The sequence below is a fragment of the Mesorhizobium sp. M0590 genome (assembly GCF_040320905.1).
In the GTDB taxonomy this organism is placed as follows: Bacteria; Pseudomonadota; Alphaproteobacteria; order Rhizobiales; family Rhizobiaceae; genus Mesorhizobium.
Genome location: NZ_JAMYQN010000014.1, coordinates 1 through 55,331, shown reverse-complemented (window position 1 = coordinate 55,331; position 55,331 = coordinate 1). Strand labels below are relative to the sequence as shown.

At 60.6% G+C, this 55,331-nt stretch carries 56 protein-coding genes, 1 tRNA gene and 4 pseudogenes; 36 read left to right on the top strand and 25 right to left on the bottom strand.

The genetic code is table 11. The features are described from left to right. Positions 1–185: 185 nt before the first annotated feature. The gene (locus NKI52_RS22210; protein WP_352644347.1) at positions 186–641 is read right to left on the bottom strand and encodes a Ros/MucR family transcriptional regulator; all 456 of its coding nucleotides are present in this window, start codon (positions 639–641) and stop codon (positions 186–188) included. Positions 642–1,411: 770 nt separating this feature from the next. Here NKI52_RS22210 and tnpA point away from each other — a divergent pair. Continuing rightward, positions 1,412–1,774, top strand: a complete 363-nt coding sequence (gene tnpA / locus NKI52_RS22205; protein ID WP_352621733.1) for an IS66-like element accessory protein TnpA — start codon at positions 1,412–1,414, stop codon at positions 1,772–1,774. Between the two features lie 88 nt (positions 1,775–1,862). Here tnpA and NKI52_RS22200 read toward each other — a convergent pair. Both NKI52_RS22200 and NKI52_RS22195 read right to left on the bottom strand, forming a co-directional pair. Further along, positions 1,863–2,054, bottom strand: a pseudogene (locus NKI52_RS22200) (DUF1007 family protein); the annotation flags it as partial. A gap of 135 nt (positions 2,055–2,189) precedes the next feature. Further along, positions 2,190–3,074 carry a class I SAM-dependent methyltransferase gene (locus tag NKI52_RS22195; protein ID WP_352699570.1) on the bottom strand — a complete coding sequence of 295 codons (885 nt, stop codon included), beginning with the start codon at positions 3,072–3,074 and terminating at the stop codon, positions 2,190–2,192. 152 nt (positions 3,075–3,226) lie between these two features. Here NKI52_RS22195 and NKI52_RS22190 point away from each other — a divergent pair, with 152 nt between their 5' ends. After that, the gene (locus NKI52_RS22190) at positions 3,227–3,808 is read left to right on the top strand and encodes a TetR/AcrR family transcriptional regulator (RefSeq protein ID WP_352699569.1); all 582 of its coding nucleotides are present in this window, start codon (positions 3,227–3,229) and stop codon (positions 3,806–3,808) included. Here the strand turns inward: NKI52_RS22190 and NKI52_RS22185 are convergent, their stop codons facing one another. The 4 genes and pseudogenes from NKI52_RS22185 to NKI52_RS22170 all read right to left on the bottom strand — a co-directional run bounded on the left by NKI52_RS22185 (position 3,809) and on the right by NKI52_RS22170 (position 8,204). After that, positions 3,809–4,330, bottom strand: a complete 522-nt coding sequence (locus tag NKI52_RS22185) for a hypothetical protein (protein WP_352699567.1) — start codon at positions 4,328–4,330, stop codon at positions 3,809–3,811. Between the two features lie 145 nt (positions 4,331–4,475). Beyond that, a pseudogene (locus NKI52_RS22180) lies at positions 4,476–5,641 on the bottom strand (MFS transporter). Between the two features lie 155 nt (positions 5,642–5,796). Continuing rightward, on the bottom strand, positions 5,797–7,209 hold the full coding sequence (gene chrA, locus NKI52_RS22175) for a chromate efflux transporter (protein ID WP_352644500.1): 1,413 nt from the start codon (positions 7,207–7,209) through the stop codon (positions 5,797–5,799). 17 nt (positions 7,210–7,226) lie between these two features. After that, positions 7,227–8,204 carry a chromate resistance protein ChrB domain-containing protein gene (locus tag NKI52_RS22170; protein ID WP_352699565.1) on the bottom strand — a complete coding sequence of 326 codons (978 nt, stop codon included), beginning with the start codon at positions 8,202–8,204 and terminating at the stop codon, positions 7,227–7,229. 112 nt (positions 8,205–8,316) lie between these two features. On the opposite strand from NKI52_RS22170, the gene NKI52_RS22165 reads away from it, so the two are divergent. From NKI52_RS22165 to NKI52_RS22150, 4 genes are all read left to right on the top strand, one after another. Next, positions 8,317–9,291 carry a Fe-Mn family superoxide dismutase gene (locus tag NKI52_RS22165; protein WP_352622633.1) on the top strand — a complete coding sequence of 325 codons (975 nt, stop codon included), beginning with the start codon at positions 8,317–8,319 and terminating at the stop codon, positions 9,289–9,291. After that, complete coding sequence (locus NKI52_RS22160) at positions 9,288–9,758, top strand: chromate resistance protein ChrB domain-containing protein (RefSeq protein ID WP_352699562.1); 471 nt, start codon at positions 9,288–9,290, stop codon at positions 9,756–9,758. Before NKI52_RS22165 ends, NKI52_RS22160 begins: the two co-directional genes overlap by 4 nt. Before the next feature lie 39 nt (positions 9,759–9,797). Continuing rightward, on the top strand, positions 9,798–10,685 hold the full coding sequence (locus NKI52_RS22155; RefSeq protein WP_352699560.1) for a DUF1259 domain-containing protein: 888 nt from the start codon (positions 9,798–9,800) through the stop codon (positions 10,683–10,685). A 224-nt stretch (positions 10,686–10,909) separates the two neighbouring features. Beyond that, on the top strand, positions 10,910–11,683 hold the full coding sequence (locus NKI52_RS22150; RefSeq protein WP_352699748.1) for a sulfite exporter TauE/SafE family protein: 774 nt from the start codon (positions 10,910–10,912) through the stop codon (positions 11,681–11,683). Between the two features lie 210 nt (positions 11,684–11,893). Here NKI52_RS22150 and NKI52_RS22145 read toward each other — a convergent pair whose 3' ends face one another. From NKI52_RS22145 to NKI52_RS22130, 4 genes are all read right to left on the bottom strand, one after another. Next, positions 11,894–12,328: a YqaA family protein gene (locus NKI52_RS22145; RefSeq protein WP_352699558.1), complete on the bottom strand. Its 435-nt coding sequence runs from the start codon at positions 12,326–12,328 to the stop codon at positions 11,894–11,896. Positions 12,329–12,352: 24 nt separating this feature from the next. Continuing rightward, positions 12,353–13,687: a cation diffusion facilitator family transporter gene (locus NKI52_RS22140; RefSeq protein ID WP_352699556.1), complete on the bottom strand. Its 1,335-nt coding sequence runs from the start codon at positions 13,685–13,687 to the stop codon at positions 12,353–12,355. A 10-nt stretch (positions 13,688–13,697) separates the two neighbouring features. Next, positions 13,698–13,979, bottom strand: coding sequence for a metal-sensing transcriptional repressor (locus tag NKI52_RS22135; RefSeq protein ID WP_352622689.1), 282 nt, complete (start codon positions 13,977–13,979; stop codon positions 13,698–13,700). A 142-nt stretch (positions 13,980–14,121) separates the two neighbouring features. Further along, positions 14,122–15,192 (bottom strand): NAD/NADP octopine/nopaline dehydrogenase family protein, encoded by a 1,071-nt coding sequence (locus NKI52_RS22130; RefSeq protein ID WP_352644367.1) that lies wholly within the window; start codon positions 15,190–15,192, stop codon positions 14,122–14,124. Positions 15,193–15,511: 319 nt separating this feature from the next. Here NKI52_RS22130 and NKI52_RS22125 point away from each other — a divergent pair, with 319 nt between their 5' ends. From NKI52_RS22125 to NKI52_RS22090, 8 genes are all read left to right on the top strand, one after another. Next, the gene (locus NKI52_RS22125) at positions 15,512–16,483 is read left to right on the top strand and encodes a LysR family transcriptional regulator (RefSeq protein ID WP_023679362.1); all 972 of its coding nucleotides are present in this window, start codon (positions 15,512–15,514) and stop codon (positions 16,481–16,483) included. Further along, positions 16,480–17,943 carry an NAD(P)-binding domain-containing protein gene (locus NKI52_RS22120; RefSeq protein ID WP_352699554.1) on the top strand — a complete coding sequence of 488 codons (1,464 nt, stop codon included), beginning with the start codon at positions 16,480–16,482 and terminating at the stop codon, positions 17,941–17,943. Before NKI52_RS22125 ends, NKI52_RS22120 begins: the two co-directional genes overlap by 4 nt. Then, the gene (locus tag NKI52_RS22115; protein ID WP_352622741.1) at positions 17,940–18,422 is read left to right on the top strand and encodes a CMD domain-containing protein; all 483 of its coding nucleotides are present in this window, start codon (positions 17,940–17,942) and stop codon (positions 18,420–18,422) included. Before NKI52_RS22120 ends, NKI52_RS22115 begins: the two co-directional genes overlap by 4 nt. Then, the gene (locus tag NKI52_RS22110; protein WP_023679365.1) at positions 18,419–18,985 is read left to right on the top strand and encodes a peroxidase-related enzyme; all 567 of its coding nucleotides are present in this window, start codon (positions 18,419–18,421) and stop codon (positions 18,983–18,985) included. Before NKI52_RS22115 ends, NKI52_RS22110 begins: the two co-directional genes overlap by 4 nt. A gap of 168 nt (positions 18,986–19,153) precedes the next feature. Next, positions 19,154–19,894, top strand: coding sequence for an amino acid ABC transporter ATP-binding protein (locus NKI52_RS22105; protein ID WP_023679366.1), 741 nt, complete (start codon positions 19,154–19,156; stop codon positions 19,892–19,894). A 24-nt stretch (positions 19,895–19,918) separates the two neighbouring features. Continuing rightward, positions 19,919–20,746 carry a transporter substrate-binding domain-containing protein gene (locus tag NKI52_RS22100; RefSeq protein WP_352644377.1) on the top strand — a complete coding sequence of 276 codons (828 nt, stop codon included), beginning with the start codon at positions 19,919–19,921 and terminating at the stop codon, positions 20,744–20,746. Positions 20,747–20,814: 68 nt separating this feature from the next. Further along, positions 20,815–21,531, top strand: a complete 717-nt coding sequence (locus tag NKI52_RS22095; protein ID WP_023679367.1) for an amino acid ABC transporter permease — start codon at positions 20,815–20,817, stop codon at positions 21,529–21,531. Positions 21,532–21,551: 20 nt separating this feature from the next. Then, the gene (locus NKI52_RS22090; protein WP_352699551.1) at positions 21,552–22,244 is read left to right on the top strand and encodes an amino acid ABC transporter permease; all 693 of its coding nucleotides are present in this window, start codon (positions 21,552–21,554) and stop codon (positions 22,242–22,244) included. 193 nt (positions 22,245–22,437) lie between these two features. Here the strand turns inward: NKI52_RS22090 and NKI52_RS22085 are convergent. Next, a tRNA-Leu gene (locus NKI52_RS22085) sits at positions 22,438–22,519 on the bottom strand. 218 nt (positions 22,520–22,737) lie between these two features. Between NKI52_RS22085 and NKI52_RS22080 the strand changes: the two genes are divergently transcribed. From NKI52_RS22080 to NKI52_RS22050, 7 genes are read left to right on the top strand one after another with little or no spacing between them, the layout of a single operon-like run. Beyond that, positions 22,738–23,952, top strand: coding sequence for an ROK family transcriptional regulator (locus NKI52_RS22080; protein WP_352699549.1), 1,215 nt, complete (start codon positions 22,738–22,740; stop codon positions 23,950–23,952). Then, positions 23,949–25,208 carry a M20 family metallopeptidase gene (locus tag NKI52_RS22075; protein ID WP_352699547.1) on the top strand — a complete coding sequence of 420 codons (1,260 nt, stop codon included), beginning with the start codon at positions 23,949–23,951 and terminating at the stop codon, positions 25,206–25,208. The genes NKI52_RS22080 and NKI52_RS22075 overlap by 4 nt, the downstream gene beginning before the upstream one ends. 33 nt (positions 25,209–25,241) lie before the next feature. Beyond that, positions 25,242–26,303 (top strand): substrate-binding domain-containing protein, encoded by a 1,062-nt coding sequence (locus tag NKI52_RS22070; RefSeq protein ID WP_352621947.1) that lies wholly within the window; start codon positions 25,242–25,244, stop codon positions 26,301–26,303. A 60-nt stretch (positions 26,304–26,363) separates the two neighbouring features. Beyond that, complete coding sequence (locus NKI52_RS22065; RefSeq protein WP_352699545.1) at positions 26,364–27,425, top strand: substrate-binding domain-containing protein; 1,062 nt, start codon at positions 26,364–26,366, stop codon at positions 27,423–27,425. Positions 27,426–27,460: 35 nt separating this feature from the next. Further along, positions 27,461–28,435 (top strand): ABC transporter permease, encoded by a 975-nt coding sequence (locus NKI52_RS22060; RefSeq protein WP_352621950.1) that lies wholly within the window; start codon positions 27,461–27,463, stop codon positions 28,433–28,435. 12 nt (positions 28,436–28,447) lie between these two features. Next, positions 28,448–29,647: an alanine racemase gene (locus tag NKI52_RS22055; protein ID WP_352699543.1), complete on the top strand. Its 1,200-nt coding sequence runs from the start codon at positions 28,448–28,450 to the stop codon at positions 29,645–29,647. Between the two features lie 9 nt (positions 29,648–29,656). After that, complete coding sequence (locus NKI52_RS22050) at positions 29,657–30,409, top strand: ATP-binding cassette domain-containing protein (protein WP_352699541.1); 753 nt, start codon at positions 29,657–29,659, stop codon at positions 30,407–30,409. Positions 30,410–30,513: 104 nt separating this feature from the next. Here NKI52_RS22050 and NKI52_RS22045 read toward each other — a convergent pair whose 3' ends face one another. Next, positions 30,514–32,904, bottom strand: coding sequence for a thiamine pyrophosphate-binding protein (locus NKI52_RS22045; RefSeq protein WP_352699539.1), 2,391 nt, complete (start codon positions 32,902–32,904; stop codon positions 30,514–30,516). Positions 32,905–33,033: 129 nt separating this feature from the next. On the opposite strand from NKI52_RS22045, the gene NKI52_RS22040 reads away from it, so the two are divergent. Then, positions 33,034–33,507 carry an Lrp/AsnC family transcriptional regulator gene (locus tag NKI52_RS22040; protein WP_352595435.1) on the top strand — a complete coding sequence of 158 codons (474 nt, stop codon included), beginning with the start codon at positions 33,034–33,036 and terminating at the stop codon, positions 33,505–33,507. Between the two features lie 197 nt (positions 33,508–33,704). Here NKI52_RS22040 and NKI52_RS22035 read toward each other — a convergent pair whose 3' ends face one another. Both NKI52_RS22035 and NKI52_RS22030 read right to left on the bottom strand, forming a co-directional pair. Continuing rightward, the gene (locus NKI52_RS22035) at positions 33,705–34,337 is read right to left on the bottom strand and encodes an acyl-homoserine-lactone synthase (protein ID WP_352699537.1); all 633 of its coding nucleotides are present in this window, start codon (positions 34,335–34,337) and stop codon (positions 33,705–33,707) included. A gap of 73 nt (positions 34,338–34,410) precedes the next feature. Then, positions 34,411–35,160, bottom strand: coding sequence for an autoinducer binding domain-containing protein (locus NKI52_RS22030; protein ID WP_352699535.1), 750 nt, complete (start codon positions 35,158–35,160; stop codon positions 34,411–34,413). A 127-nt stretch (positions 35,161–35,287) separates the two neighbouring features. Between NKI52_RS22030 and NKI52_RS22025 the strand changes: the two genes are divergently transcribed. Next, entirely contained in the window at positions 35,288–35,503 is a 216-nt protein-coding gene (locus NKI52_RS22025) for a helix-turn-helix domain-containing protein (RefSeq protein ID WP_352595442.1), read from the top strand. A gap of 27 nt (positions 35,504–35,530) precedes the next feature. On the opposite strand, the gene NKI52_RS22020 is transcribed toward NKI52_RS22025, so the two are convergent. Further along, positions 35,531–35,791 carry a helix-turn-helix domain-containing protein gene (locus NKI52_RS22020; protein ID WP_352638213.1) on the bottom strand — a complete coding sequence of 87 codons (261 nt, stop codon included), beginning with the start codon at positions 35,789–35,791 and terminating at the stop codon, positions 35,531–35,533. A gap of 128 nt (positions 35,792–35,919) precedes the next feature. Here NKI52_RS22020 and NKI52_RS22015 point away from each other — a divergent pair, with 128 nt between their 5' ends. The 6 genes from NKI52_RS22015 to NKI52_RS21990 all read left to right on the top strand — a co-directional run bounded on the left by NKI52_RS22015 (position 35,920) and on the right by NKI52_RS21990 (position 41,590). Beyond that, entirely contained in the window at positions 35,920–36,711 is a 792-nt protein-coding gene (locus NKI52_RS22015; protein WP_352699533.1) for an IclR family transcriptional regulator, read from the top strand. Continuing rightward, positions 36,701–37,894 (top strand): M24 family metallopeptidase, encoded by a 1,194-nt coding sequence (locus NKI52_RS22010; RefSeq protein ID WP_352699531.1) that lies wholly within the window; start codon positions 36,701–36,703, stop codon positions 37,892–37,894. Before NKI52_RS22015 ends, NKI52_RS22010 begins: the two co-directional genes overlap by 11 nt. Further along, positions 37,891–39,183, top strand: coding sequence for a threonine synthase (locus tag NKI52_RS22005; RefSeq protein ID WP_352699529.1), 1,293 nt, complete (start codon positions 37,891–37,893; stop codon positions 39,181–39,183). Before NKI52_RS22010 ends, NKI52_RS22005 begins: the two co-directional genes overlap by 4 nt. A 163-nt stretch (positions 39,184–39,346) precedes the next feature. Further along, positions 39,347–40,093 (top strand): substrate-binding periplasmic protein, encoded by a 747-nt coding sequence (locus tag NKI52_RS22000; protein ID WP_352699527.1) that lies wholly within the window; start codon positions 39,347–39,349, stop codon positions 40,091–40,093. Positions 40,094–40,205: 112 nt separating this feature from the next. Further along, positions 40,206–40,862 (top strand): amino acid ABC transporter permease, encoded by a 657-nt coding sequence (locus NKI52_RS21995; protein ID WP_352699525.1) that lies wholly within the window; start codon positions 40,206–40,208, stop codon positions 40,860–40,862. After that, positions 40,859–41,590, top strand: a complete 732-nt coding sequence (locus tag NKI52_RS21990; RefSeq protein WP_352699523.1) for an amino acid ABC transporter ATP-binding protein — start codon at positions 40,859–40,861, stop codon at positions 41,588–41,590. The genes NKI52_RS21995 and NKI52_RS21990 overlap by 4 nt, the downstream gene beginning before the upstream one ends. A gap of 40 nt (positions 41,591–41,630) precedes the next feature. Here NKI52_RS21990 and NKI52_RS21985 read toward each other — a convergent pair whose 3' ends face one another. After that, positions 41,631–42,686, bottom strand: a complete 1,056-nt coding sequence (locus tag NKI52_RS21985; protein WP_352458033.1) for a cysteine synthase family protein — start codon at positions 42,684–42,686, stop codon at positions 41,631–41,633. Then, positions 42,683–43,459 carry a GHMP family kinase ATP-binding protein gene (locus NKI52_RS21980; RefSeq protein WP_352923445.1) on the bottom strand — a complete coding sequence of 259 codons (777 nt, stop codon included), beginning with the start codon at positions 43,457–43,459 and terminating at the stop codon, positions 42,683–42,685. The genes NKI52_RS21985 and NKI52_RS21980 overlap by 4 nt, the downstream gene beginning before the upstream one ends. Before the next feature lie 557 nt (positions 43,460–44,016). Between NKI52_RS21980 and NKI52_RS21975 the strand changes: the two are divergent. From NKI52_RS21975 to NKI52_RS21960, 4 genes and pseudogenes are all read left to right on the top strand, one after another. After that, a pseudogene (locus tag NKI52_RS21975) lies at positions 44,017–44,154 on the top strand (helix-turn-helix domain-containing protein); the annotation flags it as partial. Positions 44,155–44,308: 154 nt separating this feature from the next. Beyond that, on the top strand, positions 44,309–44,764 hold the full coding sequence (locus tag NKI52_RS21970; protein WP_352699746.1) for a LysR substrate-binding domain-containing protein: 456 nt from the start codon (positions 44,309–44,311) through the stop codon (positions 44,762–44,764). 192 nt (positions 44,765–44,956) lie between these two features. Next, complete coding sequence (locus NKI52_RS21965; RefSeq protein ID WP_352699521.1) at positions 44,957–45,577, top strand: hypothetical protein; 621 nt, start codon at positions 44,957–44,959, stop codon at positions 45,575–45,577. Between the two features lie 169 nt (positions 45,578–45,746). Beyond that, positions 45,747–46,148 (top strand): GNAT family N-acetyltransferase, encoded by a 402-nt coding sequence (locus NKI52_RS21960; protein WP_352699519.1) that lies wholly within the window; start codon positions 45,747–45,749, stop codon positions 46,146–46,148. Positions 46,149–46,978: 830 nt separating this feature from the next. On the opposite strand, the gene NKI52_RS21955 is transcribed toward NKI52_RS21960, so the two are convergent. Further along, complete coding sequence (locus NKI52_RS21955; RefSeq protein WP_167522729.1) at positions 46,979–47,140, bottom strand: hypothetical protein; 162 nt, start codon at positions 47,138–47,140, stop codon at positions 46,979–46,981. Positions 47,141–47,364: 224 nt separating this feature from the next. Between NKI52_RS21955 and NKI52_RS21950 the strand changes: the two genes are divergently transcribed. The 3 genes and pseudogenes from NKI52_RS21950 to NKI52_RS21940 all read left to right on the top strand — a co-directional run. Beyond that, positions 47,365–48,036 (top strand): Crp/Fnr family transcriptional regulator, encoded by a 672-nt coding sequence (locus NKI52_RS21950; protein ID WP_352699517.1) that lies wholly within the window; start codon positions 47,365–47,367, stop codon positions 48,034–48,036. Between the two features lie 222 nt (positions 48,037–48,258). Next, positions 48,259–48,453: a DUF4062 domain-containing protein gene (locus tag NKI52_RS21945; RefSeq protein WP_352458912.1), complete on the top strand. Its 195-nt coding sequence runs from the start codon at positions 48,259–48,261 to the stop codon at positions 48,451–48,453. A 238-nt stretch (positions 48,454–48,691) separates the two neighbouring features. Next, positions 48,692–48,868: pseudogene (locus tag NKI52_RS21940) on the top strand (LuxR C-terminal-related transcriptional regulator); the annotation flags it as partial. 177 nt (positions 48,869–49,045) lie between these two features. Here the strand turns inward: NKI52_RS21940 and NKI52_RS21935 are convergent. The 6 genes from NKI52_RS21935 to NKI52_RS21910 form a co-directional block, all read right to left on the bottom strand. Continuing rightward, the gene (locus tag NKI52_RS21935; RefSeq protein ID WP_352699515.1) at positions 49,046–49,642 is read right to left on the bottom strand and encodes a tyrosine-type recombinase/integrase; all 597 of its coding nucleotides are present in this window, start codon (positions 49,640–49,642) and stop codon (positions 49,046–49,048) included. Positions 49,643–49,937: 295 nt separating this feature from the next. Then, positions 49,938–50,882, bottom strand: a complete 945-nt coding sequence (locus NKI52_RS21930) for an adenylate/guanylate cyclase domain-containing protein (protein ID WP_352699513.1) — start codon at positions 50,880–50,882, stop codon at positions 49,938–49,940. Next, on the bottom strand, positions 50,771–51,061 hold the full coding sequence (locus tag NKI52_RS21925; protein WP_352699511.1) for a response regulator: 291 nt from the start codon (positions 51,059–51,061) through the stop codon (positions 50,771–50,773). The genes NKI52_RS21930 and NKI52_RS21925 overlap by 112 nt, the downstream gene beginning before the upstream one ends. Beyond that, positions 51,058–53,712: a GAF domain-containing protein gene (locus NKI52_RS21920; RefSeq protein ID WP_352699509.1), complete on the bottom strand. Its 2,655-nt coding sequence runs from the start codon at positions 53,710–53,712 to the stop codon at positions 51,058–51,060. The genes NKI52_RS21925 and NKI52_RS21920 overlap by 4 nt, the downstream gene beginning before the upstream one ends. Then, positions 53,678–54,262 carry an SCO family protein gene (locus NKI52_RS21915; RefSeq protein ID WP_352699507.1) on the bottom strand — a complete coding sequence of 195 codons (585 nt, stop codon included), beginning with the start codon at positions 54,260–54,262 and terminating at the stop codon, positions 53,678–53,680. The genes NKI52_RS21920 and NKI52_RS21915 overlap by 35 nt, the downstream gene beginning before the upstream one ends. Then, positions 54,259–55,266 carry an ABC transporter substrate-binding protein gene (locus tag NKI52_RS21910; protein WP_352699505.1) on the bottom strand — a complete coding sequence of 336 codons (1,008 nt, stop codon included), beginning with the start codon at positions 55,264–55,266 and terminating at the stop codon, positions 54,259–54,261. Before NKI52_RS21910 ends, NKI52_RS21915 begins: the two co-directional genes overlap by 4 nt. Positions 55,267–55,331: the final 65 nt, after the last annotated feature.

Below are 55,331 nucleotides of genomic sequence, written 5' to 3'. Positions count from 1 at the left end.
ATCGCACATTGATCGACCTCTCCTGCCCCCGCCAGGATACGAGGATGTGAAGACGCAAGCAGTGCTGAAGCTTGTGTTGTGGCGTGAGCGGCGCGCTTACTGAACTGCGAAGCCAGGCAGCTCATTCCCAGCCAGGCCACCTAGACCATCTAGACCTGACGGCATGGCCCGAACGTCGTGCACTGTCAGGCTTTGGCCTTGCGCTTTGCTGGTGCTTTCCTTGGCGGCGTCTTGGCAACCGCCTTGCGGCCGAGACCGGCAGCTTTGGCAAGCGCAGACCGCTGAGCCGCATAGCTGGGCGCTACCATAGGATAGTCCCACGCCAAACCCCACTTGGCTCTGTACTCATCAGGTGTCATGCCAAGCAAGCCCAGGTGGCGCTTCATCGACTTGAACTTGCGCCCGTTCTCAAGGCTTATGATGTATTCGGGAAAGATCGACTTCTTAGGATTTACCGCGGGCGTAAGTATTGGCGATGGTGCAGCGACCGACTCAGCCAGACCAGACAACGCAGAATTAACACTGGCGATCAAATTCGGCAGATCCGCCACGGGCGTTGCGTTGCTCTGGACATAGGCTGCGACGATATCTGCTGTCATCCCTAGCAGATCAGCCCTTCGCTGCCCAATTGCTTCATCCATCAAAATCGTTCCGTGTTGATCTCCGACGTTCCTATTTGGAAAATTCGGCCTGCGCAATTGCAAACAATGATTATTTGACGCCAGATTACTCCAAGGTCGACTGTGCTGGTCATCTCCTGCGCCATGCGTGTGTGTGGCCGATTTCCCTTCAGGTGTAGCACCCTCATTCACCCGAATGCGATCAGCAGATCGTTGGCATTGTCTGGTCGCCGGCCTTGATCTGCACTTCGGCGATGGTGCTGTCGCGCTCGGCATTGCAGCGCCGTTCCATCTCATCGCTTCGATCGAAAGAAGCAGATTGCCGGCCTTCATCGCCTGGAGGCCAGCGACCGAGAGCGCCGAGACGACGCCAGGCCTCGGCGCGCCGACACGCGAACACAGCCCAGGATGGCAACGTGCATTCGGGAGATGTCAGGCGTTCAAGCTTTTCGCTTCCTTGGCGGCGCTGAGAAATGCCACGCCGGCAATCTCCGGGGCCCTATCGCCGCCGAGCATGCAGGCCATGGGTGCCTGGATGCGGCGCCCAGTTTCTCCAACGGGCCCATCATAGCTCATTAGGTCAGGCCGGCGTTTACGCGTTCGACTCTACCTTCACCGCGAAAAAGTACCTGTCGATACATGCGATCCAGCCGTCGCCTTGCGGTCATGGAGCAAAATTCAAAATGCACTGTTAGGGTACGCCTCGGGCGAAGGCCGCCTTGCGAGAGGATGGCACGGTAGCGAGGCTGCGCTCTTAAAGTCGTCCTTACGAGCGAAGTTAGCAGCACAGCATGAGCCATGTGACGTTATTGACCGGGCCGGAGCGGCGTCGGCGTTGGAGTGAAGCGGATCAGTGCCGGATATTGGCCGCGGCATTCGCGCCCGGGGCCACAGTGGCGGCGGTGGCGCGTCAGTACGATGTCGCGACCAGCCTGATCTATAAGTGGCGCCGCACGGTGAGAGCCCGCGAGACGGGCTTTGCCGAAGTTGTCGTGGCTCCCGATGAGCCTGTCGCCGTTTCGCGGCCGGCGGCGCCACCAGCGGTGATCGAGCTGGAGGTCGCCGGCAAGGTGCGGCTGCGGATTCCGCTGACCACGCCGCCGACACTGGCGGCGGCGATGGTGAAGGCGCTGGGCGTTTCGCATTCACCATGAATGACGCCTGCATTGCGGCGAGAAGCTCGCCGCGGCGCTTTCTATTGGCGACCGAAATGGTTGCCGAAGGAACCCCAGCAAGATTGGCATCAAGGACAAGGTCGGAATTCCTGTCGAATTCCATCAGCACAGTGCTGGAAAAGAGGTCGTCGAAACGCCAGGAATGCCGAAGCGACTTGACCGCCCTGTCTGGACCGGCGGTCAGGTCCAGCTTCGCTTCGGCAAACACATGCGGATGGGCGTTCGCCGCCGCGGCGGAAGCGAGCACGCCGCGCCTGATACCATGCCTGTCAGTCGCATTTTTCGCTCACATTTCGATCGTCGATTCCGGATCAGGCAGGACACCTGCCATTGCAAGCAGGCCGAAATGGGACATACCAGAACAGGTCGTCATGCAACTAGCGTCTGAGCATGATCACGACGCCTGGCCTGGCTGGTCCTTGTTCATCGTTGCGCGAATATAGTTCAGGTTCTTGGTTCCAACGGCGCCGATATCGGTGACCTGGAATCCGCTCTCGGTCAACAGCGAGGCGACCGAATGCATATCGACATGACCATGCTTGTGAAGCCTGGGCAATCTGGATTTGCGCATGGGCCTGCCGAAATCGATGAGCAACAGCCGGCCTGCGGGCTTCAAGACGCGTGCTGCCTCGCGGATGAAGGCCGATCGAACGGGCTTCGGCAGGTGATGCAGCATCAGCGTGCCGACGACGATGTCGAATTGCGCGTCCTGGAAGGGAAGCTGCTGCGCCGTCCCGTTGACGAAAGTCAGATCGAGACCGGACTGCTCGGCCTTGGCGCGCGCCCTCTCAACCATTTCGACCGACGCATCGACGCCGGTGACGCTTCCGTCCGAACCGACCAGCCGCTTCGCGGCAATGGCAAGGGTTCCCGTTCCACAGGCCACATCGAGCATCGCTTCGCCGGGCTGGAGCTTTGCCGGGCGAAGCATCAGCTCGCGAAAGCGGCCCTCGCGCCCGAAGGTCAGAACGCGCGCAAACAAGTCATAGGCCGCCGCCCGGTGCAAGACGATGCCGATGCCCCTATCGCTCGCGCCGTGCGCACCGTTGCCGACGAGCCCCCTGTGACGCAGGCTGCCCCACAGCGCCAATCCCGCGATCACCGCAAGGACGAGGCCGTGGAATGCCGCCGTCCAGGCGCCGGCCTGAATATAGCCCATGCCCAATTCGGCGAGGACGAGGAAGCCGGCGACCAGCGACAGCTTGGCAAGCAGGGCCAACGCTATCACCCTCTTGCGCGAATGCGGTCCGTTACCGGCGTGATGATCAGATGAGTGCATGTCTGGCGACCTTTTGCTTCATTGCGGCGTGCCCAAACCCGATTTGAGCTCCTGGACTTGGCGTATCATAATGGACACAATGTCTGGAAATGCTGTTGTCGGACACCGGACCGCCGAATGTCCGAAACCGGGCACTGCAGGGGGCCATGGCCATGAAAATCGAACGCGCGGGCGAGCGGAACACGATCGATCGACGCGTCGCGCGGACGCGCGGCCTGTTGCAGGACGCGCTCATCGTCCTGATCCCGGAGCAAGGATATGCTGCCATCACGGTCGATGACATTTGCCAGCGGGCCAATGTCGGCAGGTCGACCTTCTATACCCACTACGCCGACAAGGATGCTCTGCGCAGCGCGACCATCGAGGCGCATCTGCGGTCGATCGGCCGCAGGCGCGAGGCGGCAAGTCATGAAACAGGTAGCCGCCTGTTCGAGTTCAGCCTGCCCATGTTCGAGCACGCCCATGCATTCCGACCGCTTCACCACGCATTGCTTGCAAGCAGCGGCGATACGATCCACGACGAATTGCGCGAGCGTATCCGGCGAGCCGTCCGGGAAGAACTCGTCGAGAAACGGATCGGCGATCGCGGCATGCCCGCCGAATTCGCCATTCAGTTCATCGCCGGCGCATTTCTTGCGGTCCTCGCCTGGTGGGTCGCCACCGACATGAACCTTTCACCGGCACAGGCCGACGACCTGTTCCAGAGGATGGCGGGAAAAGGCATCGGCGCCTGACTAATCGTCGGCTATCGAGCTTGCAATGATCGAATCCGATCGCCCCATGTCGACCGGCGATGTCAAATGGACGAGCTGTTTTCGATTGCCTGCAATCAATACATAAAGTTTGGAGACCTGATCTCCATTCCGGTCCTCGCCGATCTTTTCGGCGTCCGTCCGGGCGAAGAAACGCTGTTCGAATGTCGCGCGGTCGACGTCGAACAGCCTGATGGAGCAGGTCTGCACGGCCTTGCCGCTTAAGGTGGCTTTGGTCACCGCGATCATGGTTCCGGCAGGTAGATCATTGCCAGTCACCGTCCATCCCTGAAAGGCATCCACGTCATCGACTGGAGTAAGCGCTGCGTCACCGGATAGCGGTGTCCATCCACGCGTCTTGGCCACTGCGGCGGTTCGCTCGAAGTCTGGACCATGGGCAAGACAGGTTTCGTGAAAAGCTTCTAGCGCCAGATCGACATTGTCGGCATGCGCCGGCGTCAGGCAGACGCCTGCGAGCGCAAAAGCCAAGAGGGCTTTCCACATATCAGTTCCACCTCGCGCTGAAGAGCGAGCCACCGGTACGATTAAGATGGACCCATTGGTACCCTGGTCAAGCGGTGGCCAAGGCGTCGACCTGCAGAATAACATGGGCGCGCCGCTCATGTTGGCTCGGGCATGCTGCGGGCTACTATGGCCCGTCTCGTCGTTCCTCCGGCGGACGAACCTTGCGGAACATCGCAAGCAGAAGGATGTCGTAGACAATCTTCAAGGCGCCGGCGATGAGCAACGGCCAACCGAAACCGGACATTGCGAGCAGCGAGCCGGCAAGCATCGGGCTGGCGGCTGCCGCGAGGCTGCGCGGGACAGCGGTGACACTCGCGGCTGCGGCCCGCTCACCAGGCGATACCACGGCCATGACGTAGGAGGTGCGGGTCGGCACATCCATCTGCGACAATGCGCTCCTGATCAGCAGAAGTATGATTACGGGACCGAGGCTCGGCATGAAGGGAATGAGCAAAAGGCAAAGGCTGGATGGCAGGTGCGTGAACACCATCGTGTTCACCAGCCCGATCCGTTTAGAGATTTGTACGGCCACCAGATACGACCCAGCCGAAAGGATACCCGTCAAGAAGAAGATTGTGCCCGTCGCGGCGAGCGATAGGCCGAACCGTTGGAAAAGCCAAAGAGCCAACAATGACTGAACCACGAAACCGCCCGCAAAAGCGTCAAGGCTGAAAAGCGCAGCGAGCGTGAGGACGATGGTTCGGGATTTGCGTAGTGGCTCCGCCGGTACCGCACTCGCATCGAGCGGCTCGTCCGGCAGTTTCCGATAAAGGAGCAGCGCTCCTAGTCCCAGAAAGGCATAAAGCAGGAAGGCGATCTGGAGAGCTTGCTTGATATCCAGGCCGACAACCTGTCGGAGAATGTCAGGGGCTCCGGCCGCAAGAGCACAGACCGCCCCTACAAGTGAGCCGACAAGGCTGTAGCGTGCAAAGAGCGCGGTGCGGTCGCGGTCAGTGACACTATGGGCGAGTTGCGCATGCTCCAGCGGCAAAAACACACTGACGTCGCCAGAGGATGGATTCAGCGTTCCGACGAATGCGACAAGGAGCAGGGCCAGAAATCCTGAACCAACGCGAAGGCGATCCCGGTGGCGACCATCAGGAGGGCAGCTGCGATCAGCAGGGAGCGGCGGGAGAAATGGTGTGCGACAAACCCGACGGTCAAGGTGAGCGCCGCCGAACCCGCGAGCGTCGCTGTCGTGAGAATCCCGATCTTGAAAGCGTTGAAACCAAGTGTGGCCAAATAGGCGGGAAGCAGAAGACTGACGAGTCCGTCGCCGAATGCCCTCAATCCCCTGGAATCAACAGAAGGGCAGCTGCCGGCCTGGCACCGGCAGGCAGCAGCGAAAACCGCTGTTTGACCGCTGGTTCGCGCGAAGCATTCGTCGGCGTCTGGGCTGTCAGGGATGCCTCCTGCCGCAGAGGGGTTTGCGCCCGCGGCACAGCTTAGATCGATCCCGTTGCAACACCATAGAGCACGCCGAGGATCGAGCATGTCGCGAGCACAGGGATCATGCCGATCTTGAAACGGAATACCGCGAGCAGCGCCCCGAGCGTCAGCACCAGAGACTGCAGGTTGATGGAGTTGAACACGGGAACGTCCAGCGTCATGCCAAGCCAGCTGACCTCACGCAGCTCGCTGAACAGGACGTGAAGCGCGAACCACACCGCCAAGTTCAGGACAACACCGACCACTGCTGCCGTGATGGTCGCCAGGGCAGCCGAGAGGGCCTTGTTGCCGCGGAGCGCCTCGATGAAGGGTGCGCCGAGAAAGATCCAGAGGAAGCAAGGCGTAAAGGTAACCCAGGTCGTCAGGAGACCGCCAAGCGTGCCTGCGAGCAGTGGATTGAGGCCAGCCGGCGCACGAAATGCGCCCATGAATCCGACGAACTGGGTGACCATGATCAGCGGGCCGGGTGTCGTCTCGGCCATCCCAAGCCCGTCCAACATCTCACCGGGCTTGAGCCAACCGTAAGTATCGACGGCCTGCTGCGCGACATAAGCGAGGACCGCATAGGCCCCGCCGAACGTGACGACCGCCATCTTGGAAAAGAACAAGGCGATGTCGCTAAACACGTTGCCGGGGCCAACAAACACCAGCAAGCCGACAACGGGTATGAGCCACAGCAGCAGAAACACCGAGGCGATCTTCAGCGCCCAGCCAACGGACGGTCGGGCGTGTGCAGGCACGTCTTCGCCGAGCGCGGTATCGGCATCAGCCACCTGTTTGCCTGTGATCTTGCCGTGTCCATTGCCGGTTAGGAACGGAGCCAGTCTCGCGCGGCCGCCGACAAAGCCGATGACTGCGGCGGCGAGGATGATCAGCGGAAAGGGCACGTGGAAGAAGAAGATGGCCACGAAAGCCGCCGCCGCGAGCCCGATCATAACGTTGTTCTTCAGCGCACGCTTGCCGACGCGGACGACAGCCTCGAGCACGATCGCAAGCACAGCGGCCTTCAGCCCGAAGAACAACGCCTGGATTGCGCCGACATGGCCGAAAAGCGCGTAGATCCAGCTCAGCGCCATGATGGTGATAACACCTGGAAGCACGAAGAGGATGCCCGCCACCAGCCCACCTCTGGTCTTGTGCAGGAGCCAGCCAATATAGATAGCGAGTTGCTGGGCTTCCGGGCCCGGCAGCAGCATGCAGTAGTTCAACGCATGCAGGAACCGCGTCTCACCGATCCACCGCTTTTCCTCGACCAAGATCCGGTGCATGACGGCAATCTGACCAGCCGGGCCGCCGAAGCTCAACGCGGCGACACGCGCCCAAACCCGAGTAGCTTCTCCGAACGAAATGCCGTGGGCGGGTATGCCCGCATGCGGAGCTGTTGCCGAGTCGATACTCTTCACCCTCATCGGCTCGTTCATTTTCTTCACCCTCGTTTCGAGCGGAAATATCGATAGAGGTTGTCGAACACCGAAGCGCCCTCGGCGATCCGTTGCTCGTCTCCCGCATTGGCCATGGCGATCCCGGCGATCAGGCTGGCGATGCCGGTGGTTTCCTCGCGACTGAACTTGGCGTCCTTGAGGTCGATGTCGTGGACAATCCCGGCGATGGCCTGCAGCGCCGGGTCGACTATGCCACTACGATTGAGCAGCACCTCGAAGCTGCAGCGGTCTCCCTCATGGGTGATTTCGCCTTCGAACATGTCGAAGCGCAATTCTCCCTCCTTCGGCGCGTATCCCTTGCCCGCCACGAAGCGGATCGTTGCATCGGCATCGATGAAGCGATGGATGAGCCAGCTGCAGGCGATGCGGTCGACATGCACGTCCCGGCGCGTGACCCAGGTCCGGCCCTTGAGCTCACCCGGCTCGGCCGCCTTCTTCGGTTCGTTGGTCATGGCCTTGTCCTCTATAAGCTGAGCCTCGAGCTCGGCGATCAGTCCCTCGGCGGCGAGCCGCCCGCTGGCGCCGAAAAAATCGATCGTCACGACGTCGGCGAGCCGCTTGCGCAAGCGGCCGAGTTGCGGACGCGCTTCCGCATGTTTTTCCGATGTCGCGTCGGTCTTGATCGCTGCGGCCAGATTGCGCGCTTCCTTGACGATCTCCGCATAGTCGGCGTCACGGGCTGCGTCGAAGAGCGCGCGGACCTGCACGTCGGACAAACCATCTACGAGGCGCGCCTCGCACATCATCGCCTCGCCGCCGCCGGCGACGATCTCCTTGAGAAGCCATTCGAAATCCTCCTGCATCTCGGCATTGGCCGGCAGGGCGTAAACGGTGCTTTTGACTGCGACCGCGCCGATACCTTGCAAACGTCGCCAGATCTTCACCCGGAAGTAGGCGGGCTTGCTTGGCAGCTGATGGATCAGGAGCAGCCAGCGCTGCTCCTGTGATTGCCCCTCACTCATAAGTGAACCGTATCACGAACAAAGCCAAATGCAACACTTGTATCATATTCGATTCAGGCATAGCGTTCGCCTCCTCACGGATGGGCCGTGCCGCAGAGCGGGGGGGAAACCGATGCCACACCAGATCATGCCGCTGCCGTTCAAGCCGCCTCGGCTCGTCGGCCTCTCCGAGCGGCTGTTGGCAAGCCACTACGAAAACAACTACGGGGGTGCCGTTCGTCGCCTCAACGCCATCGAACAGCGGCTCGACGGGCTCGACTGGGGCGCGGCGCCAGTCTTCGACATCAACGGTCTGAAGCGCGAGGAACTGGTCGCCGCCAATTCAGCGATCCTGCACGAGATCTATTTCGATGGGCTCGGTGGCTCCGGCGATGCCGGAGGCGATCTCGCCACAGCGCTGGAGCGCGACTTCGGCAGCGTGGCCGCCTGGCGCGCCAAGTTCATGGCCTGTGCCAAGGCGCAGGCCGGAGGCTCGGGGTGGACCCTGCTGGTGTGGTCGGAGCGCCGCGATCGGCTGACGATCCAATGGGCGGCGGATCACACCAACTGTCTCGCCGGCGGCATGCCGATCCTTGCGCTCGACATGTACGAGCACGCCTACCACATGGATTTCGGCACCAAGGCCGGCGCCTATGTCGATGCCTTCATGAAGAACATCCATTGGGAACGAGTGGCTGCCCGCCACCGCCGAACCGTCGCGCAGCGTGATCCTTCAACAGGATCGGCATCGGACGACACGGTTCCAGTAATCGCGCCGGAGGAACTGCGGGCGCGCCTCGATCGAGGAGAAGATCTCGTAGTGCTCGACGTCTGCCTCGCCGAGGATCTGGCAAAGCGCAGCGATATGCTGCCAGGGGCCAAGCTGCGAGCACCCGAGAAGATCGCCGATTGGGCGGGTGAACTGCCGAAGGGCAGACCGGTCATCGTCTATTGCGTCTATGGCTTCCAGGTCAGCGGTGATGCCGTTGCCGAACTGCGCCGCCGCGGCGTCGATGCAAGCGCGCTTTCAGGCGGCATTGCCGCCTGGCATGCGATCGGCGCGCCAACTGTCCCTCTGGTGATGAGCGAAGAAAGGATTGCGTCATGAAGTGGGTTACCCGAGAACGTCCGGTCATCGACCGCATCGCCTGCCCCTGGCTGATTGCGCGCTTTATCGACAAGGAACCTGAGTTCCTCTTCGTGCCGCCAGATCAAGTGGTCGGTGTCGCCCAGGAAACGGGCGCGACGCCGTACGACGTGCCTGGCGTCGAATTCACCCATGTCGGCGACGGCTGCAGTTTCGATACCTTCGTTTCGAAATACGGCCTCGAGCGCGACCCGGCGATCGTGACCATTGCCGCGATAGTGCGCGGTGCCGACACGGACCGGCACGATCTCACGCCACAGTCGGCGGGGCTGCTGGCGATCTCCATGGGTTTGCGGGACCTGACGCCTGACGACCACGAGGTGCTGAAGCACGGCTTCGTCATCTATGACGCGCTCTACGCGTGGGCTTCGGGCCGCAGAGCGGAAACGCACAGCTGGCCTCCCGCCACGAAGCCAGCAGCCGCATGACGAATTGGGCAATGGGGGCAGATCACAAGGAGAAATCCCATGCATGCAAAACTCGTGACCGGAGCAATGCTGATCGCGATGTCGGCGCTGCTCCAACCGGCATCGGCGGCACCCGATTGGCAAACAATCGCTAAGGCGCTCGGCAAATCCGGAACCGAGACGCCTGATGGCGTCTACCGGGTCGGGCTGCCGCGAACGGACCTGAAGGTTTCGCTCGACGGCGTGGCCCTGAAACCCGGATTTGCGCTTGGAGGCTGGATCGCGTTCGAACCCATGGGAGATCAGGCAATGGTCATGGGCGACATCGTTCTGACGCAGGACGAGGTGAACCCGGTCATGAAGAAGCTTGAAGAAAGCGGGATCGAGATCACTGCGGTACACAACCACTTGCTGCGCGCGGAGCCGATGACACTCTACATGCACGTCTTCGGCCAGGGCGACCCGGTTACGCTCGCCACAGCGCTTCATGCCGGATTGGCGCTGAGCAAAACACCGATGGGAGGCGGCGCCCAGCCGCAAACCGCACCACAGATCGAGTTCGACACGGCCGGTGTCGACCAAACCGTCGGTTATAAGGGTAAGGCCAATGGTGCGGTCTACCAGTTCACGATCTCGCGCGCTGAGCCGGTCGAGGAAAATGGAATGGAAGTGCCGGCGGCCATGGGCTCGGCAATAGCGATTAACTTCCAATCGACAGGTGGCGGCAAGGCGGCGATCACGGGTGATTTTGTGCTGACAGCAAAGGAGGTCAATCAGGTTATCAAAGCCATGCAGGACAACGGCATCGAGATCACCGCGTTGCATAGCCACATGCTCGATGAGCAACCGCGGCTCTTCTTCATGCATTTCTGGGCGTACGACGATGCGCAGAAGCTGGCGAAAGGACTGCGCGCAGCCCTCGACAAGGTCGCCGTCAAAAAGAGCTAGATTGGGCGTCCGCGCGCGCGTCCAACGGCGGAGTTCGGCCGGCTCGGAGGGATCGTCGGCCTTCTTCCCGCCGCCTCGGGAATGGTTCGCTGGCACGGCGTCTTTCTGCCACCAGCATTGCGCCTGAGATCACCTTTCCATCGCACACGAGACTCAAGGGGCGGGCCGGGCTTTTGCGAACCGACGCGTTCGGAACGATCAAAGGCCCGCTTCGTTCTGATCGGATGGACTGGATTAGACTAGGCCTCCTGGCGTTGGCGGGGTTCCTCACCTGGACACTGAACACCCTCTCGGCCGGAGGCGGAGGTCTATTGCTGATCCCCGCCGTGACTTTCATCACAGGGAGCGCGGCGGTTGCGCCGGTCATCACCTTGACCGAGCTCATCGGCAATCCCATCCGCGCCCTGGCCTTCCGGCGCGACATCGATTGGAGCCTGGTCCGTTGGTACCTGCCCGGCGCCATCGCCGGTGCCGCGGCGGGCTCCTGGCTCTTCGCCAACAGTCGGGCGGAATGGCTCCAGATACTCATAGGGATCTATCTGATCAGTGCAGTCTGGGAATTTCGCGGCGGCGCGCGCGAGCGGAGCTACCGAGCCCGCCGCTGGTGGTTCCTCCCGGCCGGCCTGATCGTCGCGCTGTTGTCGGCGCTGATGGGCTCGGTGGGACCCGTCTTGAATTCGCTCTATCTGAACTACGGTTCGGAGAAGGAGACGTTGGTCGCCACGAAATCCGTGAACTCGTTTGTGACCGATGTCGTCAAGGTCGCGGTATTCACCGGACTCGGCGCGCTCGGTGGTCAGGCGGCCATGTACGGCGCAGCCGCGGGTTTGGGCGCTGCGCTTGCCAATCTGCTGGCCAAGCCCTGGCTCGAACGCCTGAGTGGACGACAATTCCGCGGCCTTGTGGTCGCGCTCATGGCTGTGAGTGGAGCGCTGATGATCTGGAACCAGCACAGCTTCGTTATGCAGGCCTGGCGCGCGGCCACGGGAATGTCTTAACAATGTCGCTGTTGGCTGGAGCGCTGCGCCGTAGCTTGGTTGGCCGGTCGCGCGATGCGCAGAAGCTGGCGAAAGGCCTGCGCGCAGCCCTCGACAAGGTCGCCGTCAAAAAGAGCTAGGCTTCCCGTCCGCGTGCATCAGACGGGCTCTTGGGCTGGTTCCTTCGAACCAGCCGACCTAACCAGCTCAGCTTCGAGAAGGTTCGCGACGTCAGATCACGCTCAGCGTCACGGCGGCAAGAACAAGATAACGGCCGACCTTGGCGGCAGTGACCAGCAAAAGGAAAACCCGAAAAGGCTCGCACAGGACGCCCGCGACGACAGTCAGAGCATCACCGACAACCGGCAGCCAACTCAGCAGGAGCGACCATTTTCCATAGCGCCGATACCACATTTGCGCGCGGTCCAGTTGCGCGTGGTTCATCGGAAACCACCGTTGGCCCCGAAAGCGCTCGATGCCTCGCCCGAGCCGCCAGTTGATCACCGATCCAAGCACGTTGCCGACGCTCGCGACTCCGATGAGCAGCCAGGGCGAGTAATCCGCAAACAGCAGCCCGACCAGCACTGCTTCCGATTGCATCGGCAGGATCGTAGCGGCGAGCAAGGCCGCCAGGAACAGACCAGCATAGGCCGCGAGATCGGTCATTGAACCGCATATCCGCCAGTCGACCTAATGATGGTGACCTTCGGGTTCGACCATCTTGAACGGCAGCACCTGTTCGCGATCTTTCGCGGTCAGCACCAGACTTGCCTGGAACTCATGCGGTTCGGCAGGGGCGACGGTGCTCTCAAGGCGGTGATGGTTGTCGCCGACAGGTTCGAGGCGAAGCGTCTCCGGCCCGCCGGGCCGGTCGATGATCACCGTCGCTGCCAGATCATTGGCGTGGCGATCGATGGTCAGCCGTATCCGCTCGCCGGCCGGTGTGTCGACGATTTCCAACGTCCCCGCAGCCAGACCGCAGGCGACCTTAAAGGGCTCCGGCGCATGATGGTGAGCATGAGAGGTTTCCGCGCCAGTGACGGCCGGCGCGGCCGGGCTCAACAGGCGGACATTGGCTTCCACCAACGCCGGCAAATGGGCGAACAACTCCTGCTTGAGGGCATCGGTTACGCCCAGCACGTCCTTGGCCGTCGCCATCTCCGGAACACTGATGGCGACGTCGGCATGCAGGCGATGTCCGATCCAGCGTGCCTGCACGCTTTCAACGCGCCCGATGCCCGACACATGCTCGGCGGCATGATGGATTTCGTCGATGATGGCGGGCTCGACACCATCGAGCATGCGCGTCAACACGGCTTTCGACGACTGCCAGACGATGGCGAAGATCGCCACGGTGATCAGCAGTCCTATGATCGGATCGGCAAGCGGAAAGCCCAGCCATACGCCAATAGCGCCCAGCACGACCGCGAAGCTGGTAAAGCCGTCGGTGCGAGCATGGTAGCCGTCCGCGATCAGCGCAGCGCTGTTGATCTCTCGCCCGACGCGGATACGAAATACGGCGACCGCTTCATTGCCGATGAAGCCTATGAGGCCGGCGATGGCGACCCAGCCAAGAAATGCGATGGGACGCGGATTGATCAGCCTGTCGATCGCCTCATAGCCAGCGACGATGGCACTGAAGAGGATGATGAGAACGATGACGATCCCGGCCAGATCCTCGACCCGGCCCAGGCCATAGGTGAACGTCTTGCTCGGTTTGCGGCGGGCCAGCACGAACGCGATCCACAGCGGAATAGCAGTAACCGCGTCGCCGCCATTGTGGATCGTGTCGGCCAGCAGCGCCACGCTGCCGGAGAGGAACACTACCACGAGCTGAAGCCCTGCCGTAATGGCCAGAACGACGAATGACCATTTGATCGCCCAGATGCCGCGCGTTGTCGTGGCGATCGTCGGATCGATGACGCCGTGTGTGTGGCCATGGCCGCCATCACCGTGATCATGTCCGTGGCCGCCCATGCCATGCGTCATCGGGCCAAACCCGAACCAATCGCGAACTTTGTCCATCTGGCGCTTCTCACAGGTACTTGGTGATGTCCTTGAACTCGTCGATCGAGCGGCGCTGCTCGCGCGCCAGCGGCCCGACGACGTCTTCAAGGCAATGGTTGAGATGATCCTGGATCAGGGTCTTCTTGGCTTGCGAAATGGCCTTCTCGACAGCATGAAGCTGCTGGGCAAGGTCGAGGCAGGGCCGACCCGCTTCGATCATTTCGATGACGCCCTTGAGATGTCCGTCGGCCCGTTTCAGGCGCTTGACGATATCGGGGTGGGTTTCGTGGACGTGAGATTGCTGGCTCATATCTTGATACTATCCTCCTGGAGGGGATACGACAAGCCTCAGAGCGGCCTCGATTCTGGTTTAAGCAACAACCATTCGTTAGGATTTGGAGAATAGTCGCCGCTCATGCCGAATCGGATCAGCGGCGCAGCTCTTTGTCTCGTCAAAATCCCTTACGGCAAAGGTTTTCAATATCCGCTTTTGCCAGTCCTTCGATGCCGAGTGCTGGAAGGATATTGTTGTCTCTCTTGAGATCGCGACCATAGGCTGCCGAGAATATGTTGATTCCAGACTCATGGAGGATCGCTGGATTTCCACTGATCTTCCCCAAAAGTACCGTCGGTAGCAGCCCGAAAGGAACGTCCTCGAGAACATAGCGGCTTTCGATAGTTGACGGGCCGAAGCCGCCGCGGCCTTGGCGATCCATCTCCTGGTTCATTTCCGAAACGGTGCCAATGGGGACGTGAAACGACAATGAAAAATGCTCTTCAACTGTGCGCACGGCAATTCCAAAATGGGCGGCGATCGCCAATCGTTCGGCGTCCAGAGCCTCGACAAAGCGTCCGACGGCCGGCGTGACGTTTCCACCCTGGCTCCACTGCTCGGCCTTCTCCATGCGTGTGAGATTGAGAAGGGCAATCCCCAGATGGTTCTGCGGATTGAGGTTGCTGAGCGCGATCGCAAGCAGGCCGTCGCGCTTGACGAAACGATCGCCGAACAGGGCCGTACAAAGCTCGAATCCTTGGTCCAGCGCATCGAAAGGCAGCGTCGCAACATCAAGCTTCTGGCGAACGGTGACAACATCGATTTCAGTCGGTCCGAGCTGGCGGCCGGTCACGAGCGTTGTGCCCCAGACGACGATCGGCAGGCTGACCTTGCGCTTTGCCAGTTGCTTGGAGAGATACAGCGCCCCGAAAGAACTATGCGAGCTGATGATGACCGGTACACCCTCGCTCAGATAAGGAGTGGCAGCATCCATCACCATCTTGTGGCCGTAAGCCGGCAGCGCGATCATCACCACGTCCGCATTGGCAATGGCATCTTTACAATCCTTGGCGATACGCACCGACACCGTTGCCTCGATAGCGCCCGTAGCCGTTAGCGATTCGCCGGTGGCCAGTGCCTTGGTGCGCTCTCCCGACGGCGACCAAAGCATTGGATCGTGCCCCGCCTCCGCCAAGTAGGCAGCAAGGCCGTAAGCAATTGCGCCGGCCCCCAGAATACTCACCCTCATAGGATTTCTCCTGTTCCAGTCTTTATGTATCGCAGCGCGGCGACCGCCATTGCATGCACGCCCAGCAGGCAGGCACAACTCGATCGAAACCTATCGCTTCCTTGAGCCTGGCTACCCATGAAATCGTCATCCATGGGGTTCAGCTGGAACGCGTTCGAGCCACACGGCCGAGACGGCCGGCGACGCTCTGTGGGCTTGCGAATCATTCCGACCGTACGGCGAATCACCGAGGCGTCTCCGGCCATATTATTTCCGCCTTGACATATATCAAATCCGCATGAGACGATCTTATCCATACACAACGCGCATGTAGGCGTAAATGGAAACACGAGATCTACAGGCCTTTCTTGCTGTTGCTGCCAGTGGCAGCATCACCAAGGCTGCCGAGATGCTCGGGTGTTCCCAGCCTTCGGTGACACGCACCATTCAGGATCTCGAGGCGGAGCTCGGCTTCGAATTGCTGCACCGTGTCGGTCGGCGGGTGCAGTTGTCCGAGGAGGGTGTGGCCTTCGAGGAGGAGGCGCGGCGCTTGCTGATGTCCTTCACCGAGCTAGCGGCGCGGGCCAAGATGATTGCCGCCGGCAAAGGTCGGATTCTGCAAATCGTTGCGACCTCTGCGATCGGAACTGGCTTGATCCCGACGGCTATGGCCGAGCTCAACGGTGTCGAGCTTCCAGACGAGACGCATCTCGGGCAGTTTCTCCCCTCGATCGTCGCGCAGGAAGTGCGCAGCGGACGTGCCGAGATCGGGTTTTCGAGCTTGCCGCTCGATACGCCCGGTCTGGATGTCCTGAGGCTCTATTCGGCGCCTGATGTTGCTGCCGTGCGGGAGGACGATCCGCTGGCTGAACTTGACGTCATACCGCTTTCCGCTTTTGCCGGTCGCCGCGTCGCCACATTGCTCAACCCCCTACGTTTCCAGTTGCATGTCTCCAAGGCATTGGCGGCCAGGGGCATCGACACCGGGCCAGTGATCCGGACGAATACAGCATATGGCGCGTTGCAGATCGTTCGGCGGACTGGCGTTGCGGCTGTCATCGATCCTCTCACCGCCTATGGCGTGGCCTTGCCCGGGGTCGTCATTCGCCCGATCGACGTGACCGTTCTTTTCTATTGGGGCGTTGTGGCTGCCGAGAAACGCCCCCTCCGTCCAGTCGCGCAGGCGTTGATGGATGCGGTCGAGGCGGTGGCTGAACGGTCGATCGTCGGCTTCAAGAAACTAGATCCGACCCTCGCTGGCCAATTGGTGAACGATCCTGCATCCGGCACAAATCACGGAACGGGAATATGAAGCATACCCCCGCCGCGCCAACGCCGACAGGTCTTGCTGCGCTCGAAGCACAGCTCGCGCAAGATCTCGACTTTCTCGAACTGCCCGCCAAGCCATGGGTTCCCGCGCGTTCGCACGATGGCGTGCCGGTCCGTGATGTCGTGGTGATCGGCGCCGGCATGTGCGGACTTGCTGGCACGGCAAAGCTGGTGCTGACCGGGATAACCAATGTCGTGGCCTATGATGCGGCTCCGGCCGGGTTCGAAGGACCATGGGTGACCTTTGCCCGCATGCAAACGCTCCGGTCGCCGAAAACCCTGCACGGTCCGTCGCTCGGCCTGCCGCAATTGACGTTCCGCGCCTGGTTCACGGCTCAATGGGGCATTGAGGCCTGGTGGTCGCTGGACAAAATCCCCAAGGGCCAGTGGATGGATTACCTGGTCTGGTATCGCAAGGTTCTCGGCCTGCCGGTCCGCAACAGCGTGCGGATGACCGGACTGGCACCTGTTGGAGATCTGATTGCGATCGATATAGAAGGCGCGGAAACGGGCCGGGTTCTCACCCGTCGTCTCGTTCTGGCCACCGGTCGGTCCGGTTTGGGCGGTTTTGCCGTGCCCGATTTCCTCAGCGGCATCGATCGCGCCTATTGGGCCCATTCTGCCGACGACATCGACTTCGACACGCTGAAAGGCAAGCGTGTCGCTGTCATCGGCGCTGGTGCCTCGTCCATGGACAATGCCGCAACGGCACTCGAGGCGGGAGTCGGCTCTGTTGACATGTTGATCCGGCGCAAGGAAATGCCGCGCATTAACAAGCTGACCGGCATTGGCAGCCCGGGTGTTGTACTCGGCATGCATCACTTGCCCGATGCCTGGAAGTGGAAATTCTTCGATTATACCGCCTCGACCCAGACACCGCCGCCGCGTTCATCGACACTCCGCGTGTCTCGCCACCCCAATGCTCGGTTCCTTCTTGACTGCGGCATAGTTGCGGTGAAGGAGGAGGCAGGGACCCTGCTGGTGGAAACCACGCAGGGGCCGATTCGCTACGACTTCCTGATCGCGGCAACCGGCTTTTCAAATGACTTCAGCGGCCGCCCGGAATTTGCGGCGATCGCCCCACATATCCGCACCTGGTCGGATGGCCGATATAGGCCGGATATGGGGCCGGCTCGTGCAGGCATGTCGGACGCGCCGGATCTCGGTCCCGCCTTCGAGTTTCGCGAACGCGTCCCCGGCTCCTGCCCGATGCTGGCGCATATCCACTGCTTCAACGACGCCGCCATGCTGACCCACGGCAAGGTCTCCGGCGACATCCCAGCCGTCAGCGCCGGGGCCGACCGTCTGGTCCGCGGCATTGCCGCATCGCTGTTTGCCGAAGATGTCGAAACCCACTTCGCCAATCTGATCGCTTACGACATCCCGGAACTTCTGGGGGACGAATGGGTCGATTCAACGTTGCATAAGGAGGCCGCACTGTGATCGACGCCATGGATAAGGCCGCGGGGATTTCCCCGGACGATGCTCTTTTCACCGCGCGTCGGTTTCGGCCCGAATTCGTTCAAGGGGCGGAGGAATGTCGCCTCTCAGTCCTACAGCCGGCAAACGATCAGGGGCTAGCGCCGAATTTGAGGGTTGCTCTGGCCCATCGCATGGCCGCTCTGAATGCTGATCCAGTCCTGATGGCCGAATATGATGTGCAACTGGCTCAGCTTGGTTCGACGGAGCAGCTTCTGGCCTTGGCCCGCGGGGAAAAGGATCTGGAGGAACCGTTGGCGACCATCGCCAGGCATGTCGACCTGATCACGCTGACACCGAAAAGGGCGGAGGCGAGCCACATCGCCCTGCTCGCCAAAGCCGGGTTGAACAATCCGCAGATCGTCGCGCTCTCCGAACTGATTGCCTTCATCAACTTCCAGACGCGGGTGGCGACGGGCTTAAGACTGATGAGGTCGGCATGATTTCCTCGGTGCGCCTGAAGCCGCTGAACTGGCAGCCATACATCGCGCCGGTCGAGCTATCCGAGGCCACGCCGGAACAGCTCAATGCGATGAAGGTTACACCCTCCGCCAAGAAAGTTTCGGAATATGTACGGACCCTTGTGCATGATCCGGAAAGCTATCTTGCCCGCACCATCTTGTTCAACGCGATCATGTACGTCGAGGGTGGGCTCGCCCGTCCCGATCGCGAGCTTGGCGCCTTGGGCGCCTCGATGGTCAATGGTTGCAAATTCTGTGCCGTTGTTCACGCCCGCCGACATGCGGAGTTGACCAAGAGCGACGATGTGGTCACCGCGCTGTACCTCGACGAACCCGAAAAGCTTGGGCCGCGCGATGCGGCAATCTACAGCTTTGCCCGCCGGCTGTCGGCGGCGCCTTCGGAAGCGACCGCAGACGATATCGCCACGCTGCGATCCGTCGGCATGAATGATGCCGAGATCATCGACCTTATCCACGCCATCTCGATCTTCGGCTGGGCAAACCGGCTGATGCACGTTCTCGGCCATGCGGAGACCGGGAAATGACATTGCGTATCATCACCACGCCCAGGCGTCTCCAATCAGAGCCAGCTGAACTGGTGGCTCATAAGGATAAGAGGGAACCAATGCAGATGAGTTCTTGGCTGCTCCGCAATCATCCAGCTGTTCTGGCTGTTTGTCCCTCCTCTAGGAAATGAAGGACACCAATCAGAAATGCTCGAACTCAAAGATATAAAACTGTCCTACGGAAGCACGCAGGTCCTGAACGGCGTTAATCTTTCGGTGAAACGCGGAGATGTGGTGTCGATTATCGGGCCTAGCGGCACCGGTAAGACCACGCTGCTGAAGTGCATCAACTACCTGGCCAAGCCGTCATCCGGGACCATCGGGTTCGATCAGATCCAGATGGATTACCAGCATGCCGACAAGACCGCGGTCCAGGCGATACGGTTGCGAACAGCCATGGTCTTCCAGCAGTTCAACGTCTTCAAGAACATGACGGTGATTCAGAACGTTATGGATCCGCTCGTTGTGGTGCAGCGCAAATCCAGGGAAGAAGCGCAGGAAATCGCCCAACGGGAGCTTGAGCGGGTTGGCCTCTCCTCGAAGCGAGACAGCTACCCATCCCAGCTCTCGGGCGGTCAGCTCCAGCGTACCGGTATTGCACGTGCGTTGGCAGTTCGTCCGGATGTGATCCTCTTCGATGAGCCCACGTCATCGCTGGATCCTGAACTTGTTGGCGAAGTTCTGAAGGTGATTAGAGACGTCACGTCCTCTGGCATCACTTCGCTGCTTGTGACCCACGAGATGCAATTTGCAAAAAGCATCTCAAACCGCATCGTCTTCATGGATCGGGGCGTCGTTGCCGCCGATGGCAGTCCGGCTGAGATCTTCGATGCACCTTCCAGCCCAAGACTTGCTCAATTCCTGCAGTCAGAACTCGCATTTCAATAGTCCAAACAAGAAGGGAACCAAGAAATGTCTGCTATCAAATCCAATTTTTCCCGTCGCTATGCCTTGGCTGTCGCTGGCAGCATCGCAATTGCCCTTGCAACCGCAGGGATCAGCTATGGTCAGACCGTTCGCACGATCAAGATCGCGACGTCTGCCGAATCCAAGCCGCTGGCATGGGGCGCGATCGGCGTCGAGCCGCAAGGCTATGAGCCCGATCTTCTGAGAGCGATCAACGCAAAGCTCCCGCAGTACAAGTTTGAGATGGAAGGTGTTTCGGATATCGCGCAGGAAACCGGCCTCGCCACGGGCAAGTACGACATCGCGGTCGGTGGCTACTACAAGTCGCCTGAGCGCGCCAAGCAGTTCTTCATTCCGGAAAACCCCATGGGCGCCAGCCTGATGAAGATCTACAGCAAAAAAGGCAGCGGCATAAAGGAAATGAAGGACTTGGTCGGCAAGAGGATCGTTCCGACCACGGCCGGCGGTGGAACATACAAGTTCATCATGAATTGGCAAAAAGAAAATCCACAATACAAGCTTGAAGTAACGGCATCTAGCGCCGGTATTCCCTATCCGAACCGCCTGGACGAAGTTCAGAACGGCAAATTCGACGCGCTTGTCTTGCCGTCTAATCTCGGTGAGCAGACCGTCATCGAGGAAAAGAAGCTCGATATTGTGGCATCCGATCCGGTCTTCAGCAACAACACCTACATGCTGATTCACAGATCGGACGAAAACAAGGTTTTAGCCGACGACGTGAACAAGGTTCTCAAGGAATTAAAAGACGATGGCACGATCGAAAAACTCTCGCAGAAATGGTTCGGCGAGGACATCGTCAAATACATGAAGTAACAGGACCTTTCGCCACACTATAGCGATAGCCAGCGGTAAGGCTGAATTGAAAGAAGGAGCGTTTCAAAGTGGATGTTTCTGCTATGATTCCCGAGCTGCTCTCGGCGTTGCCGCTGACGCTCGCCATTACCTTTACGGCCATGGTCGTCGGCTTTTGCTTGGCTCTCGTCGCGACAACACTCCGGGTTCGGAGGATACCGGTAATCAGTCATCTGACTGACCTCTACGTGTCCTATGCCCGGAGTGTTCCCGTCGTCCTGCAGTTGTTCGTCGCGTTCTATGGGCTGCCCTTGTTGGTGATCCTGTTCGGCGCCAAGGATTTTATTTCTGCAACGATCGCTGCGATGGTGGGGCTGAGCCTCTATCATGGAGGGTATCTGTCGGAAGTCATGCGACCTGCATACCTGGCCGTCGATCGCGGCCAGCATGATGCGGCCGACAGTCTGGGATATACCTTCCGCCAGAAAATCACCCGCGTCGTTGGCCCGCAAGCGGTGCACTTCGCATTGCCGGGCTATGGAAACTCCATCATCTACCTGATCCATAACGTTGCGCTGGTCATGTACATCGGGGCTGCGGACGTGATGGCGACCGCGCACTTGATCATGGAGCGCGACTATAACCAGTACCAGTTCGAAACGTACCTCGTGCTGGCGGTTATCTATTCGCTGATGTGCCTTGTCGCGTGGCTCGTCGTGCGCTTCTTCGAGCTCCGCTCCCCGATGCAAGCGCCAGAGACAACGACAACAGCTCAGATCAAGAACGCGGCCGTCGCGAGCGTGTGACGTAACGAGGGTATTCGACCATGTTTGATACCGACATTTTGCTCCAAGACTCGCGGGAAATTCTGGGCGCCGTACCCGTAACGCTTGCCATGGCGTTCACGATTTTCGCCCTGTCGACGATCGTCGGCAGCCTTTTTGCGCTCGTCGAACATAGGCGGATTCCCGTGCTGCGAGAGCTCATCATGGCCTACAAGGTCGTCTTCAAGGGCGTTCCGATGGTGATCGTGATTTTCCTCGCCTATTTCGGTCTGCCCCCGGCACTCCAGTTCCTGCTCTCGTTGCTCGGGATCAACTTCAACGCCCACGAAACGCCCAACTGGGTAATCCTTGTCATTGCAGTCACCGGTTGTGTTGCGGCGTTCCAAGCGGAGATCATCAAAGGAGCCCTCAACGCCTTCGATACCGGTCAGTCGGACGCCGCCCATTCGCTGGGCTATACAAGCGGCCAACTGTTCCGACGGATCCTATTTCCCCAGGTGGCCCTCACCGCAATTCCAGACCTGACAACCTCGATGATGGTGATCATGAAGGCGCTTTCCCTCGGGTTCGCCATCGAGGTTGTCGACATCTTCGCCCAGTCCCAGTTGACCGCCGCGCTGAATTACTACTACCTCGAAGCGTTCGTGATTGCCGTCGTGATCTACATGGTGATTGCCTATATCGTCACACAGATCGCCGACAGACTGGAGCAAGCCCTTAGGGTGCGGACGTGAGGGCAAGCATGTGGCACAGGATAGCCAAGCTTCGGATATCGAGCCGCACCTGGGAGGCAATTCTTTTGGGGATGAAAAGCTTGAGGCGAACCTCAAATAGCCGATGTAGGTACTGGTGATTTGACGCGATTCCGTGGATAGCGGTCCTCCGCCATCACCATCCCGCCCGACGACGCTACGATGTGCATGCTCGGACGGGTGGTCGGAATCGAACCGACACTCCTTTCGGAACTGGATTTTGAATCCAGCGCGTCTAGCAGTTTCACCACACCCGCAAGGTGCTATCTCATTGACCTCTTAACGCTCTCATACTGCACCTAGGTAGAAAGTGGCAGTTTGAGAATTAGGCGGCCGTCAACTCCTAACCTATTGAACTCTAATCCTATTGCCCTGCGTGCTGAAGCTAGACGCATCCTGATTTTGAGCGGCCAGTTGACGGCCGTCCAAAATGATTATTAAGTTCGGTCATAGAACGAATTAATCGGAGCCGCTGTTGAACGACGTCCCGCGCATTTCTCGTCAGTTCTCGCAGCGCTCCGTCATGGAGGCGATCGTGCAAGGCGGGCCGATCTCGCGCGCTTCGATCGCAAAGCAGACCGGCTTGTCCAAGCAGACAATCTCCGAGATCGTCAGGACACTCGAGCAGGAAGGCTGGGTGCAGGAGACAGGGCGCACGAGCGGACATGTCGGACGCACGGCTGTCACTTACGAACTCGTATTTGACGCGGCCTACATCGCGGCCGTCGACCTCGGCGGCGCCAAAGTCCGGGTCGCCCTCACCGATCTTGCCTGCCAGATATTCGCGGAGGAAACGGCGCCGACCGATCCTCGGGGCGGACAGTTCATCGTCGACCAGATCGTGGATCTGGCGCTTCAGGCGGCCGAGAGGCACCGAATCTCGCGCACAAAGATAAGGCTGGCGGTGATTGGTGTTCCCGGCGCACCTGACAAGAAGACGGGCCGCGTCCTGCTTGCCCCGAATATTGCCGGCTTTGGCACGATGAATGTCGTTCGCGCTTTCGAGCAGGCATTCGGGTTTCATGTAGTGATCGAGAACGATGTCAATCTGGCGGTGCTCGGCGAGAACTGGCAGGGGTGCGGCCGCGGTATCGACAATCTCGCCTTCATAGCGCTGGGTACCGGTATCGGCAGCGGCCTCATGGTTGGAGGCAATCTGGTGCGGGGCGCCAGCAATGCAGCCGGCGAGATGGGCTTTTTGCCGATTGGCGCCGATCCTTTCGCGCCGACATCGTTGCGCGCCGGCGCTTTCGAGCGCGTGGTCGCAACCAACGCCATGGTTGAACGCTACGCAGCGCTGACGGGCAACATCGTCAACGTGCCGACGATTTTCCACAGTGCATTGGCCGGAGACAGGCATGCCGCGACGGTGCTCGAAGAAACCGCGCGCTACCTGGCGCAAGGCATTGTGGCCATAGCGGCAATTGCCAATCCGCAAAAGGTCGTCCTGGGCGGCTCGATCGGGCTGCGGCCGGAAATCCTGTTGCGCGTTAGGGACCTGCTGCCGCGCTGCTTCCCCTATCCTATCGCCGTTGAGGCCAGCGAACTGGGGTCGCGGGCAGCGCTCATCGGCGCTGCCGCCATCGGGCTCAGCCAGTTGCACAACACACTGTTCGGCGTCGACGCGCCCGACGGACGCATTTCGCTCCCCCCAGCCAGTTCGGCCGTGCTGCGCGAGGCCACGCTATGACCGCCTTAAAGGACATCACCGCCCGCTTGCGCGCCGCCCTCGATCGCGACGCAGCGGTGGAGCTTCTGCAGGGGGCAATCGGCCGCGAAAGCATAACCGGTCACGAAGAAAACTTTGTCGCCTTCCTTGAAGACCGGATGCGCGTGCTTGGCTTGAGCGAAATTCGGCGTGCGGAATTCGCGCCCGGCCGGCCCAACGTCTGGGGTGAGCGCAAAGGTGCTGGCGCCGGCAAGCGGCTGCTCTTCATCGGCCACACCGATACGGTCCATGTCGAGGGCTGGCGCGAGCACTGGGCTGGCACCACCAAGCAGGATCCGTTTGCCGCGCCAATGATCGACGGGCAGATCTGGGGCCGCGGCGCTGGTGACCTCAAGGCCGGCATCTGCTCCGCGCTGTCGGCACTCTCTCTGCTCGACACCGCCGACATCCAACTGGCCGGCGATGTTGCCTTTGCCTTCGTCGGCGACGAGGAGAGCGGCCAGCCTGGAACCGGCGTCTCCGCCGGCATCAAGGACTTCGTCGGCCGCATCGAGAGAGGCGAAGTCTTGGCGCCCGATTTCGTCGTCTATGTGGAGCCTACCCGCCTTTCGGTTTATCCGGCCCAAATTGGCTTCTTCATTACCGACATCACCATCACCGGACGATCAGCCTATTTCGGCGTACCCGAACTCGGCAAGGATGCCTTGCGTGCAAGCCACGCCGTGATGAGCGCGCTATGGAAGCATTCGGAAGATGTTGCAACAAGAGCCGAGCACCCGCTGATTGGGCGTGGCTTCCTGCTGATCACCGGGCTTGCGGGCGGCGGCTACATCGCGGTGCCCGAACGCTGCACGTTGTCGCTGATCCGCAAGCTGTTGCCCGGCGAGTCGCTGGACGAGGCCGCCGCCGAAATCGAGGCAGTGGTGCGCGGCGCCATCACCGATCCCGAAATTATGTTGGCGTTCGCCTATCCGGCAGGCCGCGATCATCCGCTCGGGGGTAACGCCGCCGAGATTGCACCTGACAGGCCGGAGGTCGGCGCTCTTGCTGCCGCCATGGCCCGATCGATGGCTGGTCGCGGCGCCATCGAAGGCGCGCCATTCTGGTCAGAGTCATCATTTTTCACCAACCGGCTCGGCATCCCCGCCGTGTACTGCGCGCCAGGCGACATTCGCAACTGCCACACCTTCGACGAACACGTCGATGTCGAGGAATATCTGGCGGGCGTCGTAGGCTTCGCCCGGTTCATGGTGGAGTATTGCGGCGTTACGGAATGAAGGACAACTGAGAGCGAAAATGGGAGAACTACCATGCTGATAGACAGACTTGTTGCTACAGCACTTGCAGGCAGCCTTATGCTGTTGGCCGGCGGAGCCGGCGCACAGACAGTGGGACCAAGCGGCGAGACGGCGACACCCAGCGCCGAGGTTAGATTGTCGGACGCAGACCTGGCCGCAGTAAAGGAGAAGGGCTACAAGGCCGCGCTGCTGTGGCACACCTCCTCAGACTTCACCAATGCGGTCACGTCCGGTGCCAAGGATGAATTTGCCCGTGCCGGCATTCAAATCGTCGCCACCACCGACGCGGGCTTTGACGCCGCGCGCCAGCGCAGCGACATCGAAACCGCGCTCGCGGCGAAGCCAAACGTCATCCTGTCCCTGCCCCTCGATCCGGTCACTTCGGCCGAGGCGTTCCGTCAGGCGCTCACCGACGGCACCAAGCTGGTATTCCTTTCCAATCTGCCGAAAGGCTACAAGCACGGAACCGACTATGCCGCCATCGTCACTGACGACCTGTTCCAGATGGGCAAGCAGGCGGCCGATGCACTGGCCAAGGCGCTCGATGGCAAGGGCAAGGTCGGCTACATCTTCCACGACGCCAGTTACTATGTGACGAACCAGCGCGACCAGGCTTTCAAGACAACGATCGAGAAGGATTATCCCGGTATCAAGATCGTCGCCGAGCAGGGGATCTCCGATCCGGCGCGGGCAGAAGAGCTGGCCAGCGCCATGCTCGTGCAGCATCCCGACCTTGACGGCATCTACGTCACCTGGGCCGAACCGGCCGACGGCGTGCTGTCGGCCTTGCGGGCAAGCGGAAACACCAAGACCAAGATCGTTACGCTCGACCTCGCCGAACCGGTCGCGCTCGACATGGTCAAGGGCGGCAACGTGACCGCACTGGTGGCCGACAAGGCGTATGAGCTCGGTCGCGCCATGGCCGCTGTCGGCGTCAAGGCGCTGCTCGGCCAGGAGACGCCGGCCTTCGTCGTTGCCCCGGCGCTTACCGTGACCAAGCAGAACGTTGCGCAGGGCTGGAAGGACTCGTTGAACCGCGACGCGCCGCAATCGGTGCTCGACGCAGCCAAGTGACAGGCGAATGCCCGGCGGCCAATCAGGGCCGCCGACACCATAAAAGCAAGGGGAACTGACATGCGCACAGCAATTGGAATGTTGTCGGCACTGGTAGCGCTCGTCGCCGCCAACGCCTTCGCAGCCGAGGGCACCACCACGGGACCGAACGGGGAAAAGCCGACGCCGGCAAAGAGCGTCGTGCTCACACCAGCTGAGGAGCAGCAGATCAAGGACGGCAAATACACCGCCGCGCTGGTCTGGCATGAGATGAGCGAATACACCAACGCGGTGAACAGCGGCGCCCAGGACGAGTTGAAGCGGCTCGGCATCAGGGTGGTCGCTCAGACCGACGCTGGCTTTGATGCAGCCCGGCAGAAATCCGACGTCGAGACAGTACTCGCCAAAAAGCCCTCGATCATACTGTCCCTACCGGTCGATCCCGCAAGTGCGGCCACCGTCTATGATCCTGCGCGCCAGGCCGGCGTGAAATTGGGATTCGTCGACAATTCGCCGGCAGGCTACGTTCAGGACAAGGACTATGTGACCATCGTTTCGGACGACCTTTTCCAGATGGGCAACAAGGCCGGGATCGCAATGGCCGACGCGCTCGGCAAGCAGGGCAAGGTCGGCTACATCTTTCACGATGCCGATTTCTACGTCACCAACCAGCGCGATGGAGCATTCAAGCACACGATCGAGCAGGACTATCCGGACATGAAGATCGTGGCCGAGGCCGGAATGGCCGACCCCGCGCGCAGCGAGGAAATCGCGCAGGCGATGATCACACAGCACCCAGACCTCGACGGTATCTACGTTACCTGGGCTGAGCCGGCGCTTAGCGTGCTGTCCACATTGCGGGCGGCCGGCAACAGCCACACCAAAATCGTCACGCTCGACCTGAACGAACCGGCGGCATTGGACATGGTGAAAGGCGGCAACGTTGCGGCACTCATCGCAGACGAAGCCTACGACATCGGCGTGACGCTGGCACGCGCCACGGCCGCCTCGTTGATCGGCAAGAAGGCCGCGCCGTTCATCGTGGTCGATTCCCTCGCCGTCACCAAGGACACTGTCAAGGACGGGTGGAAGCGGTCCCTCAACAAGGACGTGCCCGCGACCGTCGCGGCCGCCATGAAGTAGCGGCAGACAATGGCGCCCCGCCGGAGGAAGTGAGAATGTCGAGTATCAACACCAGCCCCGGCCGGGCAGCGAGCTTGGTCAGCCGCTTCAACCTGCAGCAATATGTCGTCTATCTCGGATTTCTGGCGATCTTCCTGTTCTTCGCGATCGTACTGAAGGACAGCGGTTTTCTGACGGTCCGCAACCTGTCGAACATCGTGCTGCAGACAGCACCCGTGACGATCATGGCGATCGGCCTCGTCTTTGTCATGTCGGCGGGCGAGATTGATCTTTCGATAGGTTCGATCGTTGCCGTGGCAGCCCTTGCCGCCGCGGTGGCGATAAACGCCTACGGCTTGTTGGCCGGGGTGCTGGCCGGCCTCGGCGCCGGCCTGCTGATCGGCCTGCTCAACGGCGCCCTCGTGGCTTACGTCAAGTTGCCTTCATTCCTGGTAACGCTGGCGACGCTCGGGTTGTTTGCCGGGGTATCTCGCTCGATGACCGATTTGCGGTCGATCCCGGTCACCAACGACGCCTTCACCGGTTTCTTCGGCTCGGGTTCTTTGCTGGGTGTCCCGTCGTTGATCTGGTGGACGGTCATTGCCGTTGCGATCGCGCATCTCATCTTTCGCGAGACGCGCTTCGGCGCCCATGTGCTGGCCACCGGCGACAACAGCCGTGCCGCCAGTGTTTCCGGCATTAGCGTGGCGCAGATAAGGCTGGCCGTTCTGACCATAAGCGGCGGGCTCGCCGGCCTTGCCGGGCTGCTCTATGCCGGCCGGCTGCAGGCTGCGAAATATACGCTCGGCGAAACCGACCTTATGACGGTGATAGCGGCCGTCATTGTCGGCGGAACCCTGCTTAACGGCGGCAAGGGATCGATTGTCGGTGCGCTGGTCGGCTCGCTGATGATGGGCATGCTGAACAACGGCCTCATCCTGATGGGCCTGTCCGTCTCCGACCAGATGATCGTGCGCGGCTTGATCATTCTTGCGGCGGTCGCCGTATCGCTGCGCGAAAAGTCCCGTTGAAGGAGTTTTGTCATGTTCCTCGATGTTCTGCGGCGCCGCAATCCGAGCTTTATAGAAAGCGCCACGCGCCTGCACCAGGAAGGAAAGCTGCCGGCTAATTCCTATGTGCTCGACCTCGATGCCGTCGAAAGCAACGTCCGGGTCCTGAAGCGCGAGGCCGACCGGTTCGGCCTGAAGATTTTCGCCATGACCAAGCAGGTCGGCCGCGCCAGTTCGTTCTGCCATGCGCTCAAGCGTGGCGGCATCGATCAGGCCGTTGCCGTCGACATGGCCTGCGCGCGGGCAACGCACAGAGCCGGCCTGAGGCTCGGTCATCTTGGCCACCTGCAGCAGATCGCAAGGCACGAGGCCAATGCGGCGGCCAAAACGTTCAGGCCGGACTATTGGACCGTCTTCAACGACACCAAGGCTGAAGAAGCCGCTGCCGGCGCAAGGCTCGCCGGGTACACGCAAAACCTGCTTGCCCGCATCCGCGCCGATGGTGACGTTTTCTACCGCGGCCACGAAGGTGGTTTTGAGGCGGCCGATATCGCCGCGGTCGCCGAAAAACTGGATGGTCTCGACGGCGCACGGTTCGCTGGTATCACCACCTTCCCGGCGCTGTTGTTCGACCAGACCACGCGAACGGTCCTGCCGACACACAATCTGGCGACACTGGGCAGAGCTGCCGAAGCGCTCGCCAAGTCCGGCCGCAGCAACATAGAGGTGAACGCGCCCGGCACAACGTCGAGTGTCCTGATTGGCGCGCTGGCCGAAGCCGGCGCCACGCAATGTGAACCGGGCAATGGCTTGGCCGGCACCACCGCGCTGCACGTCATGGAGGATCTGCCGGAGCTCCCTGCCGTTCTGTATTTGACCGAGGTCTCGCATTTGTCTGGCGGCAAAGCCTACTGCCTGGGTGGCGGCTTCTATATCGATCCGATCTTTCCGGACTACGAGGTGAAGGCAATCGTGTCCGCAGAACCCACCACGGCCGCCGCCGCGCTCAGAAGCGTCGAGGTGCCGCCGCCTGCGGCAATCGACTATTACGCAATGATTGACGCTAGCGGCGCCAATGCTCCACGCCCCGGCGACACGGCGGTGTTCGGCTTTCGCGGCCAGGCGTTCGTGACCCGCGCCTACGTGGTCGGCATCTCCGGTGTCTCAAAGGGGGCGCCCCAAGTCGAAACGATCGAAAACGGTTTTGGCGAAACCGCTGCCTGGCCTGTCTAGGAGCAAGTGATGAACGCGACCACGACCGGCACGGGCCCTGTTTTGCAGCTGCGCGACATCCGCAAGAATTTCGGCGGCCTCACCGCCATCGAAAATTTCTCGCTCGAGCTCTATCCCGGCGAGATAGTGGCGTTGGTCGGCGATAACGGTGCCGGCAAGTCGACGCTGGTCAAAATCGTGACGGGGGTGCATGCTCCGACATCCGGGACGATCATCATCGAGGGGCAGGCGGTGGCAATGTCGAGCGCCACCATGGCGCGCGCCCACGGCATTGAGGTGGTCTATCAGGACCTGGCGCTCGCCGATCAGCAGACCGTCTACATGAACATGTTTCTTGGCCGCGAGCCGGTGAACCGCTTCGGCCTGCTCGACCGACGCCGGATGATCGACGACACCGAAAAGCTGGTGAAGGATCTCGACGTTCGCATCCCATCGGCTCACGCCACCATCCGCGATCTTTCGGGCGGGCAGCGCCAGGGCGTGGCGATCGCGCGCGCCACGCACTGGGCAAGCAAGCTGATCCTGCTCGACGAGCCAACCGCCGCGCTCGGCGTTGCCGAGACCGCCAAGGTCGAGACGATTGTTCTGTCGCTGAAGCAGCGCAACATTGGCGTGCTGATCATCAGCCACAGCCTCGACCAGGTGTTCAGGCTCTCAGATCGGATCTGTGTTCTGAGACGTGGCAAACAGATCGGCGTGCGCAGGACCAGCGAGACCGACAAGAACGAGATCGTCGCCATGATCACCGGGCTTCAGCACTAGCCCGGTCCGACAGAGGCGCGCCGTTCAGATATTGCGTTACCCGAGCAGCGAGTGGGATGACTTCAGATCCACGATCAGGCCTCGGCCAGAGAATGTCGCCAGCATCAATCTAGAGCGCGCAGATAGCGGATGGGGCGGCCACCGGCAATCCGGTCGGCCGCTGTGGCTATGGAATTGGCGTCAATGCCGAAGTGGCGGTAAAGGTCGCCGATCGTGCCCGACTGGCCAAAATGCTCGACGCCGAGACTGCGCGTGCGATGGCCGTAGACCGAGCCCAACCAGCCGAGCGCGGCCGGATGGCCGTCGGTGACGGTGACGATGGCGCAATGCGCCGGGAGGTCGGCAAACAACCTTTCGACATGGCTCCTGGCGTGAACAAGGCCGCGTTCGCGTGCCCGGCTCGCGGCAGTCCAGCCTGCGTTCAGCCGATCGGCCGAGGTCACCGCCAGGAGACCGACGTCGCGACGGTCCTCCGCCATCATGCCGATAGCCTCGATGGCCTCCGGCGCAACCGCGCCGGTATAGGCAACAATCACTTCGGCATTGGGACCCGGAGGCCGCAGCCAGTAGCCCCCGTCGACGATGTCCTGCTCGAGTACGGGCGTCACGCTACGCGTGATCTGCTCGACCGGGCGCGTCGAGAGCCGCAGATAGACCGAACCGCCCGTCTCGTCGCGCAGCCACGTGCGCTCCGACTGCACGGCGTCGCCGTCGCGCTGCATATAATCCAGCGCAAAGCGCATGATGACGCCCAACTCGTCGACGAAAGCCGGCTCGTAGGCGGCAAGCCCGTCTTGCGCTATGCCGATCAACGGTGTGGCGATCGACTGATGCGCCCCGCCTTCCGGCGCCAATGTGACCCCGGACGGCGTGGCGACCAGCAGGAAGCGCGCGTCCTGATAGCAGGCGTAATTGAGCGCATCGAGACCGCGCTGGATGAACGGATCGTAGAGCGTGCCGATCGGCAGTAGCCGTTTGCCGAAAATCGAATGCGACAGCCCAAGGGCCGACAGCAGGATGAACAGATTGTTCTCGGCGATGCCGAGTTCGATGTGCTGGCCGGAGGTGCCGAATTCCCATTTCTGCGCCGAGGCGATGCGTTCGCTGCGGAAAGTGTCGGCGAGTGACTGACGCGCGAACAGGCCGCGCCGGTTGACCCAGGGGCCGAGATTGGTCGAAACCGTGACATCGGGCGATGCCGTGACGATCGCGTCGGCGAGCGGCCCGCCAGCCCGCGCAATCTCGTCCAGAATTCTGCCGAAGCCGACCTGCGTGGAGACGCTGCCTTTGGCTTCCGCGACGAGACGACCAGGGACCACGATGCGCTGGGCGCGCCGGCGCCGCTGGCCCTTTGCCGCGAACGGAACGGCATCGAGGAACCGTTGCAGCTCCAAATCCCCAACAGGCAATCCCTCGAAGGCGTTCCACTCCCGCCCGTCGCCGACCGACATCGAGGCGCGGAGGACCGCCATCTGATCCCTGGTCATCAGGCCGGCGTGGTTGTCTTTGTGGCCGGCGAGCGGCAGGCCGAAGCCCTTGATCGTATATGCAATGAAGCATGTCGGTCGATCGTTGCCGCGTGCCGTCCCGAAGGCCTCGATCAGGCCTGGTAGGTCGTGGCCGCCGAGATTGGTCATCAGCGCGGCGAGTTCGGCATCGGAGCGCCGGTCGAGAAGCGATGCCAGGCCCGGCTTGTCTCCGATGTCGGCGATCAGGCGCTTGCGCCAAGCGGAGCCGCCCTGATAGGTCAGCGCCGAATAGAGCTGGTTCGGGCAGGCGTCGATCCAAACCTTCAGCGCCTCGCCCCCCGGTTCGGTGAAGGAGGCTTCGAGCAGCGAGCCGTATTTCAGGATCACGACGTCCCAGCCGAAATTCCGGAAAATGTTTTCGAAGCGTTCCCAAAGGCCTTCGCGAACCACGGCATCGAGGCTCTGTCGGTTGTAGTCGACGATCCACCAGCAGTTGCGCAGGCCGTGTTTCCACCCTTCGAGCAGCGCCTCGAAGATGTTGCCTTCGTCCATCTCGGCGTCGCCGATCAGCGCCACCATGCGGCCTTCGGGCATGCTTTCGTCGCGGGTGCTGAGATAATCCTGCACAAGGGAGGCAAACAGCGTCTGCGCGACACCGAGCCCAACTGAGCCGGTGGAGAAATCGACGTCGTCGACATCCTTGGTCCGCGACGGATAGCTTTGCGCGCCACCGAAGGCGCGAAACCCTTCGAGCTTCTCCCTCGTCTGATTGCCCAGAAGATACTGGATAGCGTGAAACACTGGCGAAGCATGCGGCTTCACCGCGATGCGGTCGTCCGGCCTCAGCACCGAAAAATAAAGCGCGGTCATGATCGTCACAAGCGAGGCCGAGGACGCCTGGTGTCCGCCAACCTTCAAGCCGTCCGTGTTTTCGCGCAGGTGATTGGCGTTATGGATCATCCATGTCGACAGCCAGAGCACCTTTTTCTCCAGCGCCGAAAGTGCCTCCAGTTTTTGTTTGTCCATGCTGCAAGACTCCCGGTTGCGATCGTCGCAATCATAGGGCTGAGCAAGAACCGATTGTCGCTAAACTTGCATGAGATTGGCAGCTGCGTTAGCTGGTTTCGGCAATATCGACCAATGGAGTAACGTTCCATGCCAAAAACTCGACTAGACGGTATCGACCGAAAGATCATTGCTGCGCTGCAGGTCGATGGCAGGATGACGGCCCAGCAGCTTGCCGAGCGGGTCGGCCTTTCGGCCTCCCCCTGCGCCCGCCGGGTCCGGCTGATGGAGGATATGGGCGTGATCACCGGCTATGCCGCCCTGATCGACCAGGACATGGTCGATCTGCCGATCTCGGTGTTTGCCTCGATCAAGCTTGAGCGCCAGCGCGAGAACGAGCTGAAGCGGTTCAACGCGGCGATCGCGCGCTGGCCGGAGGTGGTCGATTGCTATCTGATGACTGGCCAGCGCGACTATCTGCTGCGTGTGGTGGTGCGCGACCTGCACGCCTATGAGCGCTTCCTGAAGGAAAAGCTGACGCGGCTCGATGGCGTCTCCTCGATCGAGTCCAGCTTCGCGCTTGCGCAGATCAAGCGGTCGAACCGGCTGCCGGTCGAGACATGATTTTTTCCAAACGTTGGCAAGTCAATCGCTTAGATTCTCCGGTTTCGAACAGCCCGATTTCGCCCGGTGGTGACTGGAGCGGCCGTTTTTGCGATTAGCGTTTCGGCTGACAGGTAGATGCACGATCGCCGGCATCCACCAACTTGTCCGCCAGGCAACATGTCGTTCCAGGCGTAACGCCCAGCGACGGCCTACGGTCAGGCCAGCTGCTTGATTGGCGTGTCGGCCCAAAGCACGGGGTCGGTTATGCGGTAGAATTGTCGCGTCGCGGCCAAGGCAGACGGGCCGACGTCGACCATCACGCCGATGATGGTCATGTCATCGCACTTGAATGAAGACCCAAGCTGCTTTGGGCACCAGCCGATCGATGCCAAGCGGTCGAACCAGTAGTCCTCACAGACGATCGTCAGATTGCCTATGCCTCTTTGAATGCAGAATTCCAGAATTCCGCAGTAGATCACGCCGGCGGCCTGGCAGGGTCGACCAGGCTCGCGAAAATCCCGGGCCACGAAAAATCTCGTCCACTCATAGATATCGGCTCGGCGCGGAACGCCACCTTCGGCAAGTTGCGGAAAGATTTCGCTCATCAGATGCGGTCTGAGGCTCGGCACCAGGCGGGATCCGGCAACGACACCTCTTCCCGGCTGGATGCCGAGCAGATGAATCGCCTCGGATGTATCAAACGGGTCGATCTCGCGACTGTCGGGGCGCCTCAGCTCATGCCAGCCACGTTCATCGACATAGATTTCATGTCGCAGGCGGAAGTAACTGTCGAGATCCCCTCGATAGGCAAAGCTGTTTGACGTGTCGACGACATGGACCTGAATCATTGCGGTTCCTCGAGATGGAACCCCATCCGATCACGCGACGATTGCCCGTGAAATACCCAGATCTGAGGATGGATCAAAGTTCGATTTCGTGCCTGCGAAAAGCCTCGACGATTGCGTGCACGACGTTGGCGGTGCTGAGCTTCTGCTTGATGTTGCGCAGGTGGGTAGTCACAGTGTTTTCCGAGATGCCAAGTATTCGGGAAACCTCCCATGCGGTTTTTCCTCCCGCGACCCACTGCAGGATTTCACGTTCTCGCTGGGAAAGCTTTTGTCTCGGCCGCCCGAGCGAGCTGCCAACGAGTCGTTCGGCAGCCGAATAGGCATGGCGCGCAAGCGCATGAACGGTGCAGCGCACCGTCGGCGCCAAATCAATTTCGCGTCCGGCAACCGTTACGCAGGCCGGATTGCCAAACGCAGCCTGGATCGGGATGCAGATCCCGTCCCAAAGCCCAAATTCTTTTGCCTCATCCATCACCCTCCTGGCATTGCCGTTCGTCAAGCCGTGATGGACGTCCCTCCAAAGGAACGGCCCGATCGCACCACGGCACAAAGCAACGCAAGGGTCATGACGATAGTGCCCGGCAGCCATGTAGTGGTCGTACCATTCCCCCGGCCAACCGTTGACGAGGATGTGTCCATCCAGCGATCCGGTGTCCTGGCGTGGCAATTCGGTGACGAGACAGGCTGCATAGCCATGACGTTCGATGCTCTTGCGCAGTTGCCGAATGATTTCGGCGGCGCTGCTTGCACGATCAATCAGCGCGGTTGCTTCAAAGATTTGCGTTAACTGGTGCTGTAAGACGCTCCCATGAACTGCCGGCATTTCACGCCCCTTCAATGTACTGAGACAAAGAAAGAATAAATGAGTTGGCCCCGACCGCAACATGCGGCATGACGTTTGACTACTATAGTAGGTGGCACTAAAGGGCGCGTTCTGACTGCCTCGCAGCATGAGGCTGAGGTCGGTTTTTGCTCGCAATCTGAGGTTGCTTCGCCAGGGCACCGGCTTGTCGCAGGAACAGCTCGCGGACCTTGCCGGCCTTGATCGAAACTATGTCGGCAAGCTCGAGCGGGAGGAGAACTCACCGACCCTCGATACATTGGAGGTACTGGCGTTGGCATTGCAGGTTGACGTGGAGCAGCTCGTCCGTCGCAACTCGCCGTGATCCACCGGCCAAGAGGCCGCGGGAGGATCAGGATTTTCTGCTGCGCCGCCCACGTTGCACCACAGCTGGGGCGTCTTTGCCTGGCCGTTTGGTCAATTCCTCGATGTCGACGCTTAATGCAGTGGCAAGCTTTGCAAGCGACAGAAGTGTGGGGTTGCGCCGGCCGGACTCCAGACCACTCAGGTAGGCGCGCGTGAACCCTGAACGGAACGACAGTTCCTCCTGAGAGAGGGCTTGTGCGCGCCGAATCCTCTGTACGTTCAAGCCGACAACCACCCGTAGGTCCATGAGGGCATGGTCGTCGCTGCGTACACTTTAGGACGACACACTATAGTGAACATTCGGCATTGACAGACGCCGCCATTGCTGCTTTTCTCATCATATTACGGAACGCCATTCCGAAATAAGGAACGCCAGTGACAGGAAATCTTTCGTTGGAACGTGGCCTTGCGGTTCTCAATGTCCTCAAGGAAGCGGACGAAGCGGTCGGGGTGCGCGAACTCGCCCGCCGGCTTGAGCAGAGTGCTCCCGCCGTGCAGCGAATTCTGAACACCCTGGCAGAGCAGGGCTATGTCGAGCAGTCGCCAGACTCGCGGCGCTACCGGCTCGGTCACTCTGTTCTCGCGCTGGCGCGGAAGGTCCTGGGCAGAGATCGCCTGGTTGGTTTGGCAGAAATCGAACTGCAGGCGTTGGCCGCCGAAGGTTGCTTCAATGCATTCCTGGGCATCAGGCGAGGCAATCGCGGTATTTATCTCCTGACCGTGCACAGCAAGAGTCCGGTCGTCATTCGCTCGTCACCCGGCGAAATGTTCCCCTTGCACTCCACCGCGCTGGGTAAGGCACTCCTGATGGAGCTGAGCGGCGATGCAGTTGTTGGAATTCTCGGACGGGGTCCGCTGGAGCAGGTTGCCGTACGCACCGTCACGGACCCGCACAAGCTCGTTGCTCAGATCAGGGCGTCCGAATCTATCGGTTACACAACCTCCCTGGACGAGAACTTTACCGGGTTGATCGCTGTCGGCGCACCGCTTCGCGATGCATCAGGCACGATCATCGCGGCGATAAGTGTGGCCTACCCGCGGTCTGTGGGGCCGCATGTGGAGATCGCCGAGACTGGAGAGGCAGTAATGGCGGCTGCGGCGCGCATTTCCGCCGGCCTCGGCTTTCTGGAAGCAAAACAGGCTCGGGATTCCCATCATGCTGCTTAACGAGGCCCGCCTGCAACAATGCATGTCGGCAGCCGGGCTTGATGCCGTTATAGCCACGACACCGGAAAACGTGACCTATATGAGCGGCTTCTGGGCTCTGCCGCAATGGATTCGTCGTGGCCCGCAGACTTATGTAATGTGGCCGGCTCCGGACAAGGGCACGCCTGAAATCATCACCAGCACCAGCACGCTCGACCTCATTGCCGATCAGGAAGTCTGGGTAAGCAAGGTGCGGCGCTTCGGCGACTTTTACGCCGATGTCGGTTCCTCGACCACCGTGGACCGCGCCAACGAACGACACCTCCAGCTTCGCGACCTGCCGAGGCATGGCGATGCAATTGCGGCTTTGATCGCGGCATTGGAAGAAGCCCGGCTCGGCCGCGGGCGGATCGGCATAGACGAGGCGGGGCTCGCGCCAGGATACCAGGAAACCCTCAGAGCCCATTTTTCCAATGCGTCGTTCCTACCAGCCACGGCGCTGCTTCGCGAGGTTCGTGCCGTAAAGACGGCAGATGAAATCGAACGGCTCGGCCAGGTTGCCCAGATTGCCGAACGCTCCATTCAAGCCGCCCTCGCCCTTGCTCAGGAAGGCGCCACCGAAGCCGATCTGGCGCGCGCTTTTCACGTCAGGACGGTCGAGGAAGGCGCCCTGCCCGTACTGGGATGCATCGGCTTTGGCGAGCGCAGCGCGCTCATGAACGTCCAGCCGTCCGACCGCAAGTTGGGCGCTGGAGAAATCATCCGCTTCGACGTCGGTGGCCGGTTTCGGCACTACCGCGCCGACATTGCCCGCATCGCCACGCTGGGCGAGCCGCCGCCGCAGGCGCATCGGCTACAGCAGGCGCTGCTGCGCGGCGTTCAGCATGCCTGCGACATTATCCGGCCCGGCATGCCGGCAGCACAGCTCTTCGAGACGGTGGTTCGTGTGGTTCAGAGCGAAGGAATTGCCCACTACGAGCGCGATCACGTCGGCCATGGCATCGGCCTTGATGGTTACGATGCGCCGACGCTCTCGGCGCGCAGTACAGACGTCCTTGAAGAAGGAATGGTGCTGTGCGTGGAGACCCCCTACTACGAAATCGGCCGCTGGGGACTCCAGGTGGAGGACATGCTGATTGTTCGCCGGCGCGGAGTGGAGCGGCTGACGCAGACGCACGATGCAATCACCCGGGTTCCGTTATGAGCCGCGCGGCAGGTTTTTCCTGTATTCGATGCGGCGCCTTGTTCCCGATCGATACCAAAATCGACTCACGCGGCTGCCCGATATGCTGCGCCGAAGCGCCAGCCAATCTTAAGGTCGTCTACGATCCATCCGGAGCTAGGTCGGCCGCTTCCGCAGCGGTTGCCGCGCTGCCCTCGCTATGGCGCTATGCCGACACGCTTCCTTGTGGGCTCGGCGATGCAATCTCCCTGGGTGAGGGCCTGACGCCGCTGCTGAGCGCCGAGAGGCTGGGAAAGCAGCTCGGCGTCCCCAAGCTTCTTATCAAGGACGAGGGCGCAAACCCTACGTGGTCCCACAAGGACCGCTTCTCGACCGTGGCGGTGTCCATGGCACGTTTGAGTGGCGCACGCGTGGTGGCGACTGCTTCGTCGGGGAACGCCGGGGCCTCACTTGCCGCCTATGCTGCACGGGCGGGCCTGAAATGCGTCGTTGTCACATTCTCAGGCACCGCCGGCGCAATGTTGGCGCAGATCCGCAAATACGGCGCAAGCGTCGTATCCCTGGCCGACAAGTCCCATCGCTGGCCATTGCTTGCCGCTGGTACCGAGCGCCTCGGATGGTTTGCAACATCACCGTTTCACAGCCCCGTGGTGGGCAGTCATCCTGTCGGGATCGAGGGCTACAAGACCTTGGCTTATGAGATCGTCGAACAGATGCACGGAGCCGTGCCGGACTGGTGCGCCGTGCCTGTTTGCTATGGCGACGCGCTTGCCGGGCTCTGGGCGGGATTCAAGCATCTTCTCAGCCAAGGCAGGATCGATCGGTTGCCGAGACTCGTGGCGGCGGAAGTGCACGGATCCTTGGCCAAGGCGCTTGCCGGCAAGGCCGATCTGGTCGCCGAGGTTCCCGCGGTTTTCGACACGCTTGCCATCTCGATCGGCACCACACGCAGCACGTTTCAGGCGCTCAACGCGCTGCGTGAATCCGGCGGCATGGCGATGCCGGTCGGCAATTTCGGCCTGATAGCCATGCAGCAGCAGCTTGCGGCCACGGAGGGAGTATTTGCCGAGCTTGCCTCGGTGACGCCATTTGCAGCTATTGAATCCTTGAGACGCGAGGGCACGATCGCGCGGTCGGACAGCGTCGTTGCCATCGTGACGGCGAGCGGCCTCAAGGATTTGGATCGTTCGACCGGCGCGGGCCAAGCACAACAATCGTTTCGGTCAGTTGCCGAAGCGTGGGAACACCTTGCCCAGGACAGCGACTATTTCACGCCCTCTGATGAACAACGCGCGGCCAAGATGTCCTGAAGAGAAGATAGAGACGATCATGAACAGATACGACTTCTGATCGACTGATGATCTCGTCCACCACTGGACGGAATTGCGACTTCCAAAAGCTATCCACGAGAGGCAAATTCAACTCGCTTAGCGAGCGGAACCTCGATTCAAACATGATGAAAGGGGAATGTTCATGCTTCGGAAAACGCTCATCGGCTGGCTTGCAGCTATCGGTGTCGGAATGGCAACGCAGACAATGGCCGAGGAAACGCTCAGAGTCGGCGTTACTCCAACTGGGGTGCCGTTCACGTTTGTCGACACCGCAACCCAAAAGCCGACAGGCGCGATGGTCGATCTGGCAAATGCGATTGCCGCGAGCCTTGGTACGACCGCCGATTTTCAAATAAACGCTTTTCCTGCCCTGATCCCGGCATTGACGACCGACAAAATCAATCTGATCTCAGCCAGTATGTTCATAACGGACAAGCGCAAGCAGGTCATTGATTTCAGCACGCCGGTTTACGCCTACGGCGAGGCAATGTTTGTTGCTGCCGGTGACAGCAAAAACTACACGATCGAGGAGCTCAGGGGTGAAACTGTCGGCGCGCAGATCGGCTCAACCTACGCTGACGCTCTGGAAGGTCTTGGCGTATTCGGCCAAGTCAAGCTCTACGACTCGATCGCTGACATGATGCGTGATGTGGTCCTGGGTCGCGTCAAGGCCGGCTTTGGTGACGCCCCGATCGTCGCCTACCAGCTGTCAAAGAATCCCGAACTGGGTGTTCGCCTCGTCGACGGCTATCAGCCGATGAAAAAAGGCGAGGTCGCGTTGGCGGTTGCCAAGGAAAATCCACTGCTTCTCGAAAAGGTGAACGCTTCGATCGCGAAGTTGAAGGAAAGCGGCGAACTCAGGAGAATATTTGCCAAATATGGTCTCTGAAGGCCATCGCGCATGGACCGCGAAACAGGCGCCGGCTGGCAGGACCATAGGATCGCGTCGGAATGACCGGCTTTGTCGGCCGGGTACGTGCCAAGAGGAATAAGAGCCGGCCATGACCAAATTCATCGCGCACGCAACGGAATATCTGCCGCTTCTTCTTAACGGCGTTTGGCTGACCGTCATGATAACCCTTTTTGCGCTGTGCCTTGCGACCGCGCTCGGTCTTGTCTGGGCGTTGTTCAGAACATCTGGGATTCGCTCCCTCGCAGTGCCGACACGGCTCCTTGTCGACTTCGTGCGCGGCATACCGCTCCTCGTGGTTCTCTTCTATATTTACTTTGTCGCACCCGACATCGGCATCAACCTGACTGCCCTTCAGGCTGGTACGATCGGGCTCGGGCTGGCTCACTCGTGCTATCTCGGGGAAACTTTCCGGGCTGGCATCGAGGCGGTCGATACGGGTCAGATCGAAGCGGCAAAATCGATCGGGATGAAGCGTCCGTTGATGATGCGCCGCGTCGTGCTGCCGCAAGCATTCAAGATTATCCTGCCACCTTACGCCAACAACATGGTCATGCTGTTAAAGGACTCCTCGCTGGTGTCGGTGATTTCGGTTCAGGAGCTGACCATGCAAGGCAAGATGCTTGCGTCGTCCACATTCGACAACATGACAGTTTTTACCTTGGTGGCACTGCTTTACCTGTGCCTGACGGTTCCGCTGAACTTGTTTATGCGCAGAGTCGAAAGCTATCTTGGGGCGGCGGGATGATCACCTTTGACAACGTGCACAAGTCCTTCGGTGCCCACGAAGTCCTCAAGGGGATCAACGCCGAGATCGCCAAAGGACAGGTCGTATGTCTGATTGGGCCCTCGGGTTCCGGCAAATCGACGCTTCTACGATGTGTGAACGGGCTTGAGACCTATCAGCGCGGTCGCATCAGCATCGACGGCACCGTGGTCGATGCCGCCTCGCCCCAGGTTCACGCCATCTGCGCCCGCGTTTCCATGGTTTTCCAACGTTTCAACCTGTTTCCGCACCGCACAGCCCTGGAAAATGTCATGGAAGGGCCGCTCTACGTACTGAAGGAAAATAGGAAGCAGGTCCGGGAGCGGGCCACGGCATTGCTCAATCGCGTCGGCTTGGCCGATAAGACGAATGCCTATCCCGCGTCATTGTCGGGCGGCCAACAGCAGCGCGTGGCCATCGCCCGCGCCCTGGCGATGCGCCCACAGGCCATTCTTTTCGACGAGCCCACCTCCGCACTTGACCCGGAAACGGTCGGCGAGGTCCTGCAGGTCATGCGCGCGCTCGCACACGAGAACATGACCATGCTCGTGGTTACGCACGAAATTCAGTTCGCCCGCGAGGTTTCCGATAGTGTCCTCTTTCTCGACGGCGGCCGGATCGTCGAGCAAGGTCCGGCCAAGGAGCTCCTTCGACACCCGAAGCACGAACGCACTAGGGATTTTCTTCACCGGGTGATGCACCCCGTCTGACTCTTGGCCGGTGCTGCCTTGTCGCGTCAAAGCTCTGAATTCAGACCTGTCGCTCCGCCGGGGACGAGCCCTCAAACTCTGCGAGAACGGCGCTTAGAGTTCTACGGTCCCAAGGAAATCTGGTCCATGCCGTCTCCTCGGCCGGGTGAATTCGCTTGAGAACTGTTGGCTCAAGTGGAATTGAGATTGGCCAGTCCTTCAAGCCGGCGAGCCAATCCGGGTTATAGACTGTATCGGAGTGACGATGCCCTTCATCTGGCATTATGACGACGGTGGAGGCTTCGGGATTTTGCTTGGCGAACCATGCGCCGACCAGGGCTGCGGCGCCGCTGGTCGGGCCCATGAACAGCCCGTGATCGCGAAAAAGCCCATGCGCCATGGCGTAAGCTGGTAATGCGCCCACCCAATGAATATCGTCGATCATCTCATGTCGAACATTGTCCGGCAAAACGCTGTTGCCGAGCCCGCGCAGCATGCGCCTTCCGACAGGCTGGCCGAAGAGCATGCTTCTGTGGGTATCGACAGCAATCATCCTGAGATCTGGAAAGAGCTCACGAAGGAAACCTCCGGTTCCACACAGCGATCCCCCTGTTCCCACGCAGCCGACGAGGCAATCGACGCGGCCGAGTGAACGAACAACGAGATCCGCCAGGCGCGCGTAGGCAAGCCGGTTTTCCGGACTGTCGTACTGTCGTGGCCAATACGTGTCCGGGTTATCTTGCAAGGTCTTCTGAAGGTACTCGAGCCGACCACGCTGATTGCCGTCTCCCTGAGGATCATCGATGGCCATCACTTTGGCACCGAGCTGTTCCAGCCGTCTCTTGAGTTTCACGTCGATGAGGCTGGAGGCCGTGACGAGCGTAAGCCCATACCCACGGGCGGCAGCTAGCATGGCGATGGCCAGGCCGAACGTGCCCGACGTCGTTTCAATGATGTGCCCACCGCGCTTAAGGCGTCCTGATGCTTCTGCACGGTCCACCATGAATCGGGCGGGCAGCAGCTTCATGAGGGAAAAGCAGGCGGCGTTGAGGTTAGGCGCGAGCTGGGCAAATCGCGGTGTTTCATAGGCGCGTAAGTAGTCTTCACCTGCGCTCACTGGATTACTCTCGTTTCGGCGTTAAGGCCAAATGTATGAACATCTGTGAAGCCTGCGCCCCTCAACTGCCTTGCGAGTTCGACGGCGCGCATGGCGGGTCGCGGTGCGGCAGCATCCAGGAGGATGCCGATCAAAGTGCCACTGTGAGCCACTTGCACGCCGCATGCGTCATGCCCGCGCGCTATGTCCAGAACAGTGTTGAAAGCTGCCTTCGGCAGATACCTCTGACTTATCCTGGCGCTGATGGTTGCGACACGTCCAAGCAGGCGGGGATCTTGTTGCCTAATTGAGCGACACGCCAATCCGCGCAGAACACGGAAGACTCCGATTTCCTCACTATCGTAGCGTGCTCGTCGCATGCCCAGCGTGTCGATGGGCCGGGCACTGCCGTCCCTGAAACCCACAACGAGAAAGGGCGGGAACTCGCCTCCGAAATGTTCGATTGTACGGCCTTCCCGGTGAGCGAAGAGGAGAGCTTGGTCGCAGTAGGCGATGGCGTCGCTTGCGCCTTCCGCGGCCACCGCCAGTCGCGCAACAGTTGACTGGCGCAGCGTGACGCGCGCCGAAGCCGCGACCGCGCGGATCGACGCAATGACGTCTGCCGTAGAGGAACCGTAGCCGTGCCCTATCGGGATAGAGCTTTCGATCGTCAATTCTCCCCCTCTTCCAGCTACCCCGACATGCTCGAGCGTGAGGGCCGCCGCGCGCGCCGCTTTGATCCGGTTTGCGGGTCGCGGCCGAATGCCATCTTGTTCATCCGGCCAGAAGGTCACTAGCGACTCTTGCGACGTCAGCGGAAGCGTGACGAGTCCGCGACAAAGCCGTCCGTTTTCCGCTTCAAAGACGCCTTGGAGGAATTCCCCGTGATGGGCGTGTGCCCGACCGACTCCTACCACCAGAGGCCACGTGACAGTCTCGCAATTGATGTTGCTCGAATGTGTCTGCTGGCCGGATCTCGGTGTGCTTGTCTGTATCACCGCATCATCTCCTCACCATGGCATTGGGCGATGATGCGTGCGACTGACCCGTGCTGTCACTCGCCAAATCTTGGTAGTGCCATTGGCAAGCACATCGTGCAAAGATACGGACAAGATTACCCCACCAATTGGAGCCTCCAATACTGGACTAAACACAGCAGCACACGTTTCGGGAACGGTTGGCCATGCGCCAAGTAATCCGAAACGAGTGCGGCCATGCACGGTGTTTTCAGTATTGTTCTTCTAAGGAGGGTTGGACTGCCCACCCTTTGTCAATACTGAGATCTGGCGATAGTCCGCAGCGGCCAAAAGCGCTCAAACGCGTTTTGTCGCCAACTTGACTTTGAGCAGAGATGCGGAGCTCCGTCCAACTCGCGACCCTCAATTATGCACTTGTGGTCGCGGAGGAGGGCAGCTTTCTTCGCGCCTCGCGACGCGCAGGGATCGATCACTCCGCCGTCAGCCGGCGCATACGCGATCTCGAATACGCCATGGGAACGAGGATTTCGCCGCCATGCCCGCGACATCGGCCCAACCCCGGCAGGCGAGCGCTTTCCTGGAGCGTCCGCGCTCCGTGCTGCTCGAGCTTGATGATACTCTCACTCTGGCCAGGACCGCCACCAAAGATGAACATGAAAGCTTTCCATCGGCTCCAACGGAATCATCCTCGCCGGGCGAGGCTTGGATGCAATCATCGAGTTCGGGCAATCTCATGCAAATGTGACCGTCAGCTTGATAGAGAGTTCTTATCCTTCGCCGAAGGCTGCTCTGGGTGCCACCCAGGCCGACGTCGTCGTGTCCTTCTCCTCCCGATTCACCGGCGGCGCATGCGAACTGACACTGTGGAAAGACACTCTGGCTGTCGTTCTTGCTTCAAATCATTCTCTCGCAAGCCATTCCGTGATCGAGTGGCAGGATCTGGACCAAGAGACGTTGCTCGTCCGCAGAGGCGAAGCATTTCTGCTCGCCGACGCTGTTGGACGCGGCGTGCAGCATCCTCCAATCCTCGAACATCACGTCAGTGCAGGCATCTTTGCACCTCGTCGGAAACGGGCTTGTAGTCGCTCTGATCCACGACCGAGATGCCGACAGGGTTCTTAAAAGATGCGATCTGTCGTAAGCTGCGGATCGGGGCAAACCAATTCAGATCTCCAGTTTAGCCCGTTGGCGACCCGACAACGCCAATCCTGCCTTACCGATCTTCGTCGCGTTCCTGCGCGATCGGTATTCGTCCTGACAGTTATCCGACCGTCATGGTCGGACAATCAACCCGGTTTCAGAGTCCGTCGTGCCTTGGCGAATGCTCTGTTTATTGTGATGAACCGGGTCAGCATCGGCGGGATCGGTTCCGGGCCAATCTCACAACTAAGGCGTCGGCGCCTTTTAACGCCCTTGCCTCTGCGCGTCTTGCACGGCTGGGCTGCCGGTTTCCTTGCAAAACTGGAACTGTACTCCATAATTGCAAGCATAATTGGACGCCGCATCAGCATAGAACTCACCGAGACGCTGGACAGCATGCCCGCTGTTGCGCTGCTCGGGCCGCTTCAGGTCGGCAAGACAACCCTGGCGCCGGAAATAGCCGAACGGCGTCCTTCGATCTACCTTGACCTCGAGTCGGACGCCGACCGCGCACGGCTTGCCGAGCCGGAGCTTTTATTTGGCCGAGCATCAGGACAAGCTGGTTATGCTCGACGAGGTCCACCGGCTACCGAACCTGTTCCAGAACTGCGCGGGCTGATCGACCGCGGTCGGCTTGGCGGTCGCAAAGCCGGCCGCTTCCTGCCAAAATCTAACGCTTGGCACCCAACTAAACTGCCGCTCAGAGGTGGACAGCGGCTGTTCGTTTTGTCCACCCGAACGGGCAAGGAGCGCCATGTTCAGACATTCGCGGTGCTTCTCCAGAGCGGACGTTAGCTCATCGGTAGGAGTCGACCTGCGGACCATGCCTGATGGTAGGTGTAAGGGAACGGCGTGACCCCATGCGATGAAGCGGCGGTAGGCCGCCGCTCCGAATTTGAGCGGCCCGTCCGGCAACGCTATAATTGACCGGCAGGGGACATTATCGATGACGCAAATCAGAGCCATGACTGAGCAGGACGTGCCGTCGGTATCGCTGCTCATTGGAGAGTCTTGGCGCAGGACGTACTCGCCAATCATGGGTGCCGAGACCGCGGCCCGGATTTCGGATGAAGATCACACGCTGCAGCGGATTGCGGCGAAACTGACAGACACCAACAAAATGTCGTTCGTGGCAGAACGGCCAGACGGCTCGATTGCCGGCTACGCGATGGCTAAGATGAATGAAGCCGGCGACGTCATGCTTGACGGGCTCCACATCGATCAAAGCGAGTACGGCACCGGGCTAGCCGCTAATATATTGCACGCTGTCTTTGCCGCCCATTCCGGCATCCCGAGCATCGCACTCGAAGTGCTCGAGGGAAACGACCGGGCAATGGCCTTTTACCGCAAACATGGTTCGAAGTGATTCGATCGCAGGGCCGCGTCGCACGGTGCAGAAGGCCATGCATCGTTGATTATGCGCAAACTGCTATCTCGCGCCTAGTCGGAACTCGCGCATCGAACAGTACATCACGTCTTCCGTCCCCAGCGCACCGGCGGCCTCCCCGCTCGCAATCCAAATAGACGTCTTTCAGCTGTTTGATTGGCATGTCAGCGTGAGCGAACGCGAGATCCTGAGCGTCAGAAGCCGACAATGAAGCCGGACTGATTGCGATCAGCACGGTGCCGAGCGTCACAGACGCGAGGGACTTAACAACTGACATGATCATTTTGAGATCCTCCCCAGCTCCCGTCGGTCAACATTCAGTCCTTGGGGTCGCAGGTGTAGTGCCGTTCGAAGGTCCCGTCCGCGCGCCGCTGCTTGTCGAAGCCGCGATGTAAGGCTCGATCGCGCGCTCGTGGACCAGCCAAAGGGGATCTCGGCCGAGGCGTAGCCACTGCCGGCGGCCAACCGTTTCGGGATCGAGGCCGAAGCGATCCTGGTGCGCTCGATCGTCGTGCCGGCCGCGCCTGCCTCCGCATGACGGATGGCGCGGCTTCGCAAATCGCACATGATTTCGTCACGTGAGATGCCGATGTCGCCAAGGACGTCATCGGGTAAACGGCTCAACTGGTCCGTTGCCGACAAGAGAGCTTTTCGCTCGGCGCGGAGGCGTAACCACCTGCGAAATGGACCAATGGCGGCAGCATGAATTATAACCATGATCAGATCGTCCCTTCATTGATCTGAATTGACCGGTACGGAACGGCGCGAACGGCACTCCCGGCGAGAGCGTCAGCCGTCCGCGAGGCAAATTAGGCGTAGTGGTCGATGGATTGGTTTTGCCGCGGCGTGCCCATACGGCGGGCGGTGGCTGGCCCCGGGCCACGCATGTAATAAAGCTCCGGGCGGTAGCGCGGCGCGACGAATTTGCGAAACCCCGCAGCAAGTTTTGTGACGGGAGCCAAGAATTTCATGACTGTTCCCTTTCCCTTCGCCGGCTTGCACACGAGCCGGCGGGCCTGACGTTGCAACAAGGATATGACAGTCGAACCAGGCTCGGCTGTGGGAATTCCCACACCGGGGAAAACATTGGCGAAATCCGCTCCCAGTTTGCATCCCGGAAAGCGGGGCCCGCGGCCATCAAATTTCCTTGGATAGGGAGTAAGGTGAAGTACCCTTGATTGAACAAGAGACCGTTGTGACAGGCTCTCTGGCCTTCATCTCAAGACTTTGCGATGCCGACCTCGCCGCGCTGACCAAACGGTGGCATGAGCGCAGCTATCGACACAACGAGCTAATCATTTCCCACGGCGACACTGGTCGCGATGTCTTCTTCCTGCTGGAAGGACGGGCTCGCGTGACACTGGTTTCAGCGGACGGCAGGGAGATAGCGTATCGCGATGTCGAACCGGGTGACATTTTCGGGGAGCTCGGAGGCATTGACGGGATTGCACGCTCTGCCAGCGTAATCGCGCTGGAGGCAACCCGCGCTGCACGGCTGTCCGGCACAGCATTCCGGGATATCGTGATGACCCACCCGACTTTTGCCTGGATGCTGCTTGAGCATCTGTCTGCCCAGCTCCGGCGCATGACCGAGCGGGTATTCGAATACAGCACTCTGGTCGTGCGAAAACGGCTGATCGTCGAGCTCCTGCATCGGGCGGAGAAAGCCGCACTCGTGGACGGCGAGGTGTCCATAAGCCCGGCACCGACGCATTCCGAGCTGGCGGCAACGATGAGCACGCACAGGGAAGCGGTCTCGCGCGAAATGAGCGACCTCGCCAAGAGAGGCCTGATCGAAAAGCGCGGCAGCAGGTTATTGCTGCATGACGTCTCGGCACTACGGGCGCTGGTCGACAAGAAGGAATAGCGAAGGCTGTCGCTGCGGCGGGGGGCACCGCACGTTTCATACTCCTCGGCCGCAAGTGATTATTCCTTCCGGCAAACCGGGCAACCTAGCGTGCCAGCGCGCGGGTCGGGCTTTGATCGCTTCACCCCTTGCAAGAATCATGACTCGGCTTCTTGATGCGGGCACGGCGTTATCCCCAGCCTGCTTGCAGACTTACAAGGGCGGATCGAAGGGTGAAGCCGCATGGACGTTAAATACCAGATCTTCGTCAGCTCGACCTATGCCGATTTGGTGGACGAAAGACGGTCGGTCATCGAGGCCGTTCTTAACCCTCGGGCATATTCCTGTGGGGATGGAGGCATTCCAAGCCAGCGACGACACTCTTTGTCATCCCGGCCGGTGCGGACGAAGCGTTCGAGGCTTCGTTGCAGGACATGATCGCGAACCGGCCAGAGATGGGTGCGTGGACCTGGCGGGTCGGTGACGGGGAGATGCCGGCCCTTCCATAGGCTGGGACGACATCTCAGATTTCCATCGATGTCGTGAATCGATTGTCGGCTATCGATTCAGACAATGCGTTGGACAAGGATCCCCGCTGTCTTGGACCATGACGCTATGGTGAGGGGTGATCAGCGATCGTCTTTTTCGGTGAGCATGCTGCGGGTTTACCGCCGCCGAGGCGCACGTCTTCGAGCAGATCGCTGCCGGCAGGACGACGCTGGAGACGCCAGCGGCGCTTGGGATCCGGCGCACGACCGTTAAGACACATCTCGAGCACATCTTCCTCAAGACGGGAGCAAGCCGCCAGGCCGATCTCATCAAGCTCGCCCACTCGCTGGCTATACCGCTGTAATAGCCTCTGCAATTGGTGTGTGATGTCGGAACGGATCGCAGGCGGACTCTGCGGCGGGCGTCTTCTTGGAACCGGCAACCACTGCGGCCACGTCGCGCGGCGGACACTGTCTGCGTGTCAGCAAGGTCCGGTTCGGGTCACGGAGCGACGCTTCATGCCGGCGCCGCTCCGCGTAGCCTATAGTTCGACTTGCTCGGAAATCGCCAGCGCGTCATCGACCTCTATCCCGAGGTAGCGGACGGTGCTCTCCAGCTTCGTGTGACCGAGTAGCAGCTGGACGGCGCGGATGTTGCCCGTTTTCTTGTAGATTTGTGATGCCTTTGTCCGCCTCATTGAGTGCGTACCATATCGTTTCGGGTCGAGGCCGATGCTGGCCACCCATCTGCCTACGATCCTCCCATACTGCCTCGTAGACATGTGCGGCTTAGCGCGAACCCGGCTGGGGAAAAGGAAATCCCTTTCGGTCAGGCCTCGGCCTGCGATCCATGCACCGACGGCCGCGCGTGTCTGCTCCGTGATCTCGAACTGCACTGGCCGCCCTGTCTTCTTCTGTACGATAACCGCCCGATCACGCACGCTACCCGAAAGGGCGACGTCTCCGACGGTGATCGTAACCAGGTCGCAACCGCGCAGCGTGCTGTCGATCGCGAGATTGAACAGCGCAAGATCGCGTTCTGCGCCTGATACCTGCAGTCGCGTCCGGATGCTCCAGACTTCTCGTGGCTTGAGCGGAGGCTTCTGGCCAACAATGTGGCCTGGGTTCCAACTAGGCATGGTCCTTCTCCCATGCCGCCCTCCACAGCCGCAGCGCCCGATGCGGGCTCGCGCATTCTAGCGCCTCCGGAGCCGACAATGAGGGGTACTTCAATAGGTCGGATACCGGCTCTCCCGTTGAAGCTGACCGCGGTAATGGGCGCAGTCGCGCCACAGGCTGCCATCAGGGTTGCTACTGGCAGAACGCACACTTTCTCCCCGTTGCGGGCGGATTCGAGATCGGTCGTGGCTGGGATGCTTTGTGCCGACGGTTCGATGGGCCGTATCTCCGAAAGAGACCAGCGTGCGTCCAACGCTAGCTTGGCCGACCGATCCACCGCACGATTTCATAGGCAGGCATCGGGCGGCGAAAACCCTTCAGCGTCAGTTCGCCAACCAGAACGGAATCGACCAGCGACTCGACAGCGCCGAGGACCCGCTGGCTAACAAGAATCTGGCGCGATTTGGCCTCCTCGCACAATCGGGCGGCATGGTTCGACACAGTGCCGATGACGGCATAGTCCGAGCGCTGATCAAAACCGATGCGCCCGATGGTTGCGTGGCCCCTGGCAATGCCGATCCCAAAGCCAAGCAAATAGTCCCGCTTGCGCCATCGCTCTGAATGCTCGTCAATCGCGTCGCGCATTGCAGCAGCCATTGAGACAGCTCTCTCGCTGTGGTCGGCGCATGCCAGTGGATCGTTGAAAACCACGACGATACCGTCGCCCACGAACCGCTCGAGAGTCCCCTCGTGGCGGACAATTTGTTCACCAAGACAGGAATGATACTCGGCAAGAACGGTCATGACTTCTTCGGGTTCGGCGGTCTCTGCGAAGGCAGTAAAGCCGCGCAAATCGCAAAAGACAACGGTCACCTCGCGACGGTGGCTCTGCAAGAGCGCATCTCCATTGCCCGCCGCAACGATGAGGTCGGCGACCTGTTCGGGCAGGAACCGCCTGAGCCGCGCCATTCGCTCGAGCTCCGTCACCTGATCGGCCACGGTTTGCTCGAGCGAGCGATTCCAGTCGGAAAGTTGCGCGGCTTGGTCCTCAAGGCGTTTGGCTTGGCTCGCGACAGTGTCGTGAAGCGCCTTCTGACGCAGCATCGAGCGCACCCGCGCTAACAGCGCCCTGTGCTCGAAGGGCTTTGTCAGATAGTCGTCGCCACCGGCGTCCAGCCCATCGACCACGTCGCGCGTGTCGGCTTTCGCAGTGACCAGAATAACGGGGATCGACCGCAGCGATTGATCATGCTTGAGCATGCGTACCACACTAGCTGAATGTCCATAAGGATCAGGTCTGGCCTGTGCGCTCCGGCTGCAGCGATGCCGGCGGCGCCGTCCGCTGCCTCGATCAGTTCGTATTCGGTGGTGGCAATGAGATCGCGGATGATCTGGCGGTTGTCCTCGGTGTCTTCCACCATCAGGATTCGTTTGCTCATGCGGCCCTCACGTCCTCATTCACCCGGATTGGTACCTTGAGACGGAATGTCGACCCTGACCCGATCACGGACTCGACGTCTATGGTTCCGCCATGCATTTCAACGATGCGCTTCGAGATCGCCAGGCCAAGACCTGTGCCACCCTTCTGCCTGGTGCTGCTGTTGTCGACCTGCTGGAATTCTTCGAAGATGAGAGCCTGGTCCTTGGACGCGATGCCGGGACCGGTGTCTCGGACGGTGATCTCGAAGTGCCCGTCGACCGCATCGGCAAGAATGTCGACCGCACCCGTTTCGGTGAACTTGACGGCATTGCCTGCAAGATTGAGCAGGACCTGCGTCAAACGGCGTTCGTCCCCGCGGCCGATTGGAAGTTTCTCGGCAACAGTCGTTGAAAGCTCGAGACCCTTCGCTCGTGCCAGCGGCTCGACAGCCGTAACGGCCGAACGAACAATCTGCGCGACGGAGTAGTCCTCGATCGCCAGCGTGAGCTGGCCGGCTTCGATCTTGGAAAGGTCGAGTACGTCGTTGATGAGCCCGAGGAGGTGACGGCCGTTTGCCTGCACGCGCGCGACGGTCGTCTTTGCCTTGTCCGGGAGTTCGCCGTAGATGCCGTCGACCAGCAGTTCTGTGAAGCCTAAGACCGAATTGAGCGGTGTCCTGAGCTCGTGACTCATGTTCGCTAGGAACTGCGACTTGTGGCGGCTAGCAGCCTCCAACTCCCGGCCTTTCTCCTCGATCTCCCGGAACAGCTTGGCATTCTGGATCGCGAGCACCGATTGGGCTGCGAAGGTCTCCAGCAGGTGGACAACTTGCTCATGGAAGGCACCTGGCTTGTAGCGCCTGACGACCAGTGCACCGACGATCTTGTTGGGCCTCAGCAGCGGAACGATCAGGATACCGCGATATCCGGCTTCGAGGATCGTCTTTCTTACAAGGAAGGATGAGGCCTCCTCGCTGAGGTCGGGAAACTGCACCGGCATGCAGCGCCCGGGTGCGTCGCCGATCCCCATGTCGGCCAGCCCGATCGTCTGGTGTGAGACTGCGGCGATAAGCTCATCGCTCATACCGAAGTTTGCGCGCGGACGGAATTGCTGCCGCGTGCTGCTGAACACGTAGATGGTGCCAGCATCCGTCTCCGACAACTGGACCGCTTTCGCGACGATCGTTTTCAGCACCGTGTCGAGATCCAGCGTCGAATTGACCGCCTTGCTCACCTCACCAAGCGCCTCGAGCTCACCAACAGACGCGGCAAGCTCGCGCGTCCGTGACTGCACCGCCTCGAAAAGCCGCGCATTCTCGATGGCGATCACCGCCTGGTCGGCGAATGTCTCGACGAGCGCGATCTCCTTGGGATTGAAAGGTTGCGGCTCAACCCTCGTCATGACGAATACGCCAACGAGATCACCTTCCCGCAACAGCGGGGCAGCGAGGACGGTGCGGAATCCGCCTGCCTCAGCGATCAAGGCGACGCGGTAGTCCGGATCAGCGGTCACGTCTTCGATTTGCACGATCCGCCGATCTTCGATTACGCGCCCTACGGCGGAGCCTCGGCCTGCGGCAAGCGCTGGAAGTGGATTGGCGTCGACATAAGCACGGAAACTGGGCGGGTAGCCATGCGTCGACACATAGCGGAATACGCCATCCAGCAACTGCACGATACCACCCTTGTCGGCACGGCAGAGCCTGACAGCCGATTCCACCAACGTATCGAGCACGACCTGCAGATCGAAGGTAGAGCGGCTGATGACCTTCAGAACGTCTGCAGTGGCGGTCTGCTGCTGAAGGGCTTCGTCGAGCTGCTGGGTGCGTGTCTCAATCTCCTGATACAGGCGCCCCAGCTGGTCGGAGGTCTGGTTGACGTTAGCGGCGAGCACTCCAAGTTCGTCGCGATTGGCGACGGCAACCTGTTGGGCGAAGTCGCCGGCCGCTATCTGGCTGAGGCGCGTCTCGATCTTCTTGACCGGTTCGATCAACGACCAGGAGATGATGTAGCCGAGCCCCAACGCCAGCAGGATACTGCCCACAGCAAACGAGACCACGATCAGTCTGGACGTGCCGTACGCACCCTCGGTCGTTTCGATGGCCACTACCATGTCGGCCTCGGCCATGTTGACCAGCTGGTTTGTCAGCCGCTCGAGGCTATCAGCCGACGGTATGATTTCATCAAGCTGAACCTTGCGCGCCTCCTCAGTGCGGCCGGCGCGGACGAGCTCTGCCACGTGCGTCACCCCGGCCGTCAGCCGTTCGTACTCTTCCCTGACCTGGCCAAGCACTTCCACCTCGGCTTTGGCGACGAACTCCATGCGGTCGAGGTCGTAGCCGAACTGGTTGAGCTGGCGCAGCGCCGCATCCAGCATCCGGTCGTCCTGAAGCAAAAGGGCGGTGGAGATGCCGTAGAGCTGGGTGGTCGTATCGTGCTGGACCTGGCGATAGGCTGCTATCCGGCGCTGCAACTTGATCAGCTCGTTTGTTTGATCATTGACCCCACTCAGCACCTGCAACCCGACGGCCCCGAGCACGATCAGCAGGCCGACAATCGACAGGAACGCGATCAAGAGCTTGGTCTGGACGCGCGCCGGCAGCCGGGCAACCCAGCCAACGAGCCGGTTCGTTATGCTATTTGGATTCGTCCAAGAGGCTGAGAAGGTCATCCCGGAACTCCTCCAGGTCGAACCGGACACCAAGATACTGTACTCGCAAGATGCCACCGGGGTCCACGAGCGACGTCAACAAGGTATGGTCGACATCTCCGTTCGCCGCTTTCTTCGCGATGACCCCGTATTTCCGTCCAACCTCATGGACAATCGCCGGATCACCGGTAAGAAACGACCAGCCCTTCAGATCGGCGCCAAAATTCTGCGCATATTCCTTCAAAACATCGGGCGTGTCGCGCTCCGGGTCGACGGTGATCGAAACGAAGGCGATTTTCGGTCCGAATGCACTACCCAACTTTTCCTGCACGCTGGCCATATGGGCGGTCAGCATGGGGCAGACGTCGGTACAGTACGTATAGATGAATGATACGGAGACCACCTTGCCGCGAAAGTCGTGCAGCGACACACGCACACCGTCCTGCGATACCAAGGTAAAGTCCGGCGCCTGTCCGATCGTCGGCAGGCGCTCGTCGTGCGGCGCGTCGTGCGCGTGTGCCGGCCCGGCCATCAGCGCCAGCACCAAGATGCGCGCCGCCCACTCGCTCATGTTTTCATCTCGCGCTTGACCTCCTTGAAAAAGCGCCAATCCGTGCCGTTCGCGATGATCTCGTTTGGGTTCGACTTGACAATCCCGGCTTCATGCAGCCGCAGCGAGAAGAACCTCATCGTGTCCTCGGGATCGAAGTCGCGCCAATTAGAGTATGGGAGCTCGCGGAGCGACTGCACGGCGTAGTCGTATTGTTCGGTGTGTCCGCCATCCACCAGGAGGCGTGCCACCCGTTCCGGTTCGGCCGCGCAGATGTCGGCCGATTTGATGATGGCCCGGATGACGCGCTTGGTGGCAGCTGGATTTTTCTCGGCATACGCAGCGTTGACCGCCAGCATGCAGCAGTAATATTGCGACCACGGCCGGTCCTTGGAACTGTCGAGGATGACGTGGCCGACTTTGCGGGCGCGGAGGTCTTGAGCCTCAGGCGGAAAAGCCAGGAAGGCGTCGACCTTGCCCTCGGCGAAGAGCTCCGCCGGCTTTGCCTCGCCGACGATCCATTCGATGTCGCGTTGCGGATCGAGGCCGACATAGGTCGCCATGGCACTGACGAAGATATGCGGATCCGACGATAGATTGCCGCCGACGCCGACTTTGCGGCCCTTGAGATCCGCGATGCTCTTGATGTCCTCGCGTCCGAACAACTCGTAGCAGCCGACATGCACTCCGGAGATCACCTTGATCGGGGCGCCAGTGTCGACTGGAATGATTAGGGCCGTGGCAAAGTCAATGCCGAAGTCGATGTCGCCGCGCGCCAGCATCTCGGTCTGGGCGATACCAGCTTCGGCGGCCACGAAGCCGAAATCTGAGAACCCCTCTGCTCGGATCAGATCCTCGGCGACGTACTGCGGAGCAATGCAGATACCGGGCGCCGCCGCAAAGCGGGCGATTGTGGTTTCAGGTGCCGCTTCGGCGGCGGCCGCGTTGCGGCCCTTTGCAAGACCCACACCTGCGAGCGCGGACAGGCCTGTGAGGAAACGGCGGCGGTTCTGGATGATCTGCATAAGCCTTTCCTTCCCTGATGGGACACGACGTTCGGCGATTGCCTACGTCTTCAACTCCTGCTTTA

What these genes read in the sequence shown, in the direction of transcription:
- NKI52_RS22210 (WP_352644347.1), bottom strand. Translation starts at nt 641, where the DNA reads ATGGATGAAGCAATTGGGCAGCGAAGGGCTGATCTGCTAGGGATGACA.
- tnpA (WP_352621733.1), top strand. Translation starts at nt 1,412, where the DNA reads ATGAGCCATGTGACGTTATTGACCGGGCCGGAGCGGCGTCGGCGTTGG.
- NKI52_RS22195 (WP_352699570.1), bottom strand. Translation starts at nt 3,074, where the DNA reads ATGCACTCATCTGATCATCACGCCGGTAACGGACCGCATTCGCGCAAG.
- NKI52_RS22190 (WP_352699569.1), top strand. Translation starts at nt 3,227, where the DNA reads ATGAAAATCGAACGCGCGGGCGAGCGGAACACGATCGATCGACGCGTC.
- NKI52_RS22185 (WP_352699567.1), bottom strand. Translation starts at nt 4,330, where the DNA reads ATGTGGAAAGCCCTCTTGGCTTTTGCGCTCGCAGGCGTCTGCCTGACG.
- chrA (WP_352644500.1), bottom strand. Translation starts at nt 7,209, where the DNA reads ATGAGGGTGAAGAGTATCGACTCGGCAACAGCTCCGCATGCGGGCATA.
- NKI52_RS22170 (WP_352699565.1), bottom strand. Translation starts at nt 8,204, where the DNA reads ATGAGTGAGGGGCAATCACAGGAGCAGCGCTGGCTGCTCCTGATCCAT.
- NKI52_RS22165 (WP_352622633.1), top strand. Translation starts at nt 8,317, where the DNA reads ATGCCACACCAGATCATGCCGCTGCCGTTCAAGCCGCCTCGGCTCGTC.
- NKI52_RS22160 (WP_352699562.1), top strand. Translation starts at nt 9,288, where the DNA reads ATGAAGTGGGTTACCCGAGAACGTCCGGTCATCGACCGCATCGCCTGC.
- NKI52_RS22155 (WP_352699560.1), top strand. Translation starts at nt 9,798, where the DNA reads ATGCATGCAAAACTCGTGACCGGAGCAATGCTGATCGCGATGTCGGCG.
- NKI52_RS22150 (WP_352699748.1), top strand. Translation starts at nt 10,910, where the DNA reads ATGGACTGGATTAGACTAGGCCTCCTGGCGTTGGCGGGGTTCCTCACC.
- NKI52_RS22145 (WP_352699558.1), bottom strand. Translation starts at nt 12,328, where the DNA reads ATGACCGATCTCGCGGCCTATGCTGGTCTGTTCCTGGCGGCCTTGCTC.
- NKI52_RS22140 (WP_352699556.1), bottom strand. Translation starts at nt 13,687, where the DNA reads ATGGACAAAGTTCGCGATTGGTTCGGGTTTGGCCCGATGACGCATGGC.
- NKI52_RS22135 (WP_352622689.1), bottom strand. Translation starts at nt 13,979, where the DNA reads ATGAGCCAGCAATCTCACGTCCACGAAACCCACCCCGATATCGTCAAG.
- NKI52_RS22130 (WP_352644367.1), bottom strand. Translation starts at nt 15,192, where the DNA reads ATGAGGGTGAGTATTCTGGGGGCCGGCGCAATTGCTTACGGCCTTGCT.
- NKI52_RS22125 (WP_023679362.1), top strand. Translation starts at nt 15,512, where the DNA reads ATGGAAACACGAGATCTACAGGCCTTTCTTGCTGTTGCTGCCAGTGGC.
- NKI52_RS22120 (WP_352699554.1), top strand. Translation starts at nt 16,480, where the DNA reads ATGAAGCATACCCCCGCCGCGCCAACGCCGACAGGTCTTGCTGCGCTC.
- NKI52_RS22110 (WP_023679365.1), top strand. Translation starts at nt 18,419, where the DNA reads ATGATTTCCTCGGTGCGCCTGAAGCCGCTGAACTGGCAGCCATACATC.
- NKI52_RS22105 (WP_023679366.1), top strand. Translation starts at nt 19,154, where the DNA reads ATGCTCGAACTCAAAGATATAAAACTGTCCTACGGAAGCACGCAGGTC.
- NKI52_RS22100 (WP_352644377.1), top strand. Translation starts at nt 19,919, where the DNA reads ATGTCTGCTATCAAATCCAATTTTTCCCGTCGCTATGCCTTGGCTGTC.
- NKI52_RS22090 (WP_352699551.1), top strand. Translation starts at nt 21,552, where the DNA reads ATGTTTGATACCGACATTTTGCTCCAAGACTCGCGGGAAATTCTGGGC.
- NKI52_RS22075 (WP_352699547.1), top strand. Translation starts at nt 23,949, where the DNA reads ATGACCGCCTTAAAGGACATCACCGCCCGCTTGCGCGCCGCCCTCGAT.
- NKI52_RS22070 (WP_352621947.1), top strand. Translation starts at nt 25,242, where the DNA reads ATGCTGATAGACAGACTTGTTGCTACAGCACTTGCAGGCAGCCTTATG.
- NKI52_RS22065 (WP_352699545.1), top strand. Translation starts at nt 26,364, where the DNA reads ATGCGCACAGCAATTGGAATGTTGTCGGCACTGGTAGCGCTCGTCGCC.
- NKI52_RS22060 (WP_352621950.1), top strand. Translation starts at nt 27,461, where the DNA reads ATGTCGAGTATCAACACCAGCCCCGGCCGGGCAGCGAGCTTGGTCAGC.
- NKI52_RS22055 (WP_352699543.1), top strand. Translation starts at nt 28,448, where the DNA reads ATGTTCCTCGATGTTCTGCGGCGCCGCAATCCGAGCTTTATAGAAAGC.
- NKI52_RS22050 (WP_352699541.1), top strand. Translation starts at nt 29,657, where the DNA reads ATGAACGCGACCACGACCGGCACGGGCCCTGTTTTGCAGCTGCGCGAC.
- NKI52_RS22045 (WP_352699539.1), bottom strand. Translation starts at nt 32,904, where the DNA reads ATGGACAAACAAAAACTGGAGGCACTTTCGGCGCTGGAGAAAAAGGTG.
- NKI52_RS22040 (WP_352595435.1), top strand. Translation starts at nt 33,034, where the DNA reads ATGCCAAAAACTCGACTAGACGGTATCGACCGAAAGATCATTGCTGCG.
- NKI52_RS22035 (WP_352699537.1), bottom strand. Translation starts at nt 34,337, where the DNA reads ATGATTCAGGTCCATGTCGTCGACACGTCAAACAGCTTTGCCTATCGA.
- NKI52_RS22030 (WP_352699535.1), bottom strand. Translation starts at nt 35,160, where the DNA reads ATGCCGGCAGTTCATGGGAGCGTCTTACAGCACCAGTTAACGCAAATC.
- NKI52_RS22025 (WP_352595442.1), top strand. Translation starts at nt 35,288, where the DNA reads ATGAGGCTGAGGTCGGTTTTTGCTCGCAATCTGAGGTTGCTTCGCCAG.
- NKI52_RS22020 (WP_352638213.1), bottom strand. Translation starts at nt 35,791, where the DNA reads ATGGACCTACGGGTGGTTGTCGGCTTGAACGTACAGAGGATTCGGCGC.
- NKI52_RS22010 (WP_352699531.1), top strand. Translation starts at nt 36,701, where the DNA reads ATGCTGCTTAACGAGGCCCGCCTGCAACAATGCATGTCGGCAGCCGGG.
- NKI52_RS22005 (WP_352699529.1), top strand. Translation starts at nt 37,891, where the DNA reads ATGAGCCGCGCGGCAGGTTTTTCCTGTATTCGATGCGGCGCCTTGTTC.
- NKI52_RS22000 (WP_352699527.1), top strand. Translation starts at nt 39,347, where the DNA reads ATGCTTCGGAAAACGCTCATCGGCTGGCTTGCAGCTATCGGTGTCGGA.
- NKI52_RS21995 (WP_352699525.1), top strand. Translation starts at nt 40,206, where the DNA reads ATGACCAAATTCATCGCGCACGCAACGGAATATCTGCCGCTTCTTCTT.
- NKI52_RS21990 (WP_352699523.1), top strand. Translation starts at nt 40,859, where the DNA reads ATGATCACCTTTGACAACGTGCACAAGTCCTTCGGTGCCCACGAAGTC.
- NKI52_RS21960 (WP_352699519.1), top strand. Translation starts at nt 45,747, where the DNA reads ATGACTGAGCAGGACGTGCCGTCGGTATCGCTGCTCATTGGAGAGTCT.
- NKI52_RS21955 (WP_167522729.1), bottom strand. Translation starts at nt 47,140, where the DNA reads ATGAAATTCTTGGCTCCCGTCACAAAACTTGCTGCGGGGTTTCGCAAA.
- NKI52_RS21945 (WP_352458912.1), top strand. Translation starts at nt 48,259, where the DNA reads ATGGACGTTAAATACCAGATCTTCGTCAGCTCGACCTATGCCGATTTG.
- NKI52_RS21935 (WP_352699515.1), bottom strand. Translation starts at nt 49,642, where the DNA reads ATGCCTAGTTGGAACCCAGGCCACATTGTTGGCCAGAAGCCTCCGCTC.
- NKI52_RS21930 (WP_352699513.1), bottom strand. Translation starts at nt 50,882, where the DNA reads ATGCTCAAGCATGATCAATCGCTGCGGTCGATCCCCGTTATTCTGGTC.
- NKI52_RS21925 (WP_352699511.1), bottom strand. Translation starts at nt 51,061, where the DNA reads ATGAGCAAACGAATCCTGATGGTGGAAGACACCGAGGACAACCGCCAG.
- NKI52_RS21920 (WP_352699509.1), bottom strand. Translation starts at nt 53,712, where the DNA reads ATGACCTTCTCAGCCTCTTGGACGAATCCAAATAGCATAACGAACCGG.
- NKI52_RS21915 (WP_352699507.1), bottom strand. Translation starts at nt 54,262, where the DNA reads ATGAGCGAGTGGGCGGCGCGCATCTTGGTGCTGGCGCTGATGGCCGGG.
- NKI52_RS21910 (WP_352699505.1), bottom strand. Translation starts at nt 55,266, where the DNA reads ATGCAGATCATCCAGAACCGCCGCCGTTTCCTCACAGGCCTGTCCGCG.